Source organism: Bacillus sp. NTK074B, assembly GCF_017303375.1.
Classification (GTDB): domain Bacteria; phylum Bacillota; class Bacilli; order Bacillales; family Bacillaceae_B; genus Rossellomorea.
On record NZ_JAFKOH010000011.1, the window covers coordinates 57672 to 115342 of the forward strand.

Here is a 57671-nt window from a genome sequence, read left to right on the forward strand (position 1 = left end):
GAAAGGAAGCTTTAACAGCCCCATTCCCAGTATGATAAAAAATAGAAAGGTCACAACAAGAAGCTGCGGTGGACTTAACCGAATGACCTTTTGCTTCATCTTTATACACCCTCTTTTTCAAACCGGTTAATATCCCGATTATGTCCTATGACAATCAGTAGATCCTCTATTTCGACCACTTCATCGGCAGAAGGAGAAACAATGACCTCTTCCCCCCGATGGATGGCGATGATGTTACATCCGAACTTGGCCCGTACATCAAGATCATTCAACGTTTTGTTTGCTACCTTCTTTGAAGCGCATACTTCCACAATGCTGTGTTCCTTTGATAATTCGATATAATCGATGATCTTTTCAGAAGTGATGTGGTGGGCAATCCTTCTTGCCATATCCCGTTCCGGATGAATGACCTTATCTGCCCCGATCCGGTCAAGGACTTTCTGGTGGTAAGCATTCGACGCTTTCACCCATACTTCCTTCACTCCCAATTCCTTGAGGAGGAGTGTCGTGAGAATACTTGCTTCTATATTATCCCCGAAGGATACGATCACATGATCGAAATTCCTTAATCCCAGGGATCTGAGAACCGACTCATCCATGGCATTTGCCTGAACGGCATGAGTCGCGATATCGATGTATTTCTGTACCACATCATGATGGATATCAATAGCCAGCACTTCTACATCCAGGTCTGCTAATTCCTGGACCAAATTCCCTCCAAATCTCCCTAATCCAATAACGGCAAACTGCTTTTTCATGATGAAATCCTCCAAAACCTTTTTTATAGCTTAACCATCTGCAGGCTGTTCATGACCATATCCTCATATTGAACAACGCAAAAAGACCACCAGGAACTAAGCCTGTGGTCATTATCCATCACCGATCACAAGTATCATCCTCTCCCAATACGCTTACGAGGTTAGCTGACGGATTCGGGACATGGAAGTAGCCCTACCTTTCAACAGAAAGGATTCACCCCTTTATTACTAACGGTTCCCCCGCTTCAAATCATGAATTAAGCGATAAAGAATATTCATTTGATGATAGATATATTACTCCTCTCCACATGGGTTGTAAATAGATTATTTGTAAAAAATTCTTAAAGAAAAACAGGCAAAATTGTCTCAATATATCCAACATTTACTGTTCGTTAAAAAGGTTTGTTTTTTCCTGATCAGGGGAATAGCATACATAAGTCATACGAAAATTGAATTAGAAAGGAAGAAACGTTTATGGCAGGAGTTTCATCCCTTAGTTCTTCAAATGAGAATAAAAACGGTTCATCCGTTTCATCTAATGATATAAAACCATGGATTAAAGGATTTGCGCGGGTTGGGTATATCTCAAGGGGCGTTGTGTATATGCTCATTGGGGCATTAGCCGTCATGGCCGCACTCGGCATTGGCGGAAGCACCTCGGATTCGACCGGTGCTTTTACAGCCGTGGCAAGTAAGCCTTTTGGGGAAGTCCTTCTATGGATACTGGGAATAGGCTTGATCGGAATCGTCCTTTGGCGCATCATCCAAGTGATCTTAGACCCTGAGCATGTAAAGAACGGCGGTAAGTCCATGTTCAGGAGACTCGCAAGCCTCATCAGCGGTATCGCCTATGGTTCCCTGACCTATAATGCCTTTGCCATTGCATTGCATGCCAAAAGCTCGGGATCCGGTTCAGGTTCCAAACAGACACTGTCAGCAAAGCTATTGGCCCAGCCTTTCGGACAATGGATCGTCGGCATTGTCGGACTGATCATTATTGGATTCGCACTCTATGAAATTCATAAAGCGTATAAGGAAAAATACACCGACAAATTCAAGCGACATGAAATGACAGAGAAAGAATGGGAACTAGGACGAAAAACAGGAAAACTGGGACTGTATTCACGCGGGGTCGTCTTTTTACTCATTGGATATTTCTTCATCCAGACGGCCATCACCGCCGACCCTGATAAAACGAAGGGGCTTGACGGGGCATTATCCAAACTCGCCCAGCAGCCTTTCGGACAATGGCTACTTGGAATCGTAGCTGTTGGATTATTCTTATATGGAGTCTTTCAGATACTGAAAGGAAAGAACCGTCATATGACGATTTATTAAACATGTTAAGGAGCTGTGTATCTGACGGCTCCTTTTCTTTTTGAATTTGAAGATTAACTAAAGCACCTATTTTGACTCTTCCTGTAATGTGTTGTATCTTATGAAAATGAATCCTCACTAAACCTATAAGATTTATGTCAATGTTATGTTTTAGTACTTTGGGGACAATAAGATAAAAGGAGGCGTTAAAAACATGAAATCTCTCTGGAGAGGTTATCTCACTACATCCCTTATCATCAAAATAACCGTGGCCCTCGTACTGGGGATTTCCGTCGGTCTGATTTTTGGAAAGGATGCATCCGTCCTATCCCCCCTTGGCGATATCTTGATTCGCCTGCTTAAGTTCTTGATCATTCCCCTCATCTTGTTCACCTTGATGGTCGGAGTGAATCAGACGAACGTAAGTAAGCTTGGCCGCATGGGCGGAAAGACGTTCTTATACTATTTATTTTCATCTGCTTTAGCCATCATCGTCGGAATCGCCGTTGCCAGTTTGTTCAATCCTGGAACAGGCATGACCCTTGATACAACGGAGAAATTCAAGGTACCGGAAAATCCGGGTGTCACGAGCGTCCTTCTGAATATCATTCCGGAGAATATCGTCACGGCCTTCACGGAAATGAATCTTTTGGGGATCATTTTCACAGCCATTGTGTTCGGTATCGCGATTTCATATTTACGATCCCAAGCGGAGTATCACGAGCTGGGAGAGCATGTCTATAAGGTCGTAAATGGTCTGAACGAAGCTACCATGGCCATCATGAAGGTGATTCTTCAATATGTACCCGTCGGAATTTTTGCCATCATGGCCAATACAGTCGGGAATCAGGGACTGGACACGCTTCTCTCATTAGGAAATATGATTCTCGTTCTTTATGTTGCATTGTTTGTCCAAATCGGACTCTATATTATTGCCCTTGCAGGTTTCAAAATCAGCCCGCGCAGGTTCTTTGCCCAAGCCCGGACTCCAATGGTGACAGCATTCGTCACCCAAAGCAGCTCTGGAACACTGCCGTTGACACTGAATGCAGCCAAAAATCTCGGTTTGCCGAAAAGTCTGTACGGCTTCAGTTTACCTCTCGGTGCAACGATCAACATGGACGGTGCTGCCATCCGTATTGCCGTTTCTGCCGTATTCGCAGCCAACGTCGTGGGAGATCCGTTGTCACTGACCGATATGCTGGTCGTTGTCCTTGTAGGAACATTGGCTTCAATTGGAACTGCAGGTGTCCCGGGAGCAGGAATCATCATGATTGCAACGGTGTTCGCCCAGCTCGGCCTGCCAATGGAAACTGTCGCTCTGTTGACGGCCATTGACGCCCTTGTCGGTATGGGATGTACGGCGCTGAACGTGACGGGAGACTTGGTCGGTACGTCGATTATTGATAAGACGGAGAAGGATAGTGAAAAGAACCCTTCTCTTACGTGATACTAAAAAAAGGATAGCCGCGGCTATCCTTTTTTCTGATCATGAAACCTGATGATGCTCCCAACCCGACGCCTCATCGGCAAAAATGATCCCCAATTCATGATGATCACCTTCATACAGGGCTCCTTGAGTGAAACGGTTCTCACCGTTCGCCCCAAGGACCTCCAGCTTACAATAAGCCCCGTTCTTTTGAAGAGCTTCATAAAACGCTCTTTCCGTATTCACATCGACTCCGTTCACCTTCAGGACGATTTCACCTACTTCAAGAGTCAACTTCTTGGCAGGAGAGCCTGGAAGGATACCAAGGATCATGACTCCCTTCGGCTGGCGTTTAAAGAAGTAAGGCTTTGAATCTTCCTTCCTTTTGTAACGGTATGCGATCCATGCGCGTCCTATGACGGCGACGACAGCTGCACCGATTGAAAACATAGGTGCCCAAAAACCTGTTACGGCCAACGTCAAAACGAATGCACCCAACCAGAAAACCCTGGATCCCGTATATTTAATCGCTACTTCCGGCAACGTGCTTTTCACAAGCTGTTGAAAACCAAGGAGAAACGGTACACATAATAAAGAATACGTTTCAGTCCCAATAGTAAGCACGGGCCACCAGTCAAATGGAAGCGTCAAGCCCCCATTAGGGATCAGGATGAACATCGGAACCAGCCACAGTTTCTTCCCGAGATGTGCCCCTACTTTCAGGCCACGGGCACTCTTGTATAAACGGGGTGAAGTATGCTTCCAACCATTCAGTCGAATCAGTATTCCTTCTATCATGGTCAGCACACCCAGGAGTACGACGATAGAACTGAGCATTTCCAGGTTCAAGTTTTCCACATATGTATTCACATAAGGGATGTGCCACTGAAAATAATCCACCAACACGAATATGAAATAGGAAAATCCTACAGTCATGGTTGCGGACATTAGCTGAAAGCGGCCCGTCAGCGCAAACAGGATCGACATCACCCCGACCAGTAGAACGCCTGCGTAAGGAATGACCATCCCCACTCCTACCGTAACGACCGAAAACAGCAATCCAAGTACGATTCCGTAAGAAAACAATCCCCTCATATCATGGTACCCATCCAGCAATCTCGTATTAAAATCTTTTCGTTCCCTCTTCACGCGATAATAGCCCGCCATAATAGAGATGAACACAGAGAAATAGAAAACAGGATGCAGAAATAATTTCCCCAATCCTTTCAGGGTCTCCAGCAACCAAAGCTCAATCAATGATAACTCACCACCTTTTGTAAGAAAATTTGCATTATCTACTATTTTATCAAAAGAAGCAGTTAAAACCTATTGCAATTTATTCGTTCATTTTACGTTTCCATGTCATTTCCGACAGCATTCCACACGTTTTCCCGGGAAATGATGTCGATTGGACGGAAATAACCCCTATCATTGTAGAAAAAGAGACGATCAGGCTTACGTGCTGACCGTCTCTTTCTTCATTGAAAATAGGATAAAATAAAATCCTTAAAAACAAAGAACGCAAAACTTAAATAATCCAGCGGGTGATCCATTTCCCAATCCATCATCGTAGTCTTTCCCTCCTTCTATGATTTAGAGCGGGCGTGTAACCACTCTTTAAATTCGGTTGAAATTCCATATTTAATAAGACTGGCATGTCCTCCTGCCACCTCTAGCAATTGCTTATCCTTACTCGCAACCAGATCCAATAAAGGAGTGCTGATGGATGTTGGAACCAAATGATCATATTGAGAAGAAATCATGTAAAGGTTTGATTCGATTGTTTTCAAATCGACATTTTCCCCAGAGAGCGGGAACTCCCCCTTCATCAAGACATTTTCCTTAACAAAATATGTGAGGATATCCCTTGCCATTGCTCCGGTGAGGGATAGGTGATCATTGGTCCACTGATTAAAGCGAAGCCAGTAATCCGTATACTCCTTATCGTAAGCCCTGTTTAGAAGTGAAAAATAGGGAGAGAGGTAAATAGGAGCGGTCAATGCCCTCATTCCGTAACGGACGAAGGGTGCGGGGATGATATTCATTTCTTCCACGAAAGCCGGGACATCCAATTCATCATTTTTCAAGGCTTCCACCCAACTGCGATAATCTGGTATTTGATCAAAATCAATGGGGGTGACAAAAAGGATAAGATTCTTGATGAGTTGAGGATGCAACGCTGCGTAAATAACGGCTAACGTTCCTCCTAAACAAAATCCAGAGAGGGATAACTCGTCTCTCCCGCTATGATCAAGAGCTTTCTTTATGGATGGGTGTACGTATTGTGAGAGGTACTCTCCCAAACCGATGCCCCTTTCCTCTATAACGGGTTCACCAAATTCGAGCAGATAGACATCATATCCTTCCTCAAGAAATTCCCCTACCATACTATGTTCCTTGGTCAAGTCAAGAATGGATGGCTTGTTGATAGGTGAATAAAGGAAAAATACTGGAATCAGATCCGTTTGATTTCCGGAATGATAGTACCATAGTTTACTATTGTATTGATTCCAGATTTCTCTTCTCGGAAAGTTCGGCTCCCACTCGCTTTCATTTTGCAAAGTATCCATGAAACCTTTCCACCTTGCGATTTCTTTTTGACTGTTCTCTTCTTTCATTGTAGTCACCTCTATTCTTTAATCTTTTATTGTGGCATCCGTAATGGACAGAAGTTGAAAGAAGATCACGACCATGTGGAATAGCTGCAGCCATTGATTGACGTACTCCACATACTCGGGATCATCCAATTTTTCTTTAATCGCTTGATTCAACTCATACTCCACACCCATCCACAGTTTTTTCACATCTTCATAAAAAGGATCCATATCTTTCCCTCCTTAAACTTGCGCGCGGATACCGCCGTCCACGACAAGAATATGACCATGAACATAATCCGAAGCAGAAGAGGAAAGGAAGACGGCAACCCCTGTCAGATCTCCTGCCTGTCCAAATCGCCTGGCGGGTATATGCTGTTTGATCATGTTTCCCTGACTGGAAAATAACTCCTTTGTGATTTTGGTCGGGAAGAAACCCGGCGCGATGGCATTCACCTGAATGTTATGAGGTGCAAGCTTCACCGCAAGATCCTTCGTCAAGGTCATGACCGCCCCCTTACTCGTATTGTAAGGAACAGTATCCATCAGCATGGGATTCGTCCCCCCAAACCCGGTTACGGATGCAATATTAATGATCTTCCCACTTTTCTGACCAACCATGATCCGGGACACTTCCTGCGAAAACAAAAAAGCCCCCTTCACATTGACATCCATCACCTTGTCCCACTTATCTTCAGGTATATCCGCAAAAGGACCTGCCCAGGACGTCCCGCTATTATTGATCAGAATATCGATTCTGCCAAACTCTTTCATTACCGTTTCCACTACGTTCACAACATCTGATTTCTTCGTCACGTCGCAAGGGAAGGCGATTGACTTTACGCCCAGATCCATGAGCTCTTTCTTCACTTCTTCACACGCAGGAAGGTTCCTTGAACACACCACCACATGTGCTCCTGCTTCTCCCAATGCCATGGCCATCTCTTTTCCTAGACCGCGTCCACCGCCTGTGACGATGGCGATTTTGTCTTTAACTGAGAACATTCTATCAATCTCCTTTCTAGTAAATTCAGGGTCATTATTATAATAGATTGATTGGGGGAAAGAGTGCATACTATTTAAGATTTCTAAAGAAATTGAATGAAATGCCTTTATCATTGTGTCACAAATAAAACGTAAACAATGTTTCTTCTTCATATCAAAGACCTCCCTGAAGAAGGGAGGTCTTTGATGTTCGGCTACCTTTAAAATACATTTTACTATTTAAAACTGTACTCTAAAAAATCCGGTCTCTTTTTCCATTTTTGACTTAAGACAAATAATACTACTTTTCCAGGAATGCTATGGGCAATAAAATATTTGTATTCTATTACTTCCCTACCCCCGAATCCTTTTTTGAAGTCAGTAATGTTCTTCATGGCTTCATCCTCATCGTCATCGAATGATAAACCGACAAAATCATAAATCGTATAACGTTGCTTTTTAAAGTATAGGATATCATTCCAGTGAAGAAAGCGATTCGCCCTTCCGATACGATTTCTTTCTTGATTATTTCCGTATTCAAACCGGGCCGAACATGAGTGGATCATGCTCGCCTTTCCCTCTGTCAGGGAATAAGCATGGGAAGCCAGTTTACGCCCCTTCTCATCCATTACCTTCGTGATCACCAGCATTCCTTCTTCACACAGGGAATTCAATTTACTGTAGCTGCAGGGCGGAATATCCTTCTCCTTTGAAAAAGGGATGAAAAACTGAACAAATTCTTTAATGTCTTTAGAAGAAGGGTGATCTATGATTGTGACTTCAATGGAATCTTTAGAAGCTCTGTTAATCTGATATCGGGTGGTTCGGTTCATGTCCTTGAGTAATTCTTCTTCTGTTTGTTCAAGATTGAGATGCAGGGTCTTAAACTTCTTTAGCATATGGTATTTGTCATCGGACATATGTTTAGGAAGTTGAGAAACGATCGTGATGTCTGTTTTTTTATGCGGTCTGTCCGTTTCATTTGTTCCATATAAATCAGTTATATCTAACATCCATTTCTTCCAGTATATCGGCTTCATCACAGGTCCCCCTATTAATATAAAATTCCTTTTGTAATTCTGTCATATTGAGACTTCTCATCCCGTACTCTTTCTTCAATCCAGAGAACACTTCGAGAATCCGATGGAGAAATTCAAGATTTTCTCGCAAGTTCGAATTGAAATTATGTGGGTGCCACCACAGATGATAGGTTTCGCCGTTCTTCGCTGCATACGTAAGATCGTCCAGGATTCTCTTAAGACGAAGGGGTTCCAGCCTTTTTAATTTAGGGCAATAAGGCCTTAGAAACCTGCTTGATGGTATGTTCAATGGCATAGACCCATCACTTTCCTTCAGGGAATACGTATGATGTCCAGTAAAATTGAAATAGGCATCAAGAAAACGGAGCCCCCGTTTTACATATCTCTTATTCTCACCTGTCTTCAAATCGTAAATCCAAGACTGTTCAGTGCCCCGGTAGGATGTGATCCCTTTGCTTTTACACAGCTGGACATACTCCTTTTTTATCTGGTTACGGGGAAAAACAATGCTTTTCGGTTCCTGCCGCACCTTTCTCATTACATCTATGGCTTTACTGAGATCAGCATCAAATTCTTCGATTGTCTGACCTTCTTCTAAGCAGTAATAATGGGAAAAGGTGTGAGTACCAATCTCTTGGTTTTTTGCCTTTGCTATTTCACTGATCAATGAAGGAGAAAAGTGAAAATCATAATGATCTCTATCATTTTTTAAAGAATCAAGATACAAATAGGGGGAAAGCTGTGAATCATGATACCCGGGAAGTTTTGCCGGGAAATCTTTTCTCAGCTCCTTGAAACTTTGATAATACATAAAGCCGACCACTGCCCATGTGGCATGAATATGATAACGATTAAAGCTTTGCAAAATGGATGTAACCACCTGTTCTGCATCTTCTTCCGATTGATCTTTATACGTTTTAAAGGAAAGCTGGTCCTGCATTCCCCAATAGAGCTCAAAATCCAATGAAATAACAAGTGTTCCTGGTTGTTTCTTATCAAACGGAGTGACTTTTTTCCCAAGCAACTTCATGGATCCTCCTTCTATTCCTATGAATTTCATTCAGTGATTCACGAAGGCCTTGTTCCAGCGTGTAGTTTGGATTCCATTTCAACTGTTTCCTTGCATTTGAATAGTCCAGGGAACTATGTTCGATATCCCCTTCCCGGGCAGATTCAAACTGGACTGACAAAGGTTTTTCGCTGATTTTGGATATTGAGTGTATGAGATGATTGATGCTCAGCTGTGTCTGGGAACCAATATTGATGATGGTGTTCTCCCCAAGTTCAAGTGACTGGATACAAGCCTCTGCAACATCCTTCACATAAATGAAATCCCGGGTTTGATTTCCATTACCAAAAACCTGGATCGGTTTATCCTGTGACGCATTGTTCAGGAAGATAGAGACCACACCCGCTTCACCTTCTGATGTTTGCCTTGGTCCGTACACATTAGAAAATCGAAGGATCGTATAAGGCAAGGAACCCAAGGAACTTGATTGGTAATACATTTGAATATAGTTTTCAGATGTCATCTTGGATAACCCATAAGAGGAAGTAGGCATAAGCTGATGACGTTCATCGATCGGCAGGTTTACAGGAGTTCCATAGACTGCCGCAGATGAAGCAAAGATGAATTTTTTCAGATGGTATTTTGCACTCAGATGAAGAAGGTTAATGGTCCCGATAATATTGACCTTTCCATCCTCCTGCGGATTTTTCATTGAATAGGAAACGGAAATCTGTGCTGCCAAGTGAATAATGACATCCGGCTCTTCTTTTATAAATACTGTTTCGATATCTGCACTGGTGATATCCATTTTGTAAAAGGCAACACCCTCTGGAATATTTTCTTCTTTCCCGGTGATAAGGGAATCCATTACGATGACTGAATGCCCTTTTTCTTTTAGACTTTTTGTCACATGATAACCAATAAACCCCGCTCCGCCCGTTACCAATACCTTCATCATTACACCCCTCTACTCTTATTTGGAAGTCCGACCGGTCTCATTCCAATCCCATTTGCCAGAACTGTCTTATACATCTGTATCGTTTGATCACTCATATGTTCAAATAAGAAGTGACTCTCGTATCTCGTTCTACTGCATTGCCCCATTTTCGTCATCTGTTGTGGATCCACAATTAACGACTTTAACCTTTGCATGAGAGTCTCAGCGTCATTCCTCGGGATCAGAAAGCCGTTCTTCCCATCATCAATAAGTTCTTTCATTCCTCCTACGTCTGATGCAACGATGGGTAAGCCTGCTCTCATTGCTTCAATGACACTGATGGGAAGCCCTTCATGCCTCGAGATCAGTACAAACAGATGTGAGCGTGCCAAGAGCTCAGGGATATCTCTTCTGTTCCCAAGGAAATGGACGCGATGTGCAATAGAACTTCTGGAAACCATATCCTTTACTTCTTTCAACAGAGGTCCGTCCCCCACCAGATCCAGCTCCCAAGAGAGATCTTGGATGCTTTCCAGGGCGAGTAGCAGGGTCCGTTGATCCTTTGGGGCGGCAAACCTTGCTACCATGATCAATTTGGGTTTGGATCCCGCTGGATTTCTTCGGAGATGTTCAGGAACATCGGGGACACTGTTATGAATCGTTTTCAGTTTTGATTCGTGTATGATCCTGTGCTTTATAGCTAATTGATAGTCGTAGTTTGAAACGGTTATGATCCCATTCGATATCTTTCCTGCAACCCTTTCTAGAATGGTATAGATTCTCCTTTTCCTTTCAGGTACCCCCTCAGAGAAGGCCCATCCATGTGCTGTAAACACAGTTGGGACACGACAGATTTTTCCGGCCATACGTCCCAGCATACCTGCTTTCGAAGAATGGGTAGCGAGAATATCAGGTTTTAGAGTCTTCAACCACTTGCAAAGCTCCTTCAATGCAAGCCAATCTTGTATGGGATGGATCTTTAAATGCAGTTGTATCAACTCTTCACATCTAATTCCCTTCTTCTGTAGTTCATCAGTGACGGGCCCGCACCCCATGGAAAGGACAATTACCTCATGCCCCGCCCTCATAAGGCTCAGTGAGAGATCGAGAACGTGAACTTGAGCCCCCCCTACATCATCCATCCTTGTAATGAATTGTATGATTTTCATATACTCCCCCCTCTTGTTTAGGAATCCCGCCGACCGTGCACCAAGGTAAGGCAAGCAGCAGCCAGAAATGACGCCAATGCAATGTATCGATAAAGAAACTATTGAAAAGTAAGCCGATGATCGATGCAAGGATGACAACAAAATATCCCTGATCCATTCCTTGTGTCTTCCTGATATTCCGGAAGCAAGTCAACATACTTACCCCCACAAAGCCAATAAAAGAGATAAACCCCAAAAATCCATTTTCAGTCAGTATCCTCACATATAAACTATGGGTAGAATGATTGAACATCATTTCCGATTGCCCGGATCCCACTCCAAGAGGATGGGTCAAAGCGGCTTCCAACGATTCCTTCTGTTTATCAAACCGCGTATTATCGTATTCCTGATACCCTAACCGCTCGTGAAACAAATCGACCAGATCAGTAGATGCCATCACAAAGTAGAGAATTGGAAGAGAAGAAAGAATCAGGAGAAGGATAATACCGATTCGTTTGTTGATATTCCCCTTAAAAAACATAAAATATATGAAGAGTGCGACGACAAGATGACCCCAGGCAGCACGGGAAAAGCTGAGCGAAACGGCTAAAGTAAGGACAATGAAACTGATGAACATCCATACTTTCACTTTTCCTCTCACAGACACCATCTCTATCTTGAGTAGCAAGAAAAGAGCCGCAGGAATCACAAAGGGACCAAACACATTAGGATCTTTAAACATCGACTTTATTCTTCCCGACCACATAAATAGATCTGAAAACGGAAATAGATGGAAGAAAGAACCGAGACCGATGACGGCGGCTGCCGTTGCAGCGATCACGTATCCATTGAATATGGTCTCAAGAGCCTTTTCTTTATAAAGGGAGACCACGCTTCCGATACAGACCCAGGTCAATACGAGGTAAAAAGTGATGACGCTATAGTTGAGACCATGGACAGGATCCTTCGCAAAATAGAGAGAAGCCAAATTACACGTTATAAATAGGATCAGCAGAAGCATCGGAGCAGGGTACTCCATGGAAAAAGGGATCATTTTCTTCAACATCAAAGCGATAAGGATGATTAACAGGACATCATATGGAGAAGGTTCAACCAATACGATTGAACTGCAAGCCAATGTGAAATAAAGAAACGAATTCAGCCATCCTGGAAGAAATTCATTTAGCTTCACTGGCTTCAACTCCTATTTCACACTCGAATTGATCTTGGGTCACACCTTTAGTCCTCATGGCATACCAGGCAAGAAAAGCAACCACCATATACCCAAGAGAACCTAAGACACTTAAACAAAGCAGGGACTGTATGGATGAAAATTGGGAATGTACTGAGATCAATACAGCTGCCAACAAGAGAACAAATCGAATGAATTCTCCAACAAGATGTAAATGCTGGGCTTCAAAGACATAAAAGTTCGCTGTAATGGGATTAACCACCATCTGGAAGAAAAATAGAATCGCCATCACTTGAATATATGTCCCTGATTCAATCCACCCTTCGCCAAACACATGTCCAAATGTCCATGGTGCGACTGCTACAATGATGCAAATGATCAAGGAACTGACACCAGTCAGCTTCCACACCATTTGCCAAAAAAGGGAATTCAATGGAGTGGCGGTGGAACGTTTTTGCTTTGTGGCGCTGGCAAAATAAACCTGTTTAACCGAGAACCCGATCAGGGCATCTGGTATCGAAAGGACCCGCTGACCGAGCATATAAAGACCTGCAGCTTTTGACCCGAATGTTGCGGCGATGAAGAAGACTGGCAAATGACCACTTGCAACACTCAATATGGATGACCAGCTTGATATGAGTGGAAAATATCTATAGCGATTGGCCAAGACCCCCATTTGTTTTAGATTGATTTGATGAAGGCGCGCTTTAATGGATTCAAAAGAAAGCCTGAGTACTGTGCTGCTGCCTACAATCCTCCCCACCACCTCTCCCGCAACCAAACCAGCCGGTCCGAAATGAAGAAGTCCCAAGCTGATTTGCGAGAATACTTGACTCATGTTCATAAACACTTTCCCCTTAGCCATGAAGGGGTAGGCTTCCCCCCTTATAAGCCATGTATTCAATACTTGAAAGACGCCAAAGCCGAATAAACTCAAAGGGAGTAGCCATAAGTACTCTTCTAAATGGGGAATGTTCACCATGGATGCCATGAATTGTCGGAACAACCAGACCCCAATCAAACATAAAACACTCATTCCAGATACAATGATTAATGAAAGACTTAAGAGATTGACAGCATCATCCTCATCCTTCGGCAGCGGGATAGCCGATTCATACATTAAAGAAGCCATTACTGATGTCGTGTATAAGATGGAGACATAAATGGAATATCCACCAAATTCTTCAGGTGTGTACAATCGAGTCAACAATGGTGTCGTCAATACGATGACGATGAGAGAAATGGCTGTGCCTGAAACAAGAATGGAGACGTTGCGATAGAAGTTTCCCTTTAGGATAAGAGCCTTAAATTGTTTTATGAATTTCATCTCCTTGTACCACCTTAATCACGTATGACTTCATAGAAGGGGCGTCACTTAAACCCTATCAATCTCTGTTTTCTCCTTATTTTCTCTGGTGAAAAACTGGCGAAGTCCATGCCATTGGCAATATACACGGCATTGGCACGAAAATAATTGGTATACATTGCTGAAAATTCATGTTGAATGGCTTGATAGGCTTCCCCTAATGTAAACGTCCTGGAATGATGATTATGGGCGTCAGATGCTATAACGTGAATATGGTTGTACTTGATCAATTCGTACGCAAATTTCTGGATACTCTTTCCGAACTTACCCAGGATACTTCCTGCGTTCACTTGGAATAACGCTCCTTTTTGAAATAACGAATAAAGCTGCTCCGGCTTTTTCCTCAGTTCTTCATTACGTTCAACATGGGCAATGATCGGTACATACCCCACCAATTGAAGCTTATAAAGAATCATCTCCGTATAGGAAGGGTAATGACTATTAGGGAGTTCGATCAGCACGTACTTATTCGTTTCATTCAAAGTCAACAGAATGGAGTCCAATTTCTGCAAGTCCTCCGCAACTTCTCCATATAAATGGATTTCCATTCCAGGGAGTATCGTAAGGGGGATCTGCCGCTTCTTCAATTCCCTATTTAGTTCCATTACCTGATGGACGATGCGATGCCCCTTATTAAAATGAAGACCGTTCCCTTGATGGGGAGTGGCGATCACGTGTGAAATACCCGATTCAGCTGCTTGTCCTGCCATTGAAATCGACTCTTCTAGAGTCACTGGTCCATCATCAATACCATGTAAGATATGGTTGTGTATATCTACAATCACATTGATTCCTCCTCTGTTATAACGATTAATAGTAATACTGAACTTTCTTCGATGGAGCGATTTCATTCAGGATGGTACCGAGGATTTCCGTTTTCACCTGTTGCAGCTGCTGAATTCCATCTGTCACCTCATCACGTTTGGACTTCTGGGCGTTCACAACGAATATACATCCATCCACTTTGTTGGCTAATGCCAAAGAATCGGAAACAACCATCGGAGGACTGTCGATAATGATATAGTCAAACTCTTTCTTAAGCTCCTGCAGCAACTGGTCCATCCTCTTGGATGAAAGAAGCTCTGTAGGATTCGGAGGTATGATTCCGGCAACGATGACCGAGAGGTTCGGAATATGGGTTCCTGTTACAATTTCCTTCGCTGTAGAATATCCCTCTAGATAAGAAGTAACCCCCTTTCTACTGCTGACACCGAAGAGGAATTGTCCATCAGGTCTCCTTAAGTCACAATCAATATAAACGGTTTTCTTATTATCCAGTGCCATGACGATCGCAAGGTTGGCACTGGTCAATGACTTTCCTTCGTTTGGATGCTTGCTTGTCACCATTAATGCAGAAGCAGCATTGTTCTTCGTTTTATACTGCACAATCGTCCTTAGGGAACGATAAGCCTCAGCTAGCGGGGAATGAACCTCTCCGGCTTTCAATAATTGTTGGGATAAACCCCCGCCCATTTTTTTAGACTTCTTCATATGAGGAATTCCACTCAACACCGGAAGGGATAATGCCTCTTCTACTTCATGGATGGTGATTAATTTCATGTCGAAGTGTTTTCTATAGAGAACCCAAGTAGCAGACAAAATAAACCCAATGACCATAGACAGAAGGATGTTGATCATTTTATTCGGGCGTACCGGTTTATCACTCGGACGGGCAGATGAAAGGACATAGACATTATCGATATCCATCACTTTCTTTACTTCTTCTTTGAAGGTCAAAGCTACTTCATTCGCCATTTCTGCAGCGTTTTCAGGGTTCTGATTTTCAGCGATGATGGAAATAATCTGGGAGTTTTCATTTGTGACCACACTTGTTTGTTTCACCAGCTCCTCCTTACTGATGCGCTGGTCAAGCTTATCTTCCACCTTATCCATGATCCGGTCACTCTTGATCATGATGCTGTAGGTTTCAATTAATCGGATATTGATTTCCACTTCATTAAGGGATAGGTCTTCCCCATTTCCTTTCACGACCGTTCCATTGACCAGCAAATCTGTCTTGGATTCATACACAGGAGAGAGCCAGAAGAACGTGATGATGGCCCCCAGGACCGTCGTGAGCATGGTGGTCAGGATAATGAATTTCAAACCGTTTTTGAGCTCTTTCAATATAGCTTGATAATTAAATGATTGCTCCACCCCTACACTCCTTTCAACCTCCGTTGTTCTCTAATAAGAACCCCCACGCCGCAAAACAGTAACGATTGTCTTCAACAGGATCTTGAAGTCCAACCGGAGAGATTGATTATAAACATAATATAAATCGTAGGCTATCTTCTGTCCGTGGTTCATATCAGAGCGGCCATTTACTTGGGCATATCCCGTCATTCCGGGTTTTACACATAATCTTTGTTGTTGCTGCCCGTCATAGTATCGGGTGATGCGTGGCACTTCCGGGCGCGGACCTACTATACTCATATCACCCTTTAGAACATTTAGTAGTTGTGGTAATTCATCGAGGCTTGTTTTACGAAGGAGCTTTCCCAAGGTGGTAATATCCGGGTTGTGTTCCCCTTTAAACACAAAGTCATCAGGGACTTTACCTTTCCAACCGTACTCCGTTTCATTGGATTTTCTCATGGTTCGGAATTTATATATAGTAAAGGGAGTATGGTTGATGCCTGTCCGGGTTTGTTTGAATATGACCGGGCGGCCATCCATCATCCTGATGAGCAGGTATAACAGTAGAAAGATCGGGCTTAATAGAATCATAGAAGTCAAACTGATAACGAGATCCATCACCCTCTTGCTGCTCAACTTATTCATTCGAGACTTTATACCCACCCGTTCCAATGTAACGCTCTCTTCTTGTATTTTACTTGGTTCTATCAATATTCCTCACCTCCTTATTAAAAGTAATTAAAACTAATGTTAATTTACTATATTGAGAGTAAGGACTATATATTCATTACTTATTACCTAATATTTCTCCAACACCTCCTGCTAATCATTTAGAACCCTTATTTGGTAAATTAAGTTATATTATTCGACATCCATTCCTATATCCCCTCTTTTTTCCCAAATAAAATAAAAAAAGAGAAAGGTTCATTTCACTAAGAACCTTTCTCTTTCGCAAACTATTCTTTTTTAGTTCCTTTCGCGGTTCTCTCAATATACTCCAACGCCGCCTGCAGCTGCAGATCATTCTTCTCCTTCTGCACCGCTTCTAATATTTCTTCCTGTATTCTCTCTCCCGTTTTGGTATCAATGACTCCCGTGACATCCAAGCTTTCTTGGATCTGGAAGTCCTTGACGGCCTTAGCGGTTTTTTTGCTGAAATATCCATCTACCCGATCAAGGGTGAAGCCCAGCCCTTGGAGCATTTCCTGGGCGTTTTTCACCTGTTCGTTGTTTGTGCCTTCTTCCATTGGTTTCTCCACCTGAAGAGGATGGGCATAGAAATAGGAAGGCTGTCTCACAGGGATATCCGGTTTGATCCCCTTCTTATGAATCCAGTTCCCATTCGGCGTCAGCCATTTGAACATCGTGAGTTTAATGTTGCTTCCGTCCCCCATTGGCACTGCCTGCTGCACGGTCCCCTTTCCGAAGCTCTTGGTTCCGACCAATGGATAGCCTTCCGCTTCTTTCAGCGCACCGGCAAGGATTTCAGATGCGGATGCACTGCCCTCATCGATGAGAACGACGACAGGATACGCTTTTCTTTCCTTGCTGTTGGAGAAGGATTTCAACACTTCTCCGCTTCGTTCCTGGATTTGTACATACGGTTTTTTCTCTGTGACGAATTGTTTCAGGATTTCTTCGACACTGGACAGGAGTCCCCCCGGGTTGCCCCTCACATCCAGGACCAATCCTTCCACTTTTTTCTTTTCAAGTTCTGCCAGCTGCTTTTTAAAATCAAGGGCGGTATTTTCTGAGAAGGTGGTGATCTGAATATAACCCGTTTTATTACCATTGACTTCCTTCACATCCGAGATGACGGTTTCCACCGGGATATCGTCCCGTTTCACAGACACTTGGATTGGATCTGAGAGCCCTTCTCTTGTAATCTCCAACTTCACTTCTGTACCCTTTTCCCCTCGGATTTTCAACGTTGCCTCATAAAGATCAAGACCGTCAATGCTGTTTCCATCCACCTTGATGATACGATCATTCGGTTTCAACCCGGCTTTCTCAGCAGGTGAATTTTTAAACGGTGCCACGATGACAAGCTTCCCGTCCATGATCGTGACCTCCGCCCCGATCCCCTCAAAGGATGAATCCAGTGCATCATTGAATTGGGACGCGGTCTCTGCGTTCATGTATACAGAGTACGGATCATCGAGGGTTTTCAGCATACCCTGGATCGCACCTTCCACGAGCTGCCCTTTGTCTACATCCTGAAAGAACTTATCGCTGATCAGATCATAAGCGACCTCCACCTTGTGGAGCTTATCATTCAGTTCCCCTTTCCCATCAAACTGAGCGGGCTCGTCCCCAGCCAAGTCAGCCCATTCCAAACCTCCATACATTCCTCCTGCACCGATCAGCATACTAATGATGATGGTGATGATGAGCCTTCTGCCCGTCCACTCCATATATTCCCCTCCACCTAGTCGTTTGTTTATGTTCTGGATGAAAGTCTTCCATCCAACGAAAAAAGACACCACACAAAAACGCGCTAAGGCGGTGCGATGTCTTTGCTTATCTAACTATATGCCGGAGGGGGACGAGTTATGATTGACAAGAAATCATTTGATACCGTATACCATACTACGGACTTGAGGGTTCTTAAGATGGGAGGAAATGATCCCTCCCCACTTCTCGAATTCCACTAAGAAACCGTCATGACCGAATGCTGTTGGGATATAGTAGTGCTCCCCATTGGGTACTTGTTCAGTGAAATCCTTTAAGTATTGTGGAGAATAAATCAAGTCACCCTCGTAGCTGATGGAAATCAGCTCGCACCGGTAGGATTCAGCGACTGTATCCAGCCCTCCCCTTTCCCTTCCGATATCATGGCTATTCATGGCTTTCAATAAGGTAAGATAGCTGTTCGGATCAAAACGCTTCCCTAATTTCTTCCCTTGATAATCAAGATAGCTTTCTACATTGAATTGCTCATTCGTCCTCTCCCGCTGAAACCGCTGATCGAACAATTCCTGTGTTCGATACGTCACCATCCCGATCATTCTGGCGATCTCCAACCCTTTTAACGCGGCTCCCTGGGAATAATGTCCGTTTAGAAACCCTGGATCTCCTTCGATCGCTGTGATCCCGATATGATTAAATGCGAGACCATAATCATTCAGTGCCGGCGAGACAGCAAGGGCGAATACCTTATTGATATAAGAAGGGTACAGCACTCCCCACTCCAGCGCCTGCATCCCACCGAGGGAACCTCCGATCACGGCTTCTACATGGTTGACCGACAGCTGCTGCAGAGCCTCATATTGGGCATGGACCATGTCCCTTATGGTGATGGGGGGGAAATCCGGACCGTAACGCTCTCCGGTTGCGGGATTGACGGCCGTTGGACCACTGCTTCCTTCACACCCTCCCAATACATTGAAAGCAACCACATTGAATCGTTCCGTATCAATATACGACCCGGGGCCGATCAGTCCAGACCACCAGCCGCGGTCCTCACTTGTCCCTTTCACAATATGGGTCCCAGTGAGGGCATGACATACAAGGATGACAGGGCCATCTTTACGGCCTGTACGCTCATACGCAAGAGTAACATGTTTCAACTCCATGCCTGACTCTAATGTGAGGGATGGGATGGTAATGGAGCTTACTTCGTACGAATATGAATTCTCCATTCCTCCACCTCCTTTTTGGTGTTGTTTGGGGAATTTGATCACCGACCATGTGTCCCCCTTAGTAGTAAAGGTTCGTTCAAATCGGACTGCGGGTAGCAGTTTCGCAGATATCTGTCTACAGTAGCCCGCCGGATGCCCTTTTATCAACATCCAGCTCTGTATTTATCCTCAAAATAAAACTAACTCTTATACCTTCGACGTTTCCAGCGCCACTTCAATCGCATGATCCAGATCCTCGATCAGGTCTTTCACAGATTCCAAGCCGACGGAAAGTCTTACAAGATCCTCGGTTACACCCGTCGCGCGGATTTCCTCCTCGTTTAATTGCTGGTGGGTCGTGGAGGCTGGATGGATGATCAGTGATTTCGCATCCCCCACGTTGGCGACATGGGACCAGAGGGAGATGTTATCCACGACTTTCCGTCCTGAATCCCTGCCTCCTTTGATTCCAAACACGACGATGGAGCCTGATCCATTTTTTAAATATTTTTGTGCCAGTTCGTGAGACGGGTGCTGTGGAAGTCCCGGATAGGATACCCACGCGACACCGCTGTGCTGATCCAGGTGCTCTGCAATCTTTAACGCATTCTCGGTATGTCGTTCGATTCGGAGGTGCAGGGTTTCCAGTCCCTGGAGCAGCAAAAATGCGTTTTGAGGACTCAGGCAGGCACCCAGATCCCGGAGGAGCTGCACTCTCAGCTTGGTGATGAATGCTGCCGGGCCTATATCCTGGGCGTAGCGAAGTCCGTTATAGCTTCTGTCCTCTTCCGTGAATCCAGGGAATTTCTCATGATTCCAGTCAAACTTCCCTCCGTCTATGACCACTCCCCCGATGGCCGTACCGTGGCCGCCGATCCACTTTGTGGCCGAATGGATGACGATATCCGCTCCCCATTCGATCGGCTTGCTAACGTACGGAGTGGCAAAGGTGTTATCAATGATAAGAGGAATATGGTTGTCATGTGCCACTTTCGCCACCGCCTCGATATCCAGGACGTGCAGACTTGGATTTCCAATCGTTTCAGCAAATACCGCCTTCGTTTTCGGCGTAATCGCTTTACGGAAGTTCTCAGGATCAGTCGGATCCACAAAATGAACCTTGATCCCATATTTCGGTAGAGTCGTAGAGAACAAATTATACGTTCCCCCGTAGAGATTCGTGGCGGCCACGATTTCATCCCCTGCGCCGGCGATATTCAGAATGGAGAGTGAGATAGCCGCCATCCCGGATGAAACCCCAAGGGCTCCGATCCCTCCCTCTAACAAGGCAAGGCGTTTCTCAAGCACGTCAACGGTGGGATTCATGATCCGGGTGTAGATGTTTCCAGGTTCTTCTAAGGCAAATAGTTTGGCGGCATGATCGCTGTTGTCGAAAACGTAGGAAGTGGTTTGATAAATCGGTACCGCTCTTGATCCTGTAGATGGGTCCGGCTCCTGGCCGCCGTGAAGTAGCAGAGTGTCGAAATCGAATGATTTGGTCATTGGTAATTCCTCCTGGTTTTTTGATTTGGGTTTTGGATTGGTTTACGGCTGTTTTGCTTTGGCTTGGTTCAGCTGTTGAAATGGATGATTCATTCACCTGCTGAACACGAACACTGAAGAAGATAGAAGAGGAAAAATAAAAACCCTCTTCCTAAGAAGAGGGTCTAATTGAATAGGGTCCTCCTCTTATCTTTCAGGCAAATCGCCTGCAGGAATTAGCACCTTTTCATGCGACGCCTATAGCGTACATGAAGGTTGCCGGGTTTCATCGGGCCTAGTCCCTCCACCTCTCTGGATAAGAGCATGTAGTTGTCAAAGTGAAAATTCTTGCGTTGAAATGAATTATAAAGGGTAAGGAGCCTCATCGTCAAGAGTATTTTCAGAATTTTTTATTTTTTCACCGAAGCTGAGATGGCGTCGGTAAACTGAGCGACGATGTCTTCCCCATCCTCGATCCCCAACGATATGCGCACCACGTGGGTGTTGATGCCAAGTTTCTCCTGAGCCTCTTTGGGCAGGGCACGGTGCGATGTTCCAAGTGGATACGAAACCGTCGTTTCCACACCGGCGAGAGACGGAATGATTTTGATCCAGCCGAGGGACTTGAAGAATGTGCTGATGTCGCATGATGGTTCCAGCTCAATCGTCACGATGGCCCCGTTTCCTTTTTCGGATAGATTGTCTGGATAATAGACCGATTTCACTCCTCGGTTGTTTCGCAGTTCATCTGCCAGGGTCTCTGCGTTACGAGCCTGTGTTCCGACTCTCAGTGCCAGCGTTTTGGCACCTCGGCAAGTAAGCCAGGCTTCGAAAGGACTCAGATTGGAACCGATATTGACGACTTTTTCTCTTGCCTTTTGGACAAGTTCTTCGTGTCCTGCCACGACACCTGCCGTGATATCGCTGTGTCCTCCGATATATTTCGTAGCACTGTGGGCGATGAGATCAACCCCCTCAAGGTATGGCTGACGCAGGAATGGAGTGGCAAACGTATTGTCGATCATCGTTTTCAATTGGTGTTTTTCCGCAAGGGCTACCATGTTCGAGATATCTTCAACACGCATAAATGGATTTGTGACGGTTTCACTGTACAGCAGTTTGGTTTGCGGTGTAATCGCTGCTTCTACCTCCTCCTCGTTTGTAAAATCCACAAATGATGTGGAAATGCCGAATGAATTCAGTTCTTCTTTCAGCATATGGAAGGTGCCCCCGTATACATCCTCCGCTGCCACAATATGATCACCTGATTGGACCACAGCCAAAATACCCACAAGAATAGCAGACAAACCCGATGATGTGGCCACACCAGCCGGTGCTCCTTCCAGGTCCGCGACCATCTTCCCTAACTCATCGGTATTGGGATTGCCCGTTCTGGTATAAAGATAGGGAGACTTCCCTTCATAAAAACCCTCCAGCTCTTCCAGTGAGGTAAAAGAAAATGCAGACGTTTGGTAAATCGGTGTCGTCTTACTGCGGATTTCCTCCGTTCCCTTCAACTGGCTATGTACGACCTTAGTGGTGAATTTCATATCTCTGTCATCCTTCCTGAATCTATGTATTTTAAAAAGTGTATCATATTCAGAAGATTGTGAGGAGTGAGAGATGTTGGTTTCCGTAAAAAAAAAACCCGTCGCTTTGTTGCGACAGGTTCCCGGTCATCAGACGTTATCCAAACAACGGATCAGGCGATTTTCTATATCCAATGCCAACCGTTTCAGTTCATCATTATCCACCATTTCAATCAGCTTGCTCGGCTTCGCCATACCGATCCTGGTTGTTCCGCCTTCTGTGTATACCGTCACTTTACAAGGCAGAAAGTAACTTACAAGCATACTTTCCTCCAGCACTTTCTTTGCTTCATGAGGATTGCATACTTCGAGGACGACCACTTCTTCGTTGAAGTCCAGGCCTTTATCCTGGAGCTTCCCGGCAAGATCAAGATTCCATAGAACACCAAAACTTTCTTCTTTAAGTGCGTTCTCCACGGAAGCTGCCGCTTCTTTCACATTCATTGAAACTTCTTTTGTGTAATGGAACATATGTATCCTCCTTTTTGAGTCATGGTTACTTATACCTCATATCGTATGTAACGAAACCAGGTCCGTCCCTTTCATTATTCCATTTGACTGACCATTTTACCCATCATGTCTTCGTTCATGGGACCGACGATTTTGTGTTGGATGAGACCTTGGGTGTCGATCATATAAGTGGTCGGGATGGTGAATGCCCGGTACTCGTCCCCGATATCACCCTTTTCATCCAAGAGAATAGGGAATGTGAGCTCATACCCATCGACAAACTGCTGGACCGCTTTCTTTCCGTCATCTTGTGAAGTCAGATTCACGGCAAGTATTTCGACATTCTCTTTATCTGCCTTTTTTTCATAATACTTTTGCATATGGGGCATTTCGGCTTTACAAGGCGGACACCAGGTGGCCCAGAAATTCAAAATCACTTTCTTTCCCTGATAGTCGGACAGCTGAATGCTCTCCCCACTTAATGTGGTCAACTCAAAATCCGGGGCACGGTCACCTTTTGTCAGCCCCTGATTGGCATTGGTCAGGTCCATGGACTCTTTGGCTAACTGTGCAGCCTCTAGCTTTGCCTTCTTTTCCTGTTGATCCTGAAACAGATTCACTAGAAAAATGCCAATCAGCAGCGCAACGACGGCCAGGGCGAAATTTTTTTTATTCAATATGGTTCCTCCTCCCGCTTAAAGCAATTAGATAGATCATCACCACTATATACGTCCATGTAACAGTAGTGAATATAAAACCTTCATTCAACGATTGAAACAGCAGTTGAAGGAGTGTGAAGACAACCACTAACTGCACTATCCATACTTCCCGTTTTTCTCCCCTTGATTTTTTTAATAGAAGCAAAAAGAGTGTACTATTAATGATAAATTGTATAACGCCTGAGAGAACATCCAGCTCTAATAAACGATAAACAAATTCAAAGAAAACCATCGTACTGACCCAGGCAGCGATCAAAACGGATGTGCTAACTCCCCTTTTTAAAAATAGGTATAAAAGCGCTGTCAGGATTCCCAACCAGTAGCCCATCCTTCCTCCGTGAAAGTAAAGAATCGTAAGGGGATGAGTGATGACCGTTTGAAAATCTACGACTATGACGCTCAGCTTCCAGGTAATCAAAAAATAAAAGACAGCATTTGAGTACCAATCGCTTGACGTTCTATTCCAGAAATAGAGAAACAAGTACGTCAGGAAAAAGGAGGCGAGGATCGCTCCCCAGGAAGAAGGGAATGTGAATGAACCTATAGAGTACCACATTTCAGGCATCGGTCCCTGCCCCCTTTAAAGACAAGGGTTCTTCCTCACAACGATATAATAGACGGACGGATGCAGATGCCCGACGGATGTTATGAAGCCCGCTGAATGAAGCTGACGGTCCAACTCCTCAGAAGCAAGCCTTTCCTCCATGGGCGGTCCCACTTCGGATTCTACAGCCTCCCAATCAAGGATCAGCCAGATTCCATCCTCTTTCAACATATCATGAAGATCCTGAAAGACTTTGATTAAGTCAGGGACCTCATGGAGGACAAAAGCAGATACAACCTTATCTAACGTTTCCTTGTTGAAGCTTAGATACTCAAGGGATGATTTCACACACACGATGTTGTCTATGTCTTCTTCCGCAGCACGATGCTTCAGGTACTCAAGCATTTCCTGCTGCAAATCGACCGCCTGCACCTTCGTTTCAACCTTCCGGGCAATCGGCAGGGTTAAATACCCATTCCCACAACCCAGGTCTGCCACTATATCATGAGGTTTTAATTGAAGAAGTTCCAATGCTTTGTCCACAGGCACTATAGCTTGCCGTTTGGGATCAAGTAACTTTGAAGCTTTATGATGCTCAAATAAATGTCCGGCCATTGAGATTCCTCCGTTCGCATATATACCCTATTATGTATTAGTATCTTAGATCTCAAACCCACAATCAAGTTATTTACTCATAGTGCATCTCTTAGTTGTATTATTGCAGATTTGTACGCTGGATGTGTGTCGAACCGTTGAACAAATAAGAACCATACTTGACCTGACACGATTCATCTTTTAAATAAAATAGGCTGTTTTCGTAAACATTGTTGCTTTTGGATGTAGCGAGTGGCGGTTGATTGCAGCGAGTGGTGCTCGCTTTCCGCGGGGCTGGCGGTGAGCCCCTCTAGGTCATAAGCTAAATGGCCCAAGAAGGCAAAAGAACGCCTTCTTAGCCCATTCACCTTATGCTTGTCGGGGCTAATCAAGCCGCCTCCGCTTTTCGTACTGTCCAGCGTTTCCCGCAGGAGTCGAGCACCTGCAGCGAGAATCAACTATGTTTTACAACCTTACAGAATATGTGGAGATTGCTTATGCCACTGCTTTTTCATTTGTTGCAGTGACTGATTTCATTTAATAGTCCTTTACTCTTTTTAATCTGATCCACAAACCATTTTGCTCTGTCACCACTTACTACGTGAGAGGGTGAAGGGAACTGCGTAGACTCCTACGGAAAACGGGCCCCGGAAGCGGTTTTGCTGAGGAGGCTGGGCCGAACGTCCGTGGAAAGCGGAGCAGTACCCTTCACCCTCCTGCACCACAACCTAAATGACAGAGCATCGTAAATCTTAGTTTGTATATGAATAGCAACAATCTTTGCGTAAACAGCCATAAAATAAAAGGACCACCCCGATTAAATAAAGGATGATCCATACGTATGGTTACAAACTAGGCCGCTTTCAAACCTTCCAATATTAGCATGAAATATTTAACGCTGTCTCCACCGCGCTGATTGATGATTTCAATGTCGTGCAGAATCTTTTCAAGTTCTTCAGGACCGACACACTTCAGGAACATGTCACTGACTTCCTCTGCTGTATACTCCCCTATATGGGTATACTTTAATGCTGTTCGATTTCTTCTGCAGAAACTTCTTAATTGTCTTTTTATATCAGCTAACTCCAATATCATCATCCTTCTTACAGGTTCAATTCTTACTAATATAGCATCTCTACTAAAAAAACAACCTACCCACCGGCAGGTGAAAAAATACTAGCAAAATGCTGCCAATAGTATTCATTGCGTCCGTTATTTCGGTAACCCGGCGATCATTATTTTAATAAAATGGAAGACCCGTGGCTTTGCGTCCTAATTTTTCAATTAGTTTGCCTTTTTCGAAAATCACTTAAATATATTGTCATTATACTAAAAGAATGATGATATGAAAACACAATACCGTAATTAGTTGGTGAATCCTTTATCCTAATATAGAGTGAAAGCATCTAATAAAAAGCCCCGTTCTACTTGAGAACGGGGCTTTAAAACTTAAAAGTTAATATATTGACGTGGATCTACAGCATTTGCATGCGATGCACTCCAAGAACCTCTGTAAAGTTCAAAGTGTAAATGCTGGCCGAATGAATATCCAGTGTTACCCATGTAACCAATTTGGTCGCCTTTGTTCACCGCTTGCCCAGTGCTTACTAATGAAGAAGACATGTGAGCATATACAGTCGTAAACGTTTGACCGTTGATAGAGTGTGTAATGTATACGACATTACCATAGCTTGAGCTGTAATGGCTCTTAATAACGTATCCATCTGCAGCGGCAGAGATTGGAACACTTCCCCGTGCAGCAATGTCTGTACCGTAGTGGAAGCGTTGTTTACCGTTTAAGGTATCCCAACCAAAGTTTGTCGTTATGGCTCCATGAGCAGGCGCTGTCCAAGCACCTGCACTGACAGGAGTGCTTGGTGTTGGTGTTGATGCTGTTGCTGCAGGAGCTGGAGATGATCCGCTACCGCTTGATGTTGCCTGTTGCTGTGCAGCAGCACGCTTAGCTGCTTCAGCTTCAGCCTGCCGCTTGCGTTCGATTTCACGCTGACGTGCTAGTTCTTCCAATCGCGCTTGTTCAGCCTGGATTTCACCTTCAAGCTGATGCTCCATTTTTGAAAGGTCTTCCGATTCTTTTTCAAGATCGGCTTTTTCTACTTTTAATGTAGCTTGTTGAGCTTCCAGTTGCTTGAATAATTCTGCTTTCTTAGCCTTTTGACTATCAAGATCTTTTTTCAGGGATTGAAGATTCGCTTTAGAAGTCTCAAGATCAGCAAGCTCTTTTTCTACTTCAGCTTGTTTCTTCTCTAACTCTTCCTGATCACGTTTCTGTTCGTCCATGATTTTTTTATCAGCACTTACAATTGTATTTACTGCTGTTACACGGTTGATGAAGTCCCCGAAGCTGTTCGCCCCAAGAAGAACGTCAAGATAATTAGCTGATCCACCTTTTTCCTGGATGGCACGAGCGCGTTCTTTTAACAGGTCATTACGCTCTTCAATTTTTTTCTTTAATTCTTCAATATCTGCTTTAAGCTTATTGATTTTTACTGTCGTTTCATCAATTTCTTTTGTTTTTTCTGCAATCTTTGTTTCAGTATCTTTTAATTTTGTGCTGATTTCAGCAATCTGTGTTTCAATATCTTTTTGTTTGTTGATGTTTTGGTCAATTTGAGATTTTTTCTCATTTATCTTCCCATTGACTTCTTCCTTTTTAGAAGAAACGTCGCCCTGCTGTTTCTTTAAATCCTCCACGGAGGAGTGAGCGCTAGCAGTTGTTGCTAACGTTGGCAGACTTCCGATTGTTAATGCTGCTGCAATTGATAATGATATGAAATACTTCTTGTTCAAGCGGCATGCTCCTTTCAGCTTCTATCAACCTATCAAATTTTACACTTTTAAGAATTTACGAACAGACATAAAGCTTCCCCAAGCCCCAATCAGGCAACCCATTAATAGAATTAATCCGTTTACTTGATAGATAAAGGGGGTAAAATCTAATATCTGAATAAAATTGTTTTGTAGTTTTGGTTTAATAAATCCATAGGCATAGTAATAACCTGCAGTGACAAGAGCGATCGGGATAATAGAACCTAAAATTCCGAGCCATAACCCTTCAAGGATGAATGGCCAGCGTACAAACCAGTTGGTTGCACCCACGAGTTTCATTATCTCGATTTCCCTTCTTCTAGCGACAATGGTGATTTTGATTGTATTTGAGATGAGGAACATGGCAGTGAACAACAAACCGATGATCAATACAAGGCCAACATTTCGACTCATTTCCAGTACATTGAATAGCTTTTCAATCTTCGCTTCACCATAAAGGGCTTCGTTCACACCTTCATACTTTCTTACCTGACCGGCAATCTTTCCCGTATCACGTGGATTCTCAGCTTTAACGATAAACACGTCATACAGTGGATTATCCTGTTCAAATAATCTGAAATCGTCTCCCAGATCCTTTACAAGGTTCTGAAGTTCTTCTTCTTTTGAAGAGTAATTGACGGATTCGACTCCATTTAATTTTTTAATCTGTGATTCTATTTGATCGATTTGAGATTGTTTTGTACCGATTTCCAGTAATACCCGTACTTCAACGTCTTTCTCAATATCGGTTGCTACCTTGTTCATGTTTAACATCAATACGATAAATACACCAACAAGAAGTAATGTTACGGTAACGGCACTCACTGATGCAAATGTCATCCAGCCGTTACGTCCAATGCTTTTGAAACTCTCTCTAAAATGCCTGCCATACGTTCTAGCTTTCATAACCGTAATCACCTCGCTGTTCATCCCGGACAATGCGGCCATTTTCAATGGCGATTACCCTGTGCTTGATTGTGTTTACGATTTCACGGTTATGCGTAGCCATTATGACCGTAGTGCCACGGTTGCTGATTTCTTCAAAGATGTTCATGATGTCCCAGGATGTTTCAGGATCAAGATTACCCGTCGGCTCATCTGCAATCACAAGTTTCGGCGTATTCACGATGGAACGTGCAATCGATACACGTTGCTGTTCCCCGCCTGATAACTCATTCGGCAGCATTCTTGCCTTGTGCTTCAGACCAACCAGATCAAGTACTTCCATAACCCTCTTCTTAATCTGTTTTGGATGTTCTTCTATTACTTCAAGTGCAAAGGCAATGTTTTCATAGATTGTAAGTGTTGGTAACAGTTTGAAATCCTGGAAGACAACACCCACGTTTCTTCTTAAGTACGGGACTCTACTATTCTTAAGTTTTGCCAGATTGATACCATTGACAATGATATCTCCCTTGGAAGGACGTTCTTCGCGGTACATCATTTTGATGAACGTAGATTTCCCGGCGCCGCTTGGACCCACCACATAGACAAACTCGCCTTGCTTAATGTGGACGTTAAAGCCATTAGCAGCCATGACACCGTTGCTGTACTGCTTGTAGACGTCTTTCATTTCTATCATTTTCAAATCACCTAATTTTTATTTATGTAGTTACCCTCTTGGCTGTTATCGACATATGTACACGGTACGCAACCAGAGTCGTCTTTACCACCGTTAGACAAAAATTGGTGAAAAAACTCGAATTACGCTTCCGAAAATAATTATAACATCACTTTATAGTAAGTTAAGGAAAAAAATTATTACATTTTCATTTCAGAACGTGAAAAAATGTGAATTTATTACCTGTTTTACTGTCGATTTTACCTATTTTCAGATGAAAATATAGTTCTTTACGACTAGTATCAGGTGCTAAGACTACTGGCTGAATTTCTAGTTGCATAATAAGAGAAACGTTATGGTGATGCTATTCTGATTAAGTTACTAGGTTATAATTGTGACCATCTAAATGATCAAGGATTTAAGGTTTTTGATACGAAAACATTCTGTAATATATACTTAAAAAATGACTAGAAAAACCTTGTTGATAAATATATTAGTATTAAGAAATGGTGGACATTTGATATTGACGGACTGAATTCAGGCAAAAAAAGAAGAACCCCACCGTGGATTCTTCTTCTGATCTTATTTCTTATTGGATAACCATTCAGCCACTGCTTCTGCTTCCTCACCTTCAATGAGTCCGGGAGGCATTTGACCTTTACCATTCTTAATTGTATCAAGGATCTGATCTTTGCTCAGCTCGGCCCCGATGTTTTTCAGGGCCGGCCCCATTCCGCCTTCAAGGTTCCCACCATGGCAGCTGGTGCACTTATTTGTTACGATTTTTTCAGGGTCCACTCCGCCGGAGCTTGTTTCTGTACTGTCACCGCCGTCACCGCCACAGGCAGCCAGTACCAATGAAGCGCCAAAAAGAACACCTAGCAGCTTTTTCTTCATTTATTATCCCCCTCGGAAAACATTTTTCAGAGTCGCGGATGTGTTACAAGGTCCGTCCCTCCCTTACATAATTATACCAAGTTTAAACCCGTTTGAAACCTTCTCCCAATACTTCTGAAGCGTCCATTGTAACGACAAATGCAGAAGGATCAATGGTTTTGACCAGTTGTTTCAGTTTTGTGAATTCTGTTTGGTCGACCACGCACATGAGGATGGGGCGCTCATCGTCCGTATATCCACCGTATGCAGATAGTTTTGTCACCCCGCGGTCGATTTTATTCAGGATTCCTTCACGAACTTCTTCCTGACGATTGGTGATGATCAAGGCCATTTTCGATCTGCTTATCCCGACCTGTACGAGATCGATGGTTTTACTTGTCACATACAAACCGATTAAGGCATATAATCCACGCTCTATATCATAAACGATGGCAGCCGAAAGAACGATCATTCCATCAATAAGGGCGACACATGTTCCAAGTGACAGTCCCGTGAATTTATTTACGATCTGTGCAGCAAGGTCCGTCCCTCCAGTCGAGGCTCTTCCCCGGAACACGATCCCTAATCCAAGTCCTACACCGATTCCCCCAAAAAGGGCACCGAGCAGGGGATCTTCCGTCCATGGTTTCCAGTCTTCGGTCAAGAATACGACCAGTGGTAAAAATACCGTACCGATAGCCGTTTTGACACCGAATTGCAAGCCGAGGAAGATTAGGCCTGCTATAAATAACGGAATATTGAATGCCCACTGGACATATGCAGGCTTCCAGTCAAACAGTCCATTCAAAATGGTCGATATCCCGCTCACCCCTCCGGAAGCTACCTCGTTCGGAAGTAAAAACACATTAAACGCAATGGCCACAATCGTCGACCCAAACACAACAAACAAATACTCTAACAACTTCTCTTTCCGTGGATTATCTACCTGTTCACGACGCCTTTCCTTCAAACCCATCCAGTACGACTCCTTTAACCTATGTATTAATAGTATGAGTACAAACCACTCCTTTGATGCACCCCTCTTCAGGGACGGACCTCTAGATCTGGACATCCTTTTTGTGAAGAAGTATACAATCAATGACGGAGTTGCACTCTCAATTCTAATGAAACAAAAGTTGATATCGTGATGCATATCGAGAAAATAAAGCGCTCTAATTCCCTCTGCATCAACCTTTGAGAGTATAGCATGGGCACATAAAGGTGTAAATAACAGTCCAATAACGTGTTAAAGCATTAATGGGATGAGGTCAAATGGAAGAGACGTTATGAGGGACGGACCTCTGCAAAGGGGGTGTAAGACGGCCGATATATGCCTTTTTGAGGTCCGTCCCTCAATAGGGATTAAAAAAACTGCCCTTTCCGGTAATCGGGAGGGCAGTTTGGCATTTTATTGTATTCTGGATCTCAGGTAGGCGTTGATGAATGGATCGATGTCTCCGTCCATGACGCCCTGTACGTTTCCTGATTCTGTGTTGGTTCTGTGGTCTTTGACCATGGAGTATGGGTGGAAGACGTAGGAACGGATCTGGCTTCCCCATCCGATTTCCTTTTGCTCTCCACGGATTTCAGCAAGCTCCTGCTCTTGTTCTTCGATCCGCTTCTGGTAGAGCTTCGCTTTCAGCATTTTCATGGCTGACTCACGGTTCTTGATTTGAGAACGTTCTGATTGGCACGTTACCACGACATTGGTCGGCAAGTGAGTGATTCGGACAGCTGAGTCGGTTGTATTGATGTGCTGTCCACCGGCTCCACTTGCACGGTACGTATCGATTTTCAAATCTTCTGTACGGATATCGATTTCGATTTCTTCATTGAATTCCGGCATCACTTCACAGGACACAAATGAAGTGTGACGACGGCCCGAAGAATCAAACGGTGAAATACGCACAAGACGGTGTACGCCTTTTTCAGCTTTTAAGTAGCCGTATGCGTTGTGGCCCTTAATTGCTAAGGTAACACTCTTGATTCCAGCTTCATCCCCTGGAAGATAATCGAGTGTTTCCACTTTGAATCCACGTTTTTCACCCCAACGCGTGTACATACGAAGAAGCATGGAACCCCAATCTTGTGACTCGGTTCCGCCTGCACCGGGATGCAGTTCGAGGATGGCGTTGTTTTTATCATGCTCTTCACTAAGAAGAAGTTGAAGCTCGTAGTCATTTAGACGTTTGACCAGGTCAGCAAGCTCTTCTTCCAGGTCTTTTTGAAGTTCTTCGTCCGGCTCTTCTTTAACTAATTCAAGGGTCAACTCCAAGTTCTCCTGGGATTCAAGCAATGATTTGTATTCATTGACGAGATCTTTCAGACCGTTTCCTTCATTGATCAGTCCTTGTGCTGCTTGCTGGTCATCCCAGAAGTCGGGTTGGACCATGATTTCGTCCAGTTCCTGGATTCTTGCCTCTTTGTTTTCTAAGTCAAAGAGACCCCCTGAAGTCCGCTAATGTTTTAGCTGATTTTTCTAACTCTGCTCTGATTTCTGATAGTTCCATGTGTGGTCACCTCTATAGTTATTTGGGTTGTTGATGTTTGTAAAAGTCATTTTGGAGTTTATATTAGCCAGTGGTGTGATTTCCGCTGCAGGTGCTCGCTTCAATCAATAGTGTTTTAACACTTGCCATTTTACAATTCACTATTAATGCCCTCTACTTTATCTAACCTATAAAAAACGGAAAAGTACCTGGGATTTATTTTAGCAAAATAAGTCCCAGGTATCATCTCATTTCTTTTCGTTATCCGGTTATGCCGTGGCAGTGTTTGTATTTTTTGCCGCTTCCGCATGGGCATGGGTCGTTGCGGCCGACGTCTGCCTGTTTGCGGACTGGTTGTTTTTTGGCTTTTGCTCCGTCTTCTTTCGGGTTGACCGCTTGGCCTTTGGCCACTTCCTGACGTTCCAGGTTGTTGCGGATTTCCGCTTTCATGACGTATTTGGCCACGTCTTCTTCGATGGCAAGGACCATGCTTTCGAACATGGCGAATCCTTCATGCTGGTATTCACGCAGCGGATCGTTTTGTCCGTATGCACGAAGGTGGATACCCTGACGAAGTTGATCCATGGCATCGATATGGTCGATCCATTTCGTATCGACGGCGCGAAGCAGAATGACTTTTTCAAATTCTCGCATCTGCTCAGGTGTCAGCTGCTCTTCTTTTTCATTGTAGCGGTGCTGTACATCTTCAAAGATGAGAGCGATCATTTCATCGGCTTCTTTTCCGCGAAGATCATCGACTGTCACGTCATTTTCAGGTAGAAGGTTGGCATTGACGTAATCTACGATACCTTGCAGATTCCAGTTCTCCATCTCTTCTTCTGACGTATGTGCCGCTACCTGGCGTTCGATGGCTGATTTGATCATGCCTTCAACGATGTCGCGAAGGTTTTCGGAATCGATGACTTCATTACGCTGTTTGTAGATGATTTCACGCTGTTGACGGAGAACATCATCATATTGAAGTAGCTGTTTACGAGCGTCGAAGTTGTTTCCTTCCACCCGTTTTTGAGCTGATTCAACAGCACGGCTGACCATTTTACTTTGGATCGGCTGGGAATCGTCCATTCCAAGGCGTTCCATCATGCTCTTCATGTTGTCAGAGCCGAACCTTCTCATCAACTCATCTTCCATTGAAAGGTAGAACTGAGTAACCCCTGGATCTCCCTGACGTCCTGAACGTCCACGGAGCTGATTATCGATACGTCTTGATTCGTGACGTTCCGTACCGATGACGGCAAGACCGCCAACTTCGATGACGCCTTCCCCAAGCTTGATATCCGTACCACGACCGGCCATATTTGTCGCGATGGTGACAGCACCGGGCTGACCCGCTTCTAAAATGATTTCCGCTTCACGGCCATGGTTTTTCGCATTCAATACATTATGGCGAACGCCTTTTTTCGTAAGAAGCTTGGAAATCAATTCTGATGTTTCAACGGCAACCGTACCGACCAGTACAGGTTGTCCTTTATCGTTTCGTTCTTTGATATCTTCCACAACCGCGTTAAACTTCCCTTCGATGGAAGCATAAATTAAATCGGCGCGGTCATCACGAACGATCGGTCTATTCGTCGGAATCACAATAACATTCATATTGTAGATATTGCGGAACTCTTCTTCTTCCGTCTTCGCCGTACCCGTCATACCTGACAGCTTTTCGTACATACGGAAGTAGTTCTGGAACGTGATCGTTGCCATGGTCATGCTTTCGTTTTGAATTTCAAGACCTTCTTTGGCTTCGATTGATTGGTGAAGACCGTCACTGTAACGGCGTCCCTTCATCAGACGTCCCGTGAAGGAGTCAACGATAATAATTTCGCCTTCCTGCACCACATAATCAACGTCACGGTGCATACTCACGTGAGCTTTCAACGCCTGGTTGATGTGATGGTTAAGAGTGACGTGTGAAATATCAAACAGGTTATCAATATGGAAGGCCCTTTCCACCTTGCTGATTCCGTCTTCCGTCAATTGAACACCCTTTGTTTTTTCATCATATGTGTAGTCTTCTTCTTTTTTAAGGGTGCGTACGACCGCGTTCGCCTGGATATAAAGTTGAGGCGTGCGCTGGGCGTTACCTGAAATGATCAATGGTGTACGTGCTTCATCAATTAAGATGGAGTCAACTTCATCAATGACGGCAAAATGAAGGCTGCGCTGCACCATTTGCTCTTTGTACAGGACCATATTGTCACGAAGGTAATCGAAGCCGAATTCGTTATTCGTACCGTACGTGATGTCTGCGCTATAGGCTTCGCGTTTTTCATCTTTGGACATAGAGTTGAGATTGAGTCCTACAGTCAATCCTAAGAAATTGTACAGTTTACCCATTTCCTCGGCATCACGGCTGGCAAGATAATCATTGACCGTGATCACGTGAACGCCTTTTCCTGTGATGGCATTCAAGTAAACAGGCATTGTCGCCGTCAGGGTTTTACCTTCACCGGTTTTCATCTCTGAGATGTTCCCGCCGTGGAGGGAAATACCACCCATGAGCTGAACGCGGTACGGATAAAGTCCCAGTACGCGGCGAGCCGCTTCGCGAACGACAGCAAATGCTTCAACAAGCATGTCCTCTAAATCTTCGCCTTTTTGGTAACGCTCCTTGAAACGCTCCGTTCTTTCACGGATTTCGTCATCCGTCAAACGCTCCATATCGGGGCCTAATTCTTCTATTTGATCGGCCAGTTTCTCCAGCCTCTTTAATTCCCTTTTATTTGCATCGAACACTTTATTTAATAGACCAAGCATGTATAAACGCTCCTTTATCTGTGTTGGAATAAGAGCCAAACGTCACAAGTATAACGAAAATAAATGAGATTCCGATGAGAATTATGTGAAATCCCTGTAAATTTCCAGGAACCTCTCCACATCACTCTACTTAAAATTCGCTACAAAACCCAATAATCCTCCCACCAAAACACGATATATTCCCTAACAATCTTACCACTAACCCATATCGGTTACAACTTAAGCCTTTGAGGGACGGACCTCCCTTTTTCAGTCTTTTGAAGAAATGAATGCTATTATATCAAGCTTTTCATTCTAAAAGGTCATGAATCGGGAGGTCCGTCCCTCAAAAAAAGCCGCCTGTGATAGGCGACTTTTATGGGCAGTTATTCAGTTCTGGTTAGGCGTTCACTGTTTTCAGCAGTTCGTAGACGGTGTCCTGGTAGCTTTCCCAGATTTGTTTGCTTCGTCTGGAGATGCTGTTGGCAGAGACATCGAAGTATTCGGCCAGTTCTTTTTGAACGTGGCGGATGCTGATTTCGTCGATGTTCTTCGCCATGTCGACCATTGCCCCTGAGTAGATTTTCGGGTTACGGATCGTCGGGCGTTCTGTGTAGAAGTATTTTTCCAATACGGCTACAAGCAGTTCACTTTCTTTCTTGTTCTCCCCTTTTTCTAAAAGGAAGGTTTGAAGTGACGTGATGGCTTCGTTGTATTCCGGCGTCTTCCAGATTTCGACTCCTTCGATGGAGTCTTCCGCATTCTCATCAGAATCGTGTCCTGTTTCTGATTCCACGGGTTTAGATGCCGATTTTCCAGCCTTTTTCTTCTCCGCACTATAAAGAACAAATCCGACATCCGCAATTTCCAGGTACTGACCTGATAGGTAATCATGGAGAGTTTCAAATTCACCCTGTTCATAACGGATGTTCACTAATTCCATCGCGGCCTTTTCAATGGCTGGATAAATGAAGTATTGGGCAAACGGAAGGTACTTCTCTCCATTCGGTAATAGTAATCCTAAGAAGAAGCTGTTCTCCTCAAGCTTTCCGAACTTTTCCGTTACGACAAGGGTATCCCCGGAAATTGCTTCATCGACGCGCAGCGTATGGTCATCCAGCTTCTCAACCGTACCGGCTGTCACTCGAATGTTCTTCCATGATTCCAATACTTCTGCCGTCTGGGGACGTGTCACCGTGCTCAACTGTTTATCCACGAAACGTTCAATTAAACGAACACCATCAGCATCCTTTTGAGTCGCTCCGTACCAGCTGACAAATGCCATTTCATATATATCCGGATCCGCCTGCATCAAATCCATTTTGGACAGATAGTGATGATAGCTTTCCTCCATCTCTGCAGACTGAGCCGTAGCGATAAAGTCATACAGCTGGGCCTGAAGCACATCAAGCTCCTGATTCACCAGGGTATCTATATTAACAACGTTTTCACAGCATTTCTTATATTTCTTTCCACTGCCGCATGGGCATGGTTCATTTCTACCGACTGTACTCATGTTTGTATTTACCTCCAACTTCTCTGAGTCCCGTACACAAAGGTTCATTATATAACATTTCAAGCAAGCATTAAACTGTTTTAAAACAAGAAAAAAGAACCAATCGATTTCCGACTGGTTCTTTTTCCAATTATCTATCCTGCTTTTTCATATAATCCAATACGTCCAAATCGATATAATTCTCTTCCTGCTCACGCATTTCAAAGTTTTCGGTGTGGAGATAGTCTTTCAAATTCTGATAGAGGGACTGCTTGTCTTTCGCATAACCGAGCCGGGTGAGTTCCCCTTCCACTTCGCCATGAATATCTCCCTCCAATAATACCACTCTGCCGGCATCCGATTCTTTGAAGTAAAGCTGATGGAGTTGATAGATTCTCTTCAGTTCTTTGATAGGAGAGGCGTGATCATCCACCCTTAAATCGATATACCGGTCGTTGAAACCGCCATACCCGCCGTTTTCCTTTACGACTAAAAGCGCCGCGGACTGCATCCCCCGGGAGTCACCACCTGCTTCCTGTCCGGCTTCAAGAGCTTGGAGCAACCTCTCAGCCAAGGATCCAGCGGTAGACTCAAAGGTATCCGCCATCGCCTTCACTGTATTCTGATCTACTAATATATTTCCCTGCGCGGCAAAGTGCTTTCCTGTCTGGCCGCCAGCCCAGTCATAACACCCTTCTCCAATGAACGTGGCCGGGTTTCCACCGGCATCGATCAACCCCACCTGGCGTAACGGACGCTCGGGGTCATCTCTTGTAATGATTTCGAGGGCTTCCTCCGCTGTCTTTCCTTCTTTCATCAGTTGAAGTGCGTGCGGTCCGTAAGAAGTATTCGCATAAGACTGGGTCGCCACTGCACCAACTCCTGCTTTTGCAAAAGGTACAACGGAACCGACACCGAGAAATTTGGATTGGACTGCGATTCCCCATTCTTTTTCTTCCGGGTCATAGCCTACAATGGAATATGTCATGATGAAATCCTCCTTTAAATAATGCGAGGGATTTAATCCTTAGATTAAATAACCCATCTTTGCGATTTAAAACCTCACTGAAGAAAATTACCCCTCCCCAGAAGTCGTAGAATTTCATTTAAATTTCCTACTTTTTTATATACCTTACCTTCAAACTTCGACAAAAAATGGTAAATTCCTCCTATGAATTCAAAAAATCCTGCGGTCAGCTTGACCGCAGGATTCCTTGGTTATCAAATTAGTTTGTTTCAATTAAACCGTATTTACCGTCACGACGCTTGTACACAATGTTTGTCGCATTGGTTTCCGCGTCAGTAAAGATGAAGAATGTATGACCGAGCATGTTCATCTGCAGGATGGCTTCTTCACTGTCCATCGGCTTCAGATTGAACTGCTTCGTTCTTACTACTTCCGTATCATCCTCTTCCTCCAGTTCAACGGCAGCTGCGCCATTAGGAGAAACGTGATTCAGATCTTCCTGAGCCGCGAAGAACTCCTTCGGGCTGCCCTTTTCACGCATCTTGCGGTTCACTCTTGTTTTATGTTTGCGAATTTGACGCTCCAATTTATCTACTATCAGATCAATGGCCGCATACATATCCGTGTTGCGTTCCTCTGCACGTAACACTAAATGCGGCATTGGAATAGTCACTTCAGTTTTCGTATTTTTATCAGGATACACTTTTAAATTAACATGTACATTTGCATCAGGAGTTTCATTAAAGTAACGATCTAACTTGCCAATCTTCTTCTCCACGTGTTCGCGAATCGCTGGAGTTACCTCAATGTTCTCGCCTCGAATGTTGTAGTTCAACATGTAAACTCCTCCTTTTAAAAATAAAGCTATGTTTATATATTCTATGTTCCCTCCAATTATCCTTCTTAAACTTTCTTAATTTTTTGTGAAGTTTGTAATGTGGTGTCGAAGGTGTTGGTGTATAAGGGGTTGGAGTGTTTTAAGAGTGAGGTGGGGGTTGCGAGTTTTTTGGATTCACCCGGGACTCTTTGTGGTATGATTATCTCACTTTTTTGGGGGATGAGACGTTGGGAGTGTGGAGGTTTTGTGGAGAGTTTGGGGCAGAATTGTGAATGGTGGGTCTTAGCGTGCCAGGTACTATTGCTGGGTTTGGTGCCTGGCACTATTATTGGGTTTGGTGCCTGGCACCTTCTCCGCTTTTCGTGCCAGGCACCCTCTTATTATTTAATTACACCCCAATCCCTCGTATTCAATTTGGTTTCCACATAAAATTTGTACTTATCATGAGGAAGATCACCAAGGTTTGTTAGAATCTTTGTAGGATCTGCAAGGTTTTTGTAACCGGTCTTTATAAAGGTTTTATAGCTGCTCCAGCTATAATCTTCCGGATTTTTCACATACCTGGACCTCACAGGATTAAGATGGATATAACTACTGGTATCCAGCAACTGTTTCCAGCTTTTAACTAACTTGGCATAATAGCGGTCTTGAAATAAATAACCAATATAATCGTACTTCTTATTAAAATATTTGGCATAGTTAGTGTGGATATAATGAATGATTCGGGAAAGAGGATGTTCAATCATTTTAATGATGAGGTGAATATGGTTCGACATGAGGCAATAAGAGTGAAGAATGAAGGGGATTTTATCTTTTGCTTTCTGTATAAGGAGTAAGTAGTATTAATAATCTTTTCGATCACGGAAAAGGTTGTTCTTTCTATTTCCTCGGGCAGTCACATGATAAATAGCTCCAGGGTACCAGACTCTCGGCTTTCGCGGCATTAAATCTTCCTTTCTATTTAGAGTATTACTTACAAAACAATACATTCGACATTTAGATACAAAATCCTCTTTTTTGGCAGATTTATTGTTCTTCTGAGTTTGGTGGTGACTACTCGTTGATACCAGGCACCAATGGACCTTTTGGTGCCTGTTACTTTTCAATCGGTTTGTGTCAGGCACTTTAAAACTGATCGGTGCCTGGCACCAAATCACGCTTTCGTGCCTGTCACCCTCTCATGCGAACAGTATCTAAGAGTCTCTTGGGAGCCACAATCAAATAGCCATTTCGAATCAACCCTTCTATGGTTTGCCAGCCTACTTCCTCTATCTCCACCAGCACCCACCCGTGTCTTCCGATATATGGGGCTTTTGTATAGCCCGGCTGTTCGAGGAGGATTTCCTGAGTGGATGGGAGCGTTTTAATCGATAAGGCCTCACCGATGATGACAAATGGTTTGTCCTTCACGCGGAAAGAAATATGTCCGAATCCGTCTACATGTTCATGAACCTCTGGATAGAGCAGGCTGAGTCTCCTAACCTCATCAATTTCAATCGTTTTCATACCGACGTCCTCCAGCATTTTTCTATTATTATAGCATGCGAAGATTTTGAAAAAGAAAAAAGCCCCGAAGATTCGAAGCTTAGTGTGCTAGGTAAGCATTTAGTTCACTCTCAATCGTAGCTTTCCATACAGAAAACGCAGGTGACAGGCTTTCCTGGACTATATTTTGTTTCATTTCGGTGTTGGCTAATTGTCCGTCCAGTTTCCAGGCTTGATCTGTTACAGTATCAAATTGGGTTAAAGCGTTCTGGATGCCTTCCCGTTCATTAAATGTTTCTTTCAACAAATGATTGCTTTCAGAAATTTGCCCAATAGCCATGAAAACATCGGAAAGAACCCGATCCCCTTCTGTTTTGCTTAAATCCGTGAAGCTAGCGTCCACATATTTCAGTGCTTCTTCGATTGTGCCGAGCATCCCGACGTATTGGCTGACCAATTCGTACTGTTTTTCGTCTAGTTTCGTTGTTGTCAAAAAATCACCTATTTCTTTTTATCGTAGAACATCCCGTCATATTGCATGGATTCGTATGGGTTTGAATACTTTTGGACAGACGTTTTTTTCTTGGTTAGGCCGTTCATATCTCGCTTGATTTCTAAACGCAATTGAGACAGCTGTCTATCGATTTGCTTGTTCCAGCCGATCATTTGCTTGCCGAGCTCCTGCTCATCATGCGTATACGGAGGATTAATAGTGCCAAGAACGCTCTGTCTTTTTTCTATAAGAGACTCCACTTCCTCAATGGTCGTTTCCCTGTTTTCATCATTCACCTGTTCCAATGCTTCTTTCAATTGCTTCGTAATGGTATAGCACAGAAGAACCGAACTCATTACGCCTGTCCACCTTGACCGGCATGCTGCTTCTGACGGTTCAGTTGAATGACTTCTTTCCACGTGTCACGGAAATCAGTGATGAGCCCCTCTACTTCTTCTAAAATCGATACGTCATTCTTAATATTTGCTTCTGTTAAGCGACGATTGATGTAGTCATAAAGGGACATAAGGTTTTGTGAAACTTCAAGATCGGTGTTCAACGTCACCATCAACTCATTCACAATGGCTTGCGTCTTTTGGATATTCGTATTCTTCAGTTCAATATTCTTCTCTTCAATCGCTTTTTTCGCGATATGAATAAATTTCAGGCTTCCGTTATAAAGCATGAGGGTGAGTTCACCTGGTGATGCGGTGTTGACCGAGTTGTTCTGGTATGCTGCATACGGGTTGTTGATGGCCATAGTGACACTCCTTTAATTATGATTATCCGCCGAACTGTTGCATGAGGTACATGGATTGTTGATTGGAACGCTGGATGGCTTTTTCCATGGCGGTGAATTGGCGCCAGTAGCGGTCTTCGACTTGGGTTAATCGGTCTTCGAAACGGTCCATCTGGCTTTCCATATTGTTTAATAAACGACCAAGTGTAAATGTATTGTTGGTACTTGAAGCTTTACCAGCCTTTTTCTCGATACTGTCCATGGTGGTTTTTAGCGTATCACGTAAACGACGGGCGATCCCCTGTTCATTTGACGTCACACCATCTTTAGCAAAAATCTCATAGATTGCATTCGGATCTTTGGAAATGGCTTCTTTCAGCTTGCTTTCATCAATGATCAGCTTTCCACGATCAAGATAGTTACTTGATGTTTTGATTCCGATTTGGGCAAGTTGGCCAATGCCTGATGTTCCTCCAGAGATTGGTGTGTACATGTCCGTTCTCATTTTGTTGAGTCCAGATGCCAAAACGGAATCGTTTCTCAGAGTACCACTGCGCGACTTTTCTTCCCATAATTCGATTTCTTTTTCTTCCATTGACTCTTTCTGTTCGGCCGTCAATGGTTGGAAGTCACGGTATTTCTTTTCGTTTACTTCCCCGTTTACTTTTTCGATGAGTTTGTTGTATTCATCGACGAACTTGACGATTTTTTCTAGGATTTTGTCGGTGTCTGGTGATGATGTAAAGGTTACAGGACCTGTCGACTTGTTTTTCAGAGTCAGTTCAAAACCATTAATGTTAAATGTGTTTGAAGGTCTCGTAGTTGTAAGGCCATTATAAGTAAACGTTGCGTTTACACCTTCCTGACGTACTCCACTAAAATTTGAATCGGTTAACCCGAGGCTATCAAAGAATGTACCTGTTTCATCTGAAAGAACGATATCATTCCCAGCTGCATCACCTGAGTTTTTGGCCGTAAATGAAAATTTCTGTGACTTCTCATCAAAGAAAACAGAAACTCCCGATTGTTGATTAATCTTTGATATCAAACTATTCAAAGTCTCTTTTTCTGGATCAAATTCGATGGATGTTCCTTTAGGATCTAACGTCCCATCTTTAAGAACAGATTTTATATTTATTTTTTGAGTACCCGTAAGGCCCATTAAATCTTTTATCGTCTTGGTTGAATTCGTAATTCCAGTAACTCCACTAATGGTCGTTGCCGATTTAGCCAGGTTTCCAACTTCCAGTGTTCCCGAAAAATCGGTTGTCGAATTAATATTTTTAACAGACACGACAGAAGGATCAGATACACTAATCGTCTTCTGCGTATACGTCCCCTGCTTCATCACCCCGTCAAAAATAAGATTACTAAAATCAAACATCATCTTATTCATATCCCGGTAGTCATCGCGCTGCCACTCAAGGTATTGCTTCTTCTGTTCCAATTTATCTAAAGGGATCCGTTCTGCCTTCATTAAATCCTTTATGATTTGATCCGTGTCCATGCCACTGGCAAGGCCACCAATTCGCATATCAGCCATATGTATCTCCTTCCGTTAAACCTTCTTATCGACCATCAACCCAACAAATTCCGTCATCGCGGCATGCATATCAAGCATCTTCTTTGCTGGTATTTCCTTCACTATCTCCTGCGTCCGATCATCCACAATCGTCACATAGTATTCTTTCAATTTATCATGAAATTCAAATTTGAGGTGTGTATTCGAAGTAGCCATAAACTCATTCATCCCATGAACGACATCTTCCATTTTTTCTTTGGTGACAGGCTCTTTGGTGGTGGTTTCTTCATGGTGCCGTTCCTGCGCTTGAATTTGTTTCACTTCTTCACTTGTTTGATTTTCTAATCTAGTAAATGATTGTATTCCTGAAACTCCGCCTGTCACTTTTTCAATCATTATTTGATCCTCCTGAGGGTTATATGGGTTATATCGGAGTTTGGTGGGGAAAGTTTAGGGAGAAGAGTTTAAAATGTACACACGGTTTGCAGAATGTTTATCATGATTCCAATCCCTCCTCCAAAATTGAAATAAGACTTCCGACGGAAGAAGGAAGCCTCCTAAATCGATACTAATTACACCTCCTTGTGATTATAAAGAAGATAGTCAAATACCAGAATACATTTTAAAGAATTAATTTTGGTTCCAAAATTGGTATCAGCACCATGTAAAATTGCATGTCTACTTAAATCCGATTTAATTTCTGATCCATGTTCAAAACTCACTAAAATTGTATTAAGGAAATACTCATTTATTGTCTTATCAAAAGAACCAATATCTGTACAACTTAATAAATCTGCAATATATTGCTTTTGAACCTTTACCGTCATATGTCCCACGTGATTAAACCCTTCCACTATTATGCCTTCAATTTGACTTAGCATTGTTGGAACTGATAAATTATAGAATCCCAAGATATGTCCTTGTATTACTTCGCACAATATTCGAATTCTATTTTGACAAAAGGTTTGTTGTTCCCAGTATCGCAAGAGAATATTTAGTTCTTTTTCATTGTAACAATCTATTAAAAAATTAGTAATTTCTTCTTTTAGTAACACGCTATTATTTCCATTGAATGAAGAGTACAATTCTAAAATGTACTTCATTTCTTTCGGAAACAATGTATTCGAGGGAGGGAAACCTAAATCAAGCATAACGATTTGAAATAATTCTTTCATTTGATTTTCTTCTTCTATTTCTTTTTCCAAGTTTCTATTTAAGTATTTTTTAATTAATGAATCATTGAACTCCATTTAACCCCTCCTATACGAAAACCCTTGGCATTTTTGCCAAGGGTTTTCGTATATTAATCGAATTAACGAAGAAGTTGTAAAACTCCTTGAGGTTGTTGGTTCGCTTGCTTTGCGACTATGTCTTTCGATCATAGAATAGACTATATCTTCACCCGTGTATGTAAGGGGCTGGGCACTTCGAGCAGGTATACTGCCCTACGAGATTCATAGTCATAGCTTTTGCCTTAGACCGTCTTCTCTAGTCGTTGAACCTTCTCCAGAGTTTCCTCACAGGAGCTTGGCTGCTGATTATCCATTGTTCCATCTCTATCATTTTCAAACCGTTCCGCTTACCGTTTCCAGTTACGTTGTGGTTGATAGAGCTTTAGGAAGTTCCAGCAATTCACCCAGTTATACTCCAATTCGTTACCAAACTGGACGCCCTCGAATCAATTATCTCAGAAGTTGTAGTACTCCTTGAGGCATTTGATTGGATTGAGCCAACATTGCTTGTGCTGCTTGAGAAAGAATAGAATTCTTCGTTTGGTTCATCATTTCTTTCGCCATCGTGCGAACATTTACTTTCATAAATGACCAGACTATATCTTCACCCTCTATAAATAGTAGGGGTTGGGCACTTCGGATTCACAATGCTGATGACCATTGTTTCACCTACGGATTTCATCACCATAGCTTTTAGCCTTAGATGGTTTATCCTAGTCGTTGAACCTTCTCCACTCTTTCAAGACAGGAGCTTGGCTGCTGATTGCCCAATCTCTTCTTTTATTAAAGCCATCACGCTTGTCGTTTCCAACTACGTTGTGGCAAGAAAAGCTCTAAGGGGTTTCCAGCAATTCACCCAATTATGATCTCTAGCCGTTACCAGCCAGGACGACTGTGCTTGTCGCTGCTTAGGCAGCTAAAGCATAATCTACGTCACGGATACGTGATTCTGCTGCAGTTAGGTTTTCAGATGATGTTCCTAGGTTGTTGATTGTGTGTTCAAGTCTGTTTTGAGTTGCTCCTAGTTTAGAACGCTCAGCAGAAACAGATTCAATGGATTTATTAATAACTTCAATTGCATCTGTAGCTTTTGCCGATGAAGTAACATCTATTGCTGCATCACTATTACTACTTCTAACGTTTAGTGCAGTTGCATCCATATTATTAATGTCAACCTTAATAGTTTGACCTTTATTAGCACCAATTTGATATGTTAAAGAAGTATCATCAGCCTTCTCTGTAACTGCATTTCTATGAGCAAGTGAGTCAATGGTAATTGTTTTATTAATTACCTTAGCTGCAGCACCATCATCTTTTAAGGTTATGCCATTGAATGAAATATCATTTGCCACTGCTAACACATAAGCACCATGTAAAGTTTGAGTTGTAGATTCTTTACCATCTGCAGAAGTAAAATTAACTTCAATGTCTGCGTTGGCTGCGTCACCATTGGTACTTAATGCATTCCCTCCAAATAAAACAGTAGCGATATTTGAACCTCCTGCATCATCAAATGCAACATCAGCATCCCCAGTTGTAGTAACTAGAGATAATTTACCATCGGTTAAAGATGCAGATACACCAGCACTAGAATTATTAATTGCATCCATTAGCTCCCCAATTGTGCTTTCAGTTGTAAGAGCTGCACCAGATGAAGTTGCTGAAACAGCAGTGTTCGTCGTACCACCATCACCACTAATTGTAAATGCACCTAGATTTGTAACACCAAGTTCAGACAATTTTGTTGTTGAAGTAAGAGTTTGAGTTGTAGTAGATTGCACTTCTCCATGACTTTGCCTTAAAGTAATATTGTAAGTTCCTTCTTTTCCATCTGTAAAAGCACCAGTTACTGCCACTACTTTAGCAGCATTTGTAATCGGTGAGGTCATACTTGCTTGACCTTGAAGTATTTCATTCTTACCCTCAACCGACTTTGACAGACTACCATCTAATAATTTTTTTGTATTAAATTCAGTAGTTCCGGCAATTCTATCAATTTCGTCGACTAATTGAGTAACTTCTTTTTGAATCTCATTTCTATCGGCATCAGTAGCCGTGTCATTAGAAGATTGTACAGCCAATTCTCTCATTCTTTGAAGAATTGAATGAGTTTCATTAAGTGCACCTTCTGCTGTTTGAATTAATGAGATACCATCCTGTGCATTTCGTTGAGCTTGATCTAAACCGCGAATTTGCCCACGCATCTTTTCAGAGATTGCAAGTCCTGCTGCATCATCTCCCGCACGGTTAATACGAAGACCAGAAGACAATTTCTCCATTGATTTAGATTGGTTAGTTGAAGCACTATTCAACTGACGATAAGTATTCAAAGCCGCAATATTATGATTAATTCTCATAACAATAATTTCCTCCTTGAAAGTAAGTCCACATCCTTGTGAACTATCTAATTTTTAGTTTGCAACAAGCCACAAAGGTCGGCCGCCCTTCTCCTTATTGCTTACAATACTATTATCGGTCGTTTTGACTAGTGTTTAATAGTTTGAGCAAAATAATTAATCATTTTTGGACAAAAGGTTAAACAGATTGTCGATTCCTTTCGAAGCTTCGGTGTTTTCTTCCTGGATAGACAGGTACACTTCTTTCCTATGGATATCCACATTCTTTGGTGCGTTGATTCCCAATTTTACTTGATCCCCTTTTACAGAAATAACCGTTAGCTCGATGTCATCCCCAATCTGAATGCTTTCTCCCGTTTTCCTCGTCAGTACTAACATTCCATCACCCCTTCTTTCCTGCAGGCTGAGCAAAAATCAGGTGCTTGGTTTGGTAGTCTGCGTTGGTCAAAATGACTTGCTTTCCTTTACGATTTGCCAGATTGATAATGATTGGGGCCTGTAGGTTCGCAGTTGATTTATGAAGTACCTCTCGAACAGTCAAAATAGAAAGCACCTGCACTTCTTTTTCTGAAGGATCACCAAGAGACTCCACGCTAGCCTGATCTAACTCAAAATCATACTCCTTAAAAAACACAAACGGATCTGTCACGACAAACCCAAGCTGAGGTGTCTTCACCGACTGCAAAATATGAAACCACTCATTCTCCGGAAGCGGCAACAGTACAAACTGCTTCTCTTCCCCAAACCCGGGGATCCCGTGTCCAAATGTCAAAACTTCTTCTGATTTCACTTCTATTTCTCCATGATATTTCGTATTGATTTTCATCCGCTTCATTCCCTCATTCTATATTTCTTGTTCGTAGTTGATCCCGACGTGTTTTAAGTTTGCAAAATCAATTTGTAAGTCTGCGTATCGTTTCAAGCTGACATCCACCTGGGCTGGAGTATACTGTATATTGGGCTTTTGAGGGCGAGAGTGATTCACCACTTTTTGCGGTTCGACGTTCACTTTTACACTTCCGGGGTCATAGCTGATTTTGACGCTTCCTGCAGAAGGAATCCATCCTATGTTAAACTCATACATCGGATCCTCACTGTTCCGCTTAGCCTGAGCGGCAATCGCACCTCCGCCATTCTCTATCATCATGAGTTCATCCCCGTCCTGTGCGACACGGGCAAGTCCCGACACCCAGTCTTCATACCCTTGCTGGGAGTATTCTTCTATCCTGCGACGCACCGATTTCAAATCCATATCGGCCCGTGCCTCGGTTTGGTCAATGGTCAGTTTGGAAGGCGTACGCTCTATTTCCATCTTTGCCTGGGGCTGCTGGAGATCCAATTCTGCCGGGGGCTGTTCGATGTCCATGCGTCCTGGAGTCGTCCGGATGCTAATGGCAGCTGACGTGGACTGCAATCTTATTTGTGGGACGTTCATACCCACTCACCTCCATATAAAAAGGGACTGACCTAAGGTGACGAAACACCTTAAAGGGTCAGTCCCCTTGCTTTTATCGTAGAAAATCCATCAATGTCGGCTGAATGATTCTGGCTCCGACGCTGAGTGCAGCCCGATGGACACTTTCCTGAGTTTTCAAATCCGTAATGACACGTTCGATGTCTGCATCCTCGTTATCAGATAGAATTCGATTCGCTGTTACTTCCTGTTGACCCAGGCGGTCATCTACCATTTCAAGACGATTATAACGGGCACCAAGTTCAGAGCGTTCTGCTGATAATGTGTTCATGACACTGTCCAGATTCTCCAGCTCTGTATCGAGAGCTGAATCATCTCCCGACTCCAATGCTTTTTGGATATTGTGCACGGTGTCGAAGAGTTTCTGATTAAAGACTTTATTAGGATTCACATTGGCTTTTAAAGACACACCCTGAGAAACCTCCACAGGATAAGCATCAATGGCACTGCTGCCTAAATTGTCAGCGACCTGCGGAGCACTTCCATCTGCGGGATTTCCATCCTTAATCGGAGAATTCCCAACGTCCGTTCCATGAAAAATATATCTTCCCGCTACTTTTGTTTCAGCGACGCTGACCAGATCCTGTTTGATCTGTTCGATTTCTGTAGCAACGGCTTTACGGTCTTCCGGACTTAACGAACCATTTTTCCCCTGCAACGTCAATTCCCGCACACGTTGCAACCCCTGATTCGCCTGTTCAATCCCAGACTCCGAGTTCTCCATCCACAAATAAAGCTCCGAAAGATTCCGCTTATACTGCTCAATCCCAGTCAGGTTTGAACGATAAAACATCCCTTTCATCGCTACAACCGGGTCATCTGAAGGCTTCGTAATCTTCTTCCCTGTCGCCAGCTGGTCCTGCAATTGACCCATACGACTATAAGAAGAACTAAGGTTTCTCATCGAGTTCGCTGTCAGCATACTTTGTGTTACGCGCATATCATTTCACCTACCTATCTTCCAACGGTACCCATGCCGTTGATGATTTTGTCGAGCATTTCGTCCTGCAGTGTGATCATTCTGGCAGAGGCGTTGTAGGCATGCTGGAATTTGATCATGTCGGTCATTTCTTCGTCAAGGGAGACTCCGCTGACGGACATTCGGCGTTCATCCACGGCTCCTCTTAATACAGCGGAGTTCTTTGCGAGTCGAACGGATTCTTGTGACTCTACCGCCATTTTACCGATTACAGATTCAAAGTGACTTTGGAATGAAGCTTCTTTTTCACCATAAGGCAATTTGGTTGTTGTGATGATGTTGGCCAAAGCCAGTACATTTGATGCGTCTCCAAGCGTAGGATTATCTGCACCTGCTGTGGCAATATTATCCAGATTAATCATATCCTTGGAAACCTGAATTCTTTGGGCGAAGCCTGCTTTTTCTACACTATCAAGATCTGCTGCGGCATTCTTTGCATCCTGGAAGAACTTCGGTGTATCCGGAGTATCCGTGTCAGGATCAAAGTTTGGATCATTCATCTGTTCCGGCGTGAATCCTTGTTGATGTTGGTCATTGAATGCCTTGGCGAATTCGTACGCCATGCTGTCCAGTTCATCGAGCATGCTGATATAGGAGCCTTCTGCTTCACCGTCTTTATTTTTGAATCCGTATGTATCGACAAGGGCTCTTAGTTTCCCTTCGCCTTGTGATAGGAAATCTTTGATATCGAGTGTTTGCTGGCCAATCGTGACGGAATCCACCGAGTTTTGCGGGCCATCATAGGTAAGCTTAACTTCATTTACACCATTTTTCCCGACGAGATTGACGGCAGGGTTTCCGTCCTTCCCTATAAGCGTTACCGTGACGGCACCTTCTGCGATAGGAGACGACTGTCCTCCATTGGACTGGTAGCTCGTTTGGATGGAAACATGCTGTGAAAGCTCATCGATTAACCGGTCCCGTTCATCGTATAGATCATTTGGAAGATAGCCGTGTGGTTCAACATCGGCTATTTGTTTATTGATGTTATCGATTTGTCTCGACAGGGAATTGATTTGCTTTTCGCTGACAGACAGCTCATTTTTCAGATCGCCTCTCACACTTGTTAAAGAAGAGGATAAGTAATTGAATGTTTCAGCAACGGATTTCCCTCTTTCGACTACCACTGAACGTGCGCCGGCATTGGACGGGTTAACGGCCAGATCCTGAAGGGACTGCCAGAACATATCCATCGTTTTTGATAAGCCTGAATCGGATGGTTCGTTCATAACCTCTTCCATCTTCTTCATCGCTTCCATTTTTGTATCCCAGTAGCCGAGCTTTTGGTTTTCACCTCTGTACTGCATGTCCAGGAATGAATCACGCACGCGTTGAATCGAACCGGCTTCGACTCCCGTTCCGATTTGGCCTGGGATTTGTGGACGGTTCATAGAGGGAGCAGGATAGGGTGTCGTTTGTTCAAAGTTGACTCGTTGACGGGTATATCCAGGAGTATTCGCGTTGGAGATATTGTGGCCGGTTGTATAAAGGGCGCCCTGCTGGGTGTACATGCCCCGTTTTGCCGTTTCAAGGCCCATAAAAGTGGATCGCATGGTGTTGCCTCCGTTTCAATTAGTTAGTGCTATGCTTGTGAATCGAATAGGGACCGGCTTGCCGGTGTTTTCTTTTCACCGTTCGGCCGTGAATAGGTTGTTTGATCCGGCTGCGGCTGGGTCATCGACAGATTCATATTTACGAATTGAAGAGATTGATAGACGAGCTTTTGGTTCAGCTCATTTTGAGCTTTCAACTCTCCGATGATACCGATCAGCTTTTGCTGCCAGTGAGACAGGGTTTCTTTTTCTTGAGGTGAACTGTGTTCGATGCACTGGGATATGGTTGGTGTCTCGGTAAATGCCACTCCACGTGATCGAAGGTAGTGAATGGATTCCCGCTTTCGCTCTGCTTCCACCGTATTGATCGCAGTTAGATGCTTCTGCTCATCCTTCAGTACACGATCGAGTTCACTCATATCGCCTTTTTTGATGACACCCGTTTTATTCACTGAAAGGTCGAACAAACTTTTGTGCAGCTTGTACAGTTTTTCAAGAGTTGTGATTAAATTGGTGGCTGACATGTTTGTTCTCTCCCTTTTTATTGGCCGTTATAGAAATTTCGTAATCCTTTGGCGATGGCTTTCGGATCGATGGTGTAGTTCCCGCTCTGAACCTGATCTTTTAATGCTTCCACTCTGGCCTGGCGTTCTTTGCCGAGTTTGGAAACCTCCTGCATTTCTTTAGCGGCAGAAGAGATTTCGATTTTGTCGGATGCCGCTTTACCTGCTTTTCCGACTTCATCCATTTTGTTCAGGTTGCGCTTATAAGGATTGATGTTCTGATTTCCGATATTGTTAATCTTCATCATTTTCCCTCGCTTTCGTCACGTACATGGTTTCTACCTAGTATATCGGATGGAAACAGGTTTTGTTTAGTGTCAGGGACTGGTTAGTTCTTCCTGAATTCCATTCCCTACGTCTAGTTCTTATCTCTCATCGTGTAATAGGTTCTTTGACCGGATTCCTGGGATTTAATCTTCCATTCTTGTTCCGTTTCGAACTTCTTCAGATCACTGGCAAGTTCAGAAGAACAATCACCGCAAATCCGTCCCGTCCCTATTATCTTCCCACATTTATCACAAGGATAACCCATATTTGGAAACTGCCTCGTCTGAATACGACCTTTTTTCACCCACTTATATAGAAGTTCCTCGTCTACCCCGGTCACTTCAATGACTCTGTTCATAGTCGCTGCCCGGTTCTCCCGCTTCTTTAAAAATTGGTAAACAGTTTCGTACATATTCTCTTCTTCTTTATAACACTTATCACAGACATCACGGAATTTATTTTGCATAAAAATCGCATTGCAGCGTGGACAATTGATGATTTCTGACATGATCGTTTCCTCCCGGTAAAGCTTCTCTTACCCATTATATCGGCAGAGAATGGGTTTGCTTAACCCCTTGCGAGAGTCAGGGAAGAAACCTCGGCAGCCCCCGCTTCTTTTAATAGCTTTGCAGCCTGCCTCAAAGTCGTACCCGTCGTGTAAATATCATCAAACAACAGAATATTCTTCTCTCTCACCACATTCTCCGTTAAGTGGAACACCTGCTCCTGCCGAAGACGCTCACTCCGCGTTTTCTTCGACTGCTTCTCAGAGTGCGACCGGGTGAGGATATGGGAGGGACGGACCTCTGCTTCTTCCAACAGGGCAGTAGATTGGTTGAATCCTCTTTCATAGAGGCGTTCATCACTTAATGGGATTGGAATGAGGAGATCATATTTTATTTTATCAAGATAGGATTTAATAGTATGTGAGAATGCTTGTGCCAAGACATGGTCTCCCCGGTACTTGTATCTTGCAAGGTAGTCCTTTAGAAAATCATTATAATGATAAAAGGAATGACTATGGGCGAGGATTCCTCTCCACTCTGGATCCTGTTCCCACCTGTGGCAGTCCAGACACACACCCTCCTTTATCAGATTCGAAGGCAGCTCATCCAGGGAGCGGGAGCATCCATTGCATCGCTCACCTTCTATTTTTTCTAACTGTACCAAGCATTCCTCACATAAGAATTGAGGCTCACTGTAAAATAAGCCTCTCCACGACAACATCTCCACCAACTCTCCCTCACAATACAAACAGTTATTCACCATGTATCAAGCCTCTCTTTCTAGCTTCTTTATTCATCCCATCAATATGCAGGATGGCCTTGATCATTTCCCTCGTCCGGCCGTAATGAAAGTAAACGATGTCGCCCATTGGATGATCAGAACTCCTGCCTACCCGGCCGGCAATCTGCACTAAGGCGCTTTCGGTGAAAATCTTTTCTTCGGCCCCGAGGACTGCGACATCGATGTTTGGGATGGTCACCCCCCGTTCCAATATAGTGGTCGTAAGTAAAATAGGGATCTCATTGTTTCTCAATTTCATCACCTTTTCTTTTCTGTCGGAATCTTCGGCGTGAACGGATTCAATGAGGGGATTCATTTCTTTGAACAGGGGCAGAGCTTTTTCCATGCGTTCGACGCTTGGGAAGAAGATAAAGGCTTGTTTGGATTGCTGAAGCTTCAGGAGAGTCCATTTCTTCAGTGCAGGGGGAATTCGATTTTTCGTTAAAGCTTTTTTCCAAAGACCGCACCAGACAAATCTAGGGAGCGGAATCGGGTGACGATGGAAACGGGCAGGAATTTGGATGAAGTTTCTTTTTCCTTTGAGGCATTCCTTCTGTGTTTTCGAATCTGGCGTTGCAGTAAGGGAAATGACAGACGAACGGGGTTTACGGGCATGTTCGACAGCCCATTGAAGGGATTTATCATAGGAATAAGGGAACGCGTCGACTTCGTCAATGATCATGACATCAAAGGCTTCTTTGTAACGGAACAGTTGGTGGGTGGTGGAAAGGACGAGCTCACCATAGAGGTGCCGGTCCTCAGATCCTCCGTATAGAGTGGTGATGGAGGTATTGGGAAAAGCCTTTTGGAGACGGGGAGAGAGTTCCAGGATGACATCGGTACGGGGCGCGGCAATGCAGACGCGTTTATTTTGCTGAAGAGATTCATAAATCCCTTCAAACAGCACCTCGGTCTTTCCGGCTCCACATACAGCCCAAATAAGCAGGTCACGTTGGTTTTGAATAGCTGAAATCATTTGCTTCGATGCCCCCTTTTGTGCTTCAGAAAGGGTACCGGACCAGTCAAAGGCAGCCCGGGTTGAATCCGGTGGCGGCCCATTCCATTTTAAAAGCGGAGTACATTCAGACACCCTCCCCATCATGATGCACTTCCGGCAGTAGATACAGTCTGTATGACACCGTGCGCACCGGAAAACAGAAAACAAATGCGGACGGCTATTTCCACAACGACGGCACTGTCCATTGGATACTCCTTTATCATAAGAAACATATCCATTTTGATAATGCTCCTGAAGGATATCGATTGGGTGTGGGATCTCATCTAATAATAGTGATCGTCCACTGAGATAGGATTGCAGATCTGATGAAAAAGGATAGGAAGGGGTAAGAGGTTGAGGTGGCAGTGTGGTGAAATCTGAGATTTTCTGAAAAATGGCTGGATCTTTCACAAGTGGTTCAGGGATTAAACTATGGTTCATTAAACCAAAACGCAAATACATCACTCCTTGTGTTCGGATAATCATGTATTCTACTCCAGGGTGAGAATATCCTGCTTCATGTAAAAACGGTGCCAGGCACAAAACAATCGTTTCGTGCCTGGCACCGTTAGATGGCACCGTTAGACAAACCGGCAACCAATCCCTTACCGGCTCATCTTCCGAGCCCAGCCCATCCCCAACGCTCCCTCACCTAAATGAGTCCCGATGACCGGACCGAAATAGCTCAAGCTGAATTCCACATTCGGATATTTCCCTTCCAGCTCATTCTTCCACTCAATCGCTTCTTCTTCCCGATTGGCATGAATGATGGAGGCCTGATATGCTTCACCGGACGCGACCGCTTCTTCCAGGATGCCTTCCACCCGTTTCAATGCTTTCTTCTTGGTACGGATTTTTTCAAACGGGACGATCACTTTGTCCACGAAGTGCAGCAGTGGCTTCACCTGCAACAGGCTTCCGATGATGGCCTGGGCTTGGGATAACCGTCCCCCGCGCTGCAGGTGGGCAAGATCGTCTACCATAAAGTAAGCCTGGACCGACTTCTTCATTTCATCCAATAACATGACGATTTCTTCGGCTGTTTTTCCTTCGCGCTCAAGCTTCGCCCCTTCAATGGCATAGAAGCCTTGGATCATACAGCTGATTTCTGAGTCATATGGGTATACTTTAATCCCTTCGACCATTTGGCCTGCCTGCACGGCACCCTGGTACGTGCCGCTGATGCCACTCGATAGATGAATGGAGATGACGGCATCATAGTCAGCAGAAAGCTTTTCGAACAGCTCGACGAACTGTCCTACAGGAGGTTGCGATGTGGTCGGGAGCTTATCCTGGACGCTGACCTCTTCGTAAAATTCAGTGGCCGTAATGTCCACTTCTTCTTGGTAGGTTTCCCCTCCGAAGATGACGCTGAGAGGAATCATATGTATGTTGAGTCGATCACGCAATTCTTTCGGGATGTAGGCAGTACTATCCGTTACAATTGCCGTTTTCATATCGAATTACCATCCTTATTCTTTATTTTATCCGGATTCAACCTAATTCCGGACCTGTCTATTCAATCTATGTATCCTAACCATTTTATATGAATAAGCCTTCTTTTGCATTAGATTCAGTGGAAAAACTCTTTTCAGTAATTTTTCCAACAGCAAGAAAGAGGGATCCACTATTCTTCCTGTCAGTGGATCCACTCTTAGTATCATTCAATTATGGTACTTTCAATCCTTTATTTCTTCACATATTTCTTTAATTCATCTGTAATGATTGTTTTCAGGCTCTCGTCCTTTGGAAACTCCACCCCATACTGATAATGAGAAAGACCTTTCCGTTTTTTCCATTGTAGTGCACCCTCAGCAGCGATTTCAGCATACCCTTCATCCAACTGAAAAGTTACGCGCACTCTCACTTCTTTTTCCAAGAGAATATCCAGCAAAGACTGCAGTCTACACCCTTGTGGACTTAGGTCGACAATTTCCCCTTTGGCTGTTTTGGATTCAATCATTTGATCCCCAATCCCAACGATCGTAAATGAGCACGGAATAGGCTGTGAAAAAGTAAAGCGATAGGACTCATCTCTCTTATATTTCATAATAAATCTCCTCCGGTCCGTTCAATATCCAGATTTTCATTACTAATAGTATAGCAAATAATAGTAGATGCATTGGTTCTAGTGCAAAAATAAAACAAACGTTTGATTAGTAGTCTAATCCCTTGAAATAAAAGGGTTTAGAAATGTTAATCAAACGTTTGTTTAAAGGTCTTACCTCGTCCCTGCAGGTAAGGATGAAATGATTTTTTTGGACTTTCTTGAAGACAGGAATACCCCGGCAAAGATGATCAGCAATCCTAAAATGAGATTATGGGTCACCGGCTCTCCTAACAGTACGAAGCCCCAGATCATCGCAGTCCCCGGTATCAAATACGTCACCGTTGAGGCAAATTCCGGACTTCCATTCGTCATAATATAGAAATAAAGCAGAGTCGCGACACCTGAACCGAGACACCCCAGCCCTAAAATGCCGAGGATTACCTCACCTGATGCTAAGTCACCGGCAGAGATCGGGTCAGTGACCATCATGCCCACAAATCCCACACCTGCTCCGATCAATAGCTGAAATGTAGAAATCACAACCACGCTCGTCCCAGCCAAATACTTTTTCGTAAACTGGGAAGCAAACGCATAGCTCATCGTCGCGAGCACCATCGTCCCCACTCCTACAAAATCAGAGGAAAAAATCCCGCTCACTTCAAAATTCATCAGTACGAGGATGCCGATGAAGCCGACCGCAATCCCGATCCACTGGTATCCGGTCAACACAACCGCAAAGAATAAAAATCCGATCAGCCCCGTCCAGATCGGCGTCGTGGCGTTCAAGATGGAGGCCGTATTGCTGTTGATCTGAGTCTCACTTAAGGCGATCAGTGTCCAGGGCAGTGCGGCATTCCCGACCCCAACTACAAACAGCTTCCATAGAGGCAGTGGCTTCTTGCCTTCTTTTTTTCTATGTATGAAAAAGAGCGGGAGAAGCACAAGGGCACCTGCCAGGCATCTTAGGAATACGGTCCCCCACACGCCTGCAGGTTCCACGAGCCATTTGATGAAGACGAATGACATTCCCCAGATCATGCTCAAGCCAATCAAGGCGGTATATAGTCGGGCCAATTCGCTTCCTCCTTTTCGAATAATATGTATATTTTAGTAGCTAGATAGATGTTATAGCATATTTTTCTACATTCAATCCTATCTACTAAACAAGGAAAAGTAAATAATCAAGCCTCATTCCTTTACGTAATTTTTACATTTTTCTAACAAATCATACTTTATAACCATTATTCTTTCACAAACTTGTGCTAGCATGTAATTGTTTGGCATTAAATACATAAATAGGAGAGATACTGTTGAAAAACACTTCTAACAAGAAAAAAATGATCGCCGGTACTGCTTTAGCCCTAGGCTTTATGATCCCGCAAGCTGCTCCTTCCATTACGTATGCGGATGTGATGGACAAAGATATCGTAAAGCTGCGCATCCTTGAAACAACAGATATCCATGTTAATCTCGCAAACTATGATTATTACCAAGATACAGAAACGAATAAATATGGACTTGTCAAAACGGCTTCACTCATTAAACAAGCCCGATCAGAGTCAAAGAACAGTCTTCTTTTTGATAATGGTGATTTACTTCAGGGAAATCCACTTGGGGACTATGTAGCTAAGATTGATCCGCTGCAGCCAGGGGAAACTCATCCTGCGTATAAGGCCATGAATTTGCTCGATTATGATGCAGGAAACGTAGGGAACCATGAGTTTAACTATGGTCTTGATTTCCTTCAAACTTCTTTGGCAGGTTCTAATTTCCCTTACGTGAATGCCAATGTATATAAGAGTGATGGAAACAACGATCCTTCCGATGATCAAAACTATTTTGAACCCTACCAGATTCTTGACCGTGAAGTCGTAGATGAAGACGGTGAAAAACATTCCATTAAAGTTGGTGTGATCGGCTTCGTTCCACCTCAAATCATGCAGTGGGACAAGGCGAACC

60 protein-coding genes and 3 riboswitches (2 of these 63 cut by a window edge) are annotated in these 57671 nt (G+C 43.7%); of the genes, 3 read left to right on the forward strand and 57 right to left on the reverse strand.

All coding sequences use genetic code 11. The features are described from left to right. Window positions 1-99, reverse strand: partial view of a TrkH family potassium uptake protein gene (locus JI667_RS17295; protein ID WP_206857445.1) — the beginning only. The gene continues 1224 nt to the left of window position 1, outside the view; 99 of the gene's 1323 nt are visible here — the first part of the coding sequence; the start codon lies at window positions 97-99; the stop codon falls past the left edge of the window. Between the two features lie 2 nt (window positions 100-101). Beyond that, complete coding sequence (locus JI667_RS17300; protein ID WP_206857447.1) at window positions 102-758, reverse strand: potassium channel family protein; 657 nt, start codon at window positions 756-758, stop codon at window positions 102-104. Window positions 759-892: 134 nt separating this feature from the next. Further along, window positions 893-1032, reverse strand: a riboswitch (cyclic di-AMP (ydaO/yuaA leader). A gap of 200 nt (window positions 1033-1232) precedes the next feature. Here JI667_RS17300 and JI667_RS17305 point away from each other — a divergent pair. Continuing rightward, entirely contained in the window at window positions 1233-2096 is an 864-nt protein-coding gene (locus JI667_RS17305; RefSeq protein ID WP_206857449.1) for a DUF1206 domain-containing protein, read from the forward strand. Window positions 2097-2289: 193 nt separating this feature from the next. Beyond that, a complete protein-coding gene (locus tag JI667_RS17310; RefSeq protein ID WP_206857450.1) occupies window positions 2290-3525 on the forward strand; it encodes a dicarboxylate/amino acid:cation symporter in 1236 nt (411 codons plus the stop codon). A 39-nt stretch (window positions 3526-3564) separates the two neighbouring features. Here the strand turns inward: JI667_RS17310 and JI667_RS17315 are convergent, their stop codons facing one another. From JI667_RS17315 to JI667_RS17585, 55 genes are all read right to left on the reverse strand, one after another. Continuing rightward, the gene (locus JI667_RS17315) at window positions 3565-4761 is read right to left on the reverse strand and encodes a PDZ domain-containing protein (protein ID WP_206857455.1); all 1197 of its coding nucleotides are present in this window, start codon (window positions 4759-4761) and stop codon (window positions 3565-3567) included. A gap of 329 nt (window positions 4762-5090) precedes the next feature. Beyond that, the gene (locus tag JI667_RS17320) at window positions 5091-6074 is read right to left on the reverse strand and encodes an alpha/beta fold hydrolase (RefSeq protein ID WP_206857457.1); all 984 of its coding nucleotides are present in this window, start codon (window positions 6072-6074) and stop codon (window positions 5091-5093) included. A 66-nt stretch (window positions 6075-6140) separates the two neighbouring features. Beyond that, window positions 6141-6329: a hypothetical protein gene (locus tag JI667_RS17325; RefSeq protein ID WP_206857459.1), complete on the reverse strand. Its 189-nt coding sequence runs from the start codon at window positions 6327-6329 to the stop codon at window positions 6141-6143. Window positions 6330-6341: 12 nt separating this feature from the next. Further along, a complete protein-coding gene (locus JI667_RS17330; RefSeq protein WP_206857460.1) occupies window positions 6342-7103 on the reverse strand; it encodes a glucose 1-dehydrogenase in 762 nt (253 codons plus the stop codon). A 215-nt stretch (window positions 7104-7318) separates the two neighbouring features. Further along, entirely contained in the window at window positions 7319-8122 is an 804-nt protein-coding gene (locus JI667_RS17335; RefSeq protein WP_206857461.1) for a peptidoglycan bridge formation glycyltransferase FemA/FemB family protein, read from the reverse strand. Further along, window positions 8079-9146 (reverse strand): polysaccharide deacetylase family protein, encoded by a 1068-nt coding sequence (locus JI667_RS17340; RefSeq protein ID WP_206857462.1) that lies wholly within the window; start codon window positions 9144-9146, stop codon window positions 8079-8081. The genes JI667_RS17335 and JI667_RS17340 overlap by 44 nt, the downstream gene beginning before the upstream one ends. Beyond that, window positions 9118-10089: an NAD-dependent epimerase/dehydratase family protein gene (locus tag JI667_RS17345; RefSeq protein ID WP_244668369.1), complete on the reverse strand. Its 972-nt coding sequence runs from the start codon at window positions 10087-10089 to the stop codon at window positions 9118-9120. Before JI667_RS17345 ends, JI667_RS17340 begins: the two co-directional genes overlap by 29 nt. Beyond that, the gene (locus tag JI667_RS17350) at window positions 10089-11237 is read right to left on the reverse strand and encodes a glycosyltransferase family 4 protein (RefSeq protein WP_206857463.1); all 1149 of its coding nucleotides are present in this window, start codon (window positions 11235-11237) and stop codon (window positions 10089-10091) included. Before JI667_RS17350 ends, JI667_RS17345 begins: the two co-directional genes overlap by 1 nt. Next, window positions 11203-12408 carry an O-antigen ligase family protein gene (locus JI667_RS23080; protein WP_206857464.1) on the reverse strand — a complete coding sequence of 402 codons (1206 nt, stop codon included), beginning with the start codon at window positions 12406-12408 and terminating at the stop codon, window positions 11203-11205. Before JI667_RS23080 ends, JI667_RS17350 begins: the two co-directional genes overlap by 35 nt. After that, complete coding sequence (locus JI667_RS17360; RefSeq protein WP_206857466.1) at window positions 12395-13735, reverse strand: lipopolysaccharide biosynthesis protein; 1341 nt, start codon at window positions 13733-13735, stop codon at window positions 12395-12397. Before JI667_RS17360 ends, JI667_RS23080 begins: the two co-directional genes overlap by 14 nt. 44 nt (window positions 13736-13779) lie before the next feature. After that, entirely contained in the window at window positions 13780-14559 is a 780-nt protein-coding gene (locus tag JI667_RS17365; RefSeq protein WP_206857467.1) for a tyrosine-protein phosphatase, read from the reverse strand. A 25-nt stretch (window positions 14560-14584) separates the two neighbouring features. Continuing rightward, window positions 14585-15931, reverse strand: coding sequence for a polysaccharide biosynthesis tyrosine autokinase (locus JI667_RS17370; protein WP_206857468.1), 1347 nt, complete (start codon window positions 15929-15931; stop codon window positions 14585-14587). Between the two features lie 30 nt (window positions 15932-15961). Then, window positions 15962-16624, reverse strand: a complete 663-nt coding sequence (locus JI667_RS17375; RefSeq protein WP_306465468.1) for a sugar transferase — start codon at window positions 16622-16624, stop codon at window positions 15962-15964. A 245-nt stretch (window positions 16625-16869) separates the two neighbouring features. Then, window positions 16870-18327, reverse strand: coding sequence for a S41 family peptidase (locus JI667_RS17380; RefSeq protein ID WP_206857469.1), 1458 nt, complete (start codon window positions 18325-18327; stop codon window positions 16870-16872). A gap of 153 nt (window positions 18328-18480) precedes the next feature. After that, window positions 18481-19554: a homoserine O-acetyltransferase MetX gene (gene metX, locus JI667_RS17385; protein ID WP_206857470.1), complete on the reverse strand. Its 1074-nt coding sequence runs from the start codon at window positions 19552-19554 to the stop codon at window positions 18481-18483. 186 nt (window positions 19555-19740) lie between these two features. Continuing rightward, window positions 19741-21036, reverse strand: coding sequence for an O-acetylhomoserine aminocarboxypropyltransferase/cysteine synthase family protein (locus tag JI667_RS17390; protein ID WP_206857471.1), 1296 nt, complete (start codon window positions 21034-21036; stop codon window positions 19741-19743). Window positions 21037-21219: 183 nt separating this feature from the next. Beyond that, a riboswitch (SAM riboswitch) is annotated at window positions 21220-21338 on the reverse strand. An 87-nt stretch (window positions 21339-21425) separates the two neighbouring features. Continuing rightward, window positions 21426-22565 (reverse strand): trans-sulfuration enzyme family protein, encoded by a 1140-nt coding sequence (locus tag JI667_RS17395; RefSeq protein ID WP_206857472.1) that lies wholly within the window; start codon window positions 22563-22565, stop codon window positions 21426-21428. Between the two features lie 129 nt (window positions 22566-22694). Beyond that, entirely contained in the window at window positions 22695-23075 is a 381-nt protein-coding gene (locus JI667_RS17400; RefSeq protein ID WP_206857473.1) for a DUF302 domain-containing protein, read from the reverse strand. A 74-nt stretch (window positions 23076-23149) separates the two neighbouring features. Next, on the reverse strand, window positions 23150-23731 hold the full coding sequence (locus tag JI667_RS17405) for a peroxiredoxin family protein (RefSeq protein ID WP_206857474.1): 582 nt from the start codon (window positions 23729-23731) through the stop codon (window positions 23150-23152). Continuing rightward, window positions 23724-24338, reverse strand: a complete 615-nt coding sequence (locus JI667_RS17410; RefSeq protein ID WP_206857476.1) for a hypothetical protein — start codon at window positions 24336-24338, stop codon at window positions 23724-23726. The genes JI667_RS17405 and JI667_RS17410 overlap by 8 nt, the downstream gene beginning before the upstream one ends. A 15-nt stretch (window positions 24339-24353) precedes the next feature. Further along, entirely contained in the window at window positions 24354-24932 is a 579-nt protein-coding gene (locus JI667_RS17415) for a class I SAM-dependent methyltransferase (RefSeq protein WP_206857477.1), read from the reverse strand. Window positions 24933-25763: 831 nt separating this feature from the next. After that, a complete protein-coding gene (locus JI667_RS17420; RefSeq protein ID WP_206857478.1) occupies window positions 25764-26000 on the reverse strand; it encodes a hypothetical protein in 237 nt (78 codons plus the stop codon). A gap of 127 nt (window positions 26001-26127) precedes the next feature. Then, a riboswitch (cyclic di-GMP riboswitch) is annotated at window positions 26128-26215 on the reverse strand. A gap of 145 nt (window positions 26216-26360) precedes the next feature. Beyond that, the gene (locus JI667_RS17425) at window positions 26361-27719 is read right to left on the reverse strand and encodes a murein hydrolase activator EnvC family protein (RefSeq protein ID WP_206857479.1); all 1359 of its coding nucleotides are present in this window, start codon (window positions 27717-27719) and stop codon (window positions 26361-26363) included. 39 nt (window positions 27720-27758) lie between these two features. Further along, window positions 27759-28643 (reverse strand): permease-like cell division protein FtsX, encoded by an 885-nt coding sequence (ftsX, locus tag JI667_RS17430; RefSeq protein WP_206857480.1) that lies wholly within the window; start codon window positions 28641-28643, stop codon window positions 27759-27761. Continuing rightward, window positions 28633-29319, reverse strand: coding sequence for a cell division ATP-binding protein FtsE (gene ftsE / locus JI667_RS17435; protein ID WP_206857481.1), 687 nt, complete (start codon window positions 29317-29319; stop codon window positions 28633-28635). Before ftsE ends, ftsX begins: the two co-directional genes overlap by 11 nt. A gap of 561 nt (window positions 29320-29880) precedes the next feature. Continuing rightward, complete coding sequence (gene cccB, locus JI667_RS17440; RefSeq protein ID WP_206857482.1) at window positions 29881-30195, reverse strand: cytochrome c551; 315 nt, start codon at window positions 30193-30195, stop codon at window positions 29881-29883. 82 nt (window positions 30196-30277) lie between these two features. Beyond that, a complete protein-coding gene (locus tag JI667_RS17445; RefSeq protein WP_206857483.1) occupies window positions 30278-31150 on the reverse strand; it encodes a YitT family protein in 873 nt (290 codons plus the stop codon). 432 nt (window positions 31151-31582) lie between these two features. Next, window positions 31583-32684, reverse strand: a protein-coding gene (gene prfB / locus JI667_RS17450) for a peptide chain release factor 2 (RefSeq protein ID WP_206857485.1) whose coding sequence is annotated in 2 segments (ribosomal slippage) — window positions 31583-32611 and window positions 32613-32684 — 1101 coding nt in all. Because the reading frame shifts where the segments join, the coding sequence is not laid out codon by codon here. Between the two features lie 240 nt (window positions 32685-32924). After that, window positions 32925-35435: a preprotein translocase subunit SecA gene (gene secA / locus JI667_RS17455; RefSeq protein ID WP_206857487.1), complete on the reverse strand. Its 2511-nt coding sequence runs from the start codon at window positions 35433-35435 to the stop codon at window positions 32925-32927. 379 nt (window positions 35436-35814) lie between these two features. Beyond that, the gene (locus JI667_RS17460) at window positions 35815-36930 is read right to left on the reverse strand and encodes a YecA family protein (protein ID WP_206857488.1); all 1116 of its coding nucleotides are present in this window, start codon (window positions 36928-36930) and stop codon (window positions 35815-35817) included. Window positions 36931-37060: 130 nt separating this feature from the next. Beyond that, window positions 37061-37897: a DUF1028 domain-containing protein gene (locus JI667_RS17465; RefSeq protein WP_206857489.1), complete on the reverse strand. Its 837-nt coding sequence runs from the start codon at window positions 37895-37897 to the stop codon at window positions 37061-37063. A 238-nt stretch (window positions 37898-38135) separates the two neighbouring features. Then, on the reverse strand, window positions 38136-38714 hold the full coding sequence (gene hpf, locus JI667_RS17470; RefSeq protein ID WP_098351949.1) for a ribosome hibernation-promoting factor, HPF/YfiA family: 579 nt from the start codon (window positions 38712-38714) through the stop codon (window positions 38136-38138). Between the two features lie 380 nt (window positions 38715-39094). Beyond that, entirely contained in the window at window positions 39095-39541 is a 447-nt protein-coding gene (locus JI667_RS23205; RefSeq protein ID WP_206857553.1) for a transposase, read from the reverse strand. Window positions 39542-39884: 343 nt separating this feature from the next. After that, on the reverse strand, window positions 39885-40220 hold the full coding sequence (locus tag JI667_RS17480) for an MmcQ/YjbR family DNA-binding protein (RefSeq protein WP_244668371.1): 336 nt from the start codon (window positions 40218-40220) through the stop codon (window positions 39885-39887). A gap of 79 nt (window positions 40221-40299) precedes the next feature. After that, window positions 40300-40692, reverse strand: a complete 393-nt coding sequence (locus JI667_RS17485) for a hypothetical protein (RefSeq protein WP_206857491.1) — start codon at window positions 40690-40692, stop codon at window positions 40300-40302. An 8-nt stretch (window positions 40693-40700) separates the two neighbouring features. Beyond that, entirely contained in the window at window positions 40701-41048 is a 348-nt protein-coding gene (locus tag JI667_RS17490) for a flagellar protein FliT (RefSeq protein ID WP_206857492.1), read from the reverse strand. Beyond that, complete coding sequence (fliS, locus tag JI667_RS17495; protein ID WP_206857493.1) at window positions 41048-41452, reverse strand: flagellar export chaperone FliS; 405 nt, start codon at window positions 41450-41452, stop codon at window positions 41048-41050. The genes JI667_RS17490 and fliS overlap by 1 nt, the downstream gene beginning before the upstream one ends. Before the next feature lie 22 nt (window positions 41453-41474). Beyond that, window positions 41475-42974, reverse strand: a complete 1500-nt coding sequence (locus JI667_RS17500; RefSeq protein ID WP_206857494.1) for a flagellar hook-associated protein 2 — start codon at window positions 42972-42974, stop codon at window positions 41475-41477. A gap of 15 nt (window positions 42975-42989) precedes the next feature. Continuing rightward, on the reverse strand, window positions 42990-43349 hold the full coding sequence (gene flaG, locus JI667_RS17505; RefSeq protein ID WP_206857495.1) for a flagellar protein FlaG: 360 nt from the start codon (window positions 43347-43349) through the stop codon (window positions 42990-42992). A 176-nt stretch (window positions 43350-43525) separates the two neighbouring features. Then, window positions 43526-44203, reverse strand: coding sequence for a hypothetical protein (locus tag JI667_RS17510; RefSeq protein ID WP_206857496.1), 678 nt, complete (start codon window positions 44201-44203; stop codon window positions 43526-43528). Window positions 44204-44635: 432 nt separating this feature from the next. Next, complete coding sequence (locus JI667_RS17515) at window positions 44636-44770, reverse strand: flagellin (protein ID WP_009792986.1); 135 nt, start codon at window positions 44768-44770, stop codon at window positions 44636-44638. 323 nt (window positions 44771-45093) lie between these two features. Next, a complete protein-coding gene (locus JI667_RS23000; RefSeq protein ID WP_206857497.1) occupies window positions 45094-46542 on the reverse strand; it encodes a flagellin in 1449 nt (482 codons plus the stop codon). Between the two features lie 156 nt (window positions 46543-46698). After that, complete coding sequence (gene csrA, locus JI667_RS17525; protein WP_206857498.1) at window positions 46699-46920, reverse strand: carbon storage regulator CsrA; 222 nt, start codon at window positions 46918-46920, stop codon at window positions 46699-46701. 4 nt (window positions 46921-46924) lie between these two features. Beyond that, window positions 46925-47368: a flagellar assembly protein FliW gene (gene fliW, locus JI667_RS17530; RefSeq protein ID WP_206857499.1), complete on the reverse strand. Its 444-nt coding sequence runs from the start codon at window positions 47366-47368 to the stop codon at window positions 46925-46927. A gap of 18 nt (window positions 47369-47386) precedes the next feature. Continuing rightward, window positions 47387-47977: a DUF6470 family protein gene (locus JI667_RS17535; protein ID WP_206857501.1), complete on the reverse strand. Its 591-nt coding sequence runs from the start codon at window positions 47975-47977 to the stop codon at window positions 47387-47389. Window positions 47978-48050: 73 nt separating this feature from the next. Beyond that, on the reverse strand, window positions 48051-48956 hold the full coding sequence (gene flgL / locus JI667_RS17540; protein WP_206857503.1) for a flagellar hook-associated protein FlgL: 906 nt from the start codon (window positions 48954-48956) through the stop codon (window positions 48051-48053). A gap of 14 nt (window positions 48957-48970) precedes the next feature. Then, window positions 48971-50548 carry a flagellar hook-associated protein FlgK gene (gene flgK / locus JI667_RS17545; RefSeq protein WP_206857505.1) on the reverse strand — a complete coding sequence of 526 codons (1578 nt, stop codon included), beginning with the start codon at window positions 50546-50548 and terminating at the stop codon, window positions 48971-48973. A gap of 29 nt (window positions 50549-50577) precedes the next feature. After that, window positions 50578-51072, reverse strand: a complete 495-nt coding sequence (locus JI667_RS17550) for a flagellar protein FlgN (protein ID WP_206857507.1) — start codon at window positions 51070-51072, stop codon at window positions 50578-50580. Window positions 51073-51089: 17 nt separating this feature from the next. After that, window positions 51090-51359 (reverse strand): flagellar biosynthesis anti-sigma factor FlgM, encoded by a 270-nt coding sequence (flgM, locus tag JI667_RS17555; protein WP_306465469.1) that lies wholly within the window; start codon window positions 51357-51359, stop codon window positions 51090-51092. A 110-nt stretch (window positions 51360-51469) separates the two neighbouring features. Next, complete coding sequence (locus JI667_RS17560; protein ID WP_206857508.1) at window positions 51470-51886, reverse strand: TIGR03826 family flagellar region protein; 417 nt, start codon at window positions 51884-51886, stop codon at window positions 51470-51472. Between the two features lie 59 nt (window positions 51887-51945). Further along, a complete protein-coding gene (locus tag JI667_RS17565; protein ID WP_244668372.1) occupies window positions 51946-52605 on the reverse strand; it encodes a ComF family protein in 660 nt (219 codons plus the stop codon). Window positions 52606-52636: 31 nt separating this feature from the next. Then, a complete protein-coding gene (locus JI667_RS17570; RefSeq protein WP_244668373.1) occupies window positions 52637-54148 on the reverse strand; it encodes a DEAD/DEAH box helicase in 1512 nt (503 codons plus the stop codon). A 119-nt stretch (window positions 54149-54267) separates the two neighbouring features. After that, window positions 54268-55119 (reverse strand): DegV family protein, encoded by an 852-nt coding sequence (locus JI667_RS17575; RefSeq protein WP_206857510.1) that lies wholly within the window; start codon window positions 55117-55119, stop codon window positions 54268-54270. Window positions 55120-55349: 230 nt separating this feature from the next. Next, window positions 55350-55712 (reverse strand): PilZ domain-containing protein, encoded by a 363-nt coding sequence (locus tag JI667_RS17580; RefSeq protein ID WP_206857511.1) that lies wholly within the window; start codon window positions 55710-55712, stop codon window positions 55350-55352. A gap of 171 nt (window positions 55713-55883) precedes the next feature. Continuing rightward, on the reverse strand, window positions 55884-56786 hold the full coding sequence (locus JI667_RS17585) for a DMT family transporter (RefSeq protein WP_206857512.1): 903 nt from the start codon (window positions 56784-56786) through the stop codon (window positions 55884-55886). Window positions 56787-57082: 296 nt separating this feature from the next. Here JI667_RS17585 and JI667_RS17590 point away from each other — a divergent pair, with 296 nt between their 5' ends. Continuing rightward, window positions 57083-57671: the 5' portion of a bifunctional 2',3'-cyclic-nucleotide 2'-phosphodiesterase/3'-nucleotidase gene (locus tag JI667_RS17590; protein ID WP_244668383.1), read on the forward strand. 1427 nt of this gene lie beyond the right edge of the window; the window shows 589 of its 2016 coding nt (coding positions 1-589); its start codon is at window positions 57083-57085; its stop codon lies beyond the right edge, outside the window.

Excerpts from the sequence above, each read along its gene's own strand:
- JI667_RS17490 (WP_206857492.1), bottom strand. The coding sequence starts at position 41,048 with ATGAGTTCGGTTCTTCTGTGCTATACCATTACGAAGCAATTGAAAGAA.
- JI667_RS17550 (WP_206857507.1), bottom strand. The coding sequence starts at position 51,072 with ATGTCAGCCACCAATTTAATCACAACTCTTGAAAAACTGTACAAGCTG.
- JI667_RS17300 (WP_206857447.1), bottom strand. The coding sequence starts at position 758 with ATGAAAAAGCAGTTTGCCGTTATTGGATTAGGGAGATTTGGAGGGAAT.
- JI667_RS17580 (WP_206857511.1), bottom strand. The coding sequence starts at position 55,712 with ATGAAATATAAGAGAGATGAGTCCTATCGCTTTACTTTTTCACAGCCT.
- JI667_RS17570 (WP_244668373.1), bottom strand. The coding sequence starts at position 54,148 with ATGATTATCCGAACACAAGGAGTGATGTATTTGCGTTTTGGTTTAATG.
- JI667_RS17515 (WP_009792986.1), bottom strand. The coding sequence starts at position 44,770 with ATGAAAGTAAATGTTCGCACGATGGCGAAAGAAATGATGAACCAAACG.
- JI667_RS17415 (WP_206857477.1), bottom strand. The coding sequence starts at position 24,932 with ATGGCCGGACATTTATTTGAGCATCATAAAGCTTCAAAGTTACTTGAT.
- ftsE (WP_206857481.1), bottom strand. The coding sequence starts at position 29,319 with ATGATAGAAATGAAAGACGTCTACAAGCAGTACAGCAACGGTGTCATG.
- ftsX (WP_206857480.1), bottom strand. The coding sequence starts at position 28,643 with ATGAAAGCTAGAACGTATGGCAGGCATTTTAGAGAGAGTTTCAAAAGC.
- flgL (WP_206857503.1), bottom strand. The coding sequence starts at position 48,956 with ATGCGCGTAACACAAAGTATGCTGACAGCGAACTCGATGAGAAACCTT.
- JI667_RS17330 (WP_206857460.1), bottom strand. The coding sequence starts at position 7,103 with ATGTTCTCAGTTAAAGACAAAATCGCCATCGTCACAGGCGGTGGACGC.
- JI667_RS17320 (WP_206857457.1), bottom strand. The coding sequence starts at position 6,074 with ATGGATACTTTGCAAAATGAAAGCGAGTGGGAGCCGAACTTTCCGAGA.
- csrA (WP_206857498.1), bottom strand. The coding sequence starts at position 46,920 with ATGTTAGTACTGACGAGGAAAACGGGAGAAAGCATTCAGATTGGGGAT.
- secA (WP_206857487.1), bottom strand. The coding sequence starts at position 35,435 with ATGCTTGGTCTATTAAATAAAGTGTTCGATGCAAATAAAAGGGAATTA.
- JI667_RS17575 (WP_206857510.1), bottom strand. The coding sequence starts at position 55,119 with ATGAAAACGGCAATTGTAACGGATAGTACTGCCTACATCCCGAAAGAA.
- flgK (WP_206857505.1), bottom strand. The coding sequence starts at position 50,548 with ATGCGATCCACTTTTATGGGCCTTGAAACGGCAAAACGGGGCATGTAC.
- flaG (WP_206857495.1), bottom strand. The coding sequence starts at position 43,349 with ATGATTGAAAAAGTGACAGGCGGAGTTTCAGGAATACAATCATTTACT.
- JI667_RS17310 (WP_206857450.1), top strand. The coding sequence starts at position 2,290 with ATGAAATCTCTCTGGAGAGGTTATCTCACTACATCCCTTATCATCAAA.
- JI667_RS17500 (WP_206857494.1), bottom strand. The coding sequence starts at position 42,974 with ATGGCTGATATGCGAATTGGTGGCCTTGCCAGTGGCATGGACACGGAT.
- hpf (WP_098351949.1), bottom strand. The coding sequence starts at position 38,714 with ATGTTGAACTACAACATTCGAGGCGAGAACATTGAGGTAACTCCAGCG.
- JI667_RS17445 (WP_206857483.1), bottom strand. The coding sequence starts at position 31,150 with ATGGGTTTGAAGGAAAGGCGTCGTGAACAGGTAGATAATCCACGGAAA.
- JI667_RS17325 (WP_206857459.1), bottom strand. The coding sequence starts at position 6,329 with ATGGATCCTTTTTATGAAGATGTGAAAAAACTGTGGATGGGTGTGGAG.
- JI667_RS17510 (WP_206857496.1), bottom strand. The coding sequence starts at position 44,203 with ATGGAGTTCAATGATTCATTAATTAAAAAATACTTAAATAGAAACTTG.
- JI667_RS17410 (WP_206857476.1), bottom strand. The coding sequence starts at position 24,338 with ATGCCTGAAATGTGGTACTCTATAGGTTCATTCACATTCCCTTCTTCC.
- JI667_RS17560 (WP_206857508.1), bottom strand. The coding sequence starts at position 51,886 with ATGTCAGAAATCATCAATTGTCCACGCTGCAATGCGATTTTTATGCAA.
- JI667_RS17400 (WP_206857473.1), bottom strand. The coding sequence starts at position 23,075 with ATGTTCCATTACACAAAAGAAGTTTCAATGAATGTGAAAGAAGCGGCA.
- JI667_RS17390 (WP_206857471.1), bottom strand. The coding sequence starts at position 21,036 with ATGACCAAATCATTCGATTTCGACACTCTGCTACTTCACGGCGGCCAG.
- JI667_RS17565 (WP_244668372.1), bottom strand. The coding sequence starts at position 52,605 with ATGTTGTCGTGGAGAGGCTTATTTTACAGTGAGCCTCAATTCTTATGT.
- fliW (WP_206857499.1), bottom strand. The coding sequence starts at position 47,368 with ATGAAAATCAATACGAAATATCATGGAGAAATAGAAGTGAAATCAGAA.
- JI667_RS17535 (WP_206857501.1), bottom strand. The coding sequence starts at position 47,977 with ATGAACGTCCCACAAATAAGATTGCAGTCCACGTCAGCTGCCATTAGC.
- JI667_RS17305 (WP_206857449.1), top strand. The coding sequence starts at position 1,233 with ATGGCAGGAGTTTCATCCCTTAGTTCTTCAAATGAGAATAAAAACGGT.
- JI667_RS17335 (WP_206857461.1), bottom strand. The coding sequence starts at position 8,122 with ATGAAGCCGATATACTGGAAGAAATGGATGTTAGATATAACTGATTTA.
- metX (WP_206857470.1), bottom strand. The coding sequence starts at position 19,554 with ATGGAGAATTCATATTCGTACGAAGTAAGCTCCATTACCATCCCATCC.
- JI667_RS17345 (WP_244668369.1), bottom strand. The coding sequence starts at position 10,089 with ATGATGAAGGTATTGGTAACGGGCGGAGCGGGGTTTATTGGTTATCAT.
- JI667_RS17380 (WP_206857469.1), bottom strand. The coding sequence starts at position 18,327 with ATGGAGTGGACGGGCAGAAGGCTCATCATCACCATCATCATTAGTATG.
- JI667_RS17350 (WP_206857463.1), bottom strand. The coding sequence starts at position 11,237 with ATGAAAATCATACAATTCATTACAAGGATGGATGATGTAGGGGGGGCT.
- fliS (WP_206857493.1), bottom strand. The coding sequence starts at position 41,452 with ATGGCCATCAACAACCCGTATGCAGCATACCAGAACAACTCGGTCAAC.
- flgM (WP_306465469.1), bottom strand. The coding sequence starts at position 51,359 with ATGATGAAGATTAACAATATCGGAAATCAGAACATCAATCCTTATAAG.
- JI667_RS23000 (WP_206857497.1), bottom strand. The coding sequence starts at position 46,542 with ATGAGAATTAATCATAATATTGCGGCTTTGAATACTTATCGTCAGTTG.
- JI667_RS17465 (WP_206857489.1), bottom strand. The coding sequence starts at position 37,897 with ATGACATATTCCATTGTAGGCTATGACCCGGAAGAAAAAGAATGGGGA.
- JI667_RS17395 (WP_206857472.1), bottom strand. The coding sequence starts at position 22,565 with ATGAAATTCACCACTAAGGTCGTACATAGCCAGTTGAAGGGAACGGAG.
- JI667_RS17360 (WP_206857466.1), bottom strand. The coding sequence starts at position 13,735 with ATGAAATTCATAAAACAATTTAAGGCTCTTATCCTAAAGGGAAACTTC.
- JI667_RS17480 (WP_244668371.1), bottom strand. The coding sequence starts at position 40,220 with ATGAAAACGATTGAAATTGATGAGGTTAGGAGACTCAGCCTGCTCTAT.
- cccB (WP_206857482.1), bottom strand. The coding sequence starts at position 30,195 with ATGAAGAAAAAGCTGCTAGGTGTTCTTTTTGGCGCTTCATTGGTACTG.
- JI667_RS17460 (WP_206857488.1), bottom strand. The coding sequence starts at position 36,930 with ATGAGTACAGTCGGTAGAAATGAACCATGCCCATGCGGCAGTGGAAAG.